Annotated in this window: 57 protein-coding genes, 2 tRNA genes and 1 pseudogene (1 of these 60 only partly in view); 37 read left to right on the top strand and 23 right to left on the bottom strand. The window is 64.9% G+C overall.

All coding sequences use genetic code 11. The features are described 5' to 3' along the window. Positions 1-82 precede the first annotated feature (82 nt). Positions 83-256: pseudogene (locus AWB72_RS23280) on the top strand (DUF3597 domain-containing protein); the annotation flags it as partial. Positions 257-358: 102 nt separating this feature from the next. Here the strand turns inward: AWB72_RS23280 and AWB72_RS23285 are convergent. Together AWB72_RS23285 and AWB72_RS23295 are read right to left on the bottom strand one after the other, a co-directional pair. Further along, a complete protein-coding gene (locus AWB72_RS23285; protein ID WP_143754676.1) occupies positions 359-655 on the bottom strand; it encodes a hypothetical protein in 297 nt (98 codons plus the stop codon). Positions 656-1,057: 402 nt separating this feature from the next. Next, entirely contained in the window at positions 1,058-1,342 is a 285-nt protein-coding gene (locus AWB72_RS23295; protein ID WP_040049300.1) for a hypothetical protein, read from the bottom strand. Between the two features lie 210 nt (positions 1,343-1,552). On the opposite strand from AWB72_RS23295, the gene AWB72_RS23300 reads away from it, so the two are divergent. Further along, on the top strand, positions 1,553-2,128 hold the full coding sequence (locus tag AWB72_RS23300; RefSeq protein ID WP_040049515.1) for a hypothetical protein: 576 nt from the start codon (positions 1,553-1,555) through the stop codon (positions 2,126-2,128). 264 nt (positions 2,129-2,392) lie between these two features. Continuing rightward, positions 2,393-3,130, top strand: a complete 738-nt coding sequence (locus tag AWB72_RS23305; protein WP_040049301.1) for a DUF2968 domain-containing protein — start codon at positions 2,393-2,395, stop codon at positions 3,128-3,130. 31 nt (positions 3,131-3,161) lie between these two features. On the opposite strand, the gene AWB72_RS23310 is transcribed toward AWB72_RS23305, so the two are convergent. Beyond that, complete coding sequence (locus AWB72_RS23310) at positions 3,162-3,473, bottom strand: hypothetical protein (RefSeq protein WP_342066149.1); 312 nt, start codon at positions 3,471-3,473, stop codon at positions 3,162-3,164. Between the two features lie 54 nt (positions 3,474-3,527). On the opposite strand from AWB72_RS23310, the gene AWB72_RS23315 reads away from it, so the two are divergent. Then, entirely contained in the window at positions 3,528-3,773 is a 246-nt protein-coding gene (locus AWB72_RS23315) for a hypothetical protein (protein WP_040049303.1), read from the top strand. A gap of 43 nt (positions 3,774-3,816) precedes the next feature. Here AWB72_RS23315 and AWB72_RS23320 read toward each other — a convergent pair whose 3' ends face one another. Next, on the bottom strand, positions 3,817-4,326 hold the full coding sequence (locus tag AWB72_RS23320; protein ID WP_040049304.1) for a PRC-barrel domain-containing protein: 510 nt from the start codon (positions 4,324-4,326) through the stop codon (positions 3,817-3,819). 199 nt (positions 4,327-4,525) lie between these two features. On the opposite strand from AWB72_RS23320, the gene AWB72_RS23325 reads away from it, so the two are divergent. Continuing rightward, on the top strand, positions 4,526-5,203 hold the full coding sequence (locus AWB72_RS23325) for a reverse transcriptase-like protein (protein WP_087128765.1): 678 nt from the start codon (positions 4,526-4,528) through the stop codon (positions 5,201-5,203). 3 nt (positions 5,204-5,206) lie between these two features. Here the strand turns inward: AWB72_RS23325 and AWB72_RS23330 are convergent, their stop codons facing one another. Beyond that, positions 5,207-5,950 carry an SDR family oxidoreductase gene (locus AWB72_RS23330; RefSeq protein ID WP_040049306.1) on the bottom strand — a complete coding sequence of 248 codons (744 nt, stop codon included), beginning with the start codon at positions 5,948-5,950 and terminating at the stop codon, positions 5,207-5,209. Between the two features lie 304 nt (positions 5,951-6,254). On the opposite strand from AWB72_RS23330, the gene AWB72_RS23335 reads away from it, so the two are divergent. From AWB72_RS23335 to AWB72_RS23350, 4 genes are all read left to right on the top strand, one after another. Continuing rightward, positions 6,255-7,334 carry a porin gene (locus tag AWB72_RS23335; protein ID WP_040049307.1) on the top strand — a complete coding sequence of 360 codons (1,080 nt, stop codon included), beginning with the start codon at positions 6,255-6,257 and terminating at the stop codon, positions 7,332-7,334. 16 nt (positions 7,335-7,350) lie between these two features. After that, a complete protein-coding gene (locus AWB72_RS23340) occupies positions 7,351-7,977 on the top strand; it encodes a LysE family translocator (RefSeq protein WP_040049308.1) in 627 nt (208 codons plus the stop codon). Positions 7,978-8,213: 236 nt separating this feature from the next. Next, positions 8,214-9,737, top strand: coding sequence for a peptide MFS transporter (locus tag AWB72_RS23345; protein WP_087128777.1), 1,524 nt, complete (start codon positions 8,214-8,216; stop codon positions 9,735-9,737). Positions 9,738-9,793: 56 nt separating this feature from the next. Further along, positions 9,794-9,870 (top strand) — tRNA-Met (locus AWB72_RS23350). 333 nt (positions 9,871-10,203) lie between these two features. Here the strand turns inward: AWB72_RS23350 and rpsU are convergent. The 4 genes from rpsU to AWB72_RS23370 all read right to left on the bottom strand — a co-directional run bounded on the left by rpsU (position 10,204) and on the right by AWB72_RS23370 (position 12,077). Next, positions 10,204-10,416 carry a 30S ribosomal protein S21 gene (gene rpsU, locus AWB72_RS23355; protein WP_006999077.1) on the bottom strand — a complete coding sequence of 71 codons (213 nt, stop codon included), beginning with the start codon at positions 10,414-10,416 and terminating at the stop codon, positions 10,204-10,206. Between the two features lie 182 nt (positions 10,417-10,598). Next, positions 10,599-10,931, bottom strand: coding sequence for a 2Fe-2S iron-sulfur cluster-binding protein (locus AWB72_RS23360; RefSeq protein WP_040049309.1), 333 nt, complete (start codon positions 10,929-10,931; stop codon positions 10,599-10,601). Next, positions 10,928-11,521: an IMPACT family protein gene (locus AWB72_RS23365; protein WP_040049310.1), complete on the bottom strand. Its 594-nt coding sequence runs from the start codon at positions 11,519-11,521 to the stop codon at positions 10,928-10,930. The genes AWB72_RS23360 and AWB72_RS23365 overlap by 4 nt, the downstream gene beginning before the upstream one ends. 28 nt (positions 11,522-11,549) lie before the next feature. Further along, on the bottom strand, positions 11,550-12,077 hold the full coding sequence (locus tag AWB72_RS23370) for a GNAT family N-acetyltransferase (RefSeq protein ID WP_040049311.1): 528 nt from the start codon (positions 12,075-12,077) through the stop codon (positions 11,550-11,552). A 341-nt stretch (positions 12,078-12,418) separates the two neighbouring features. Here AWB72_RS23370 and AWB72_RS23375 point away from each other — a divergent pair, with 341 nt between their 5' ends. The 13 genes from AWB72_RS23375 to AWB72_RS23435 all read left to right on the top strand — a co-directional run bounded on the left by AWB72_RS23375 (position 12,419) and on the right by AWB72_RS23435 (position 26,358). Further along, entirely contained in the window at positions 12,419-14,005 is a 1,587-nt protein-coding gene (locus AWB72_RS23375) for an EAL domain-containing protein (protein WP_040049312.1), read from the top strand. A 19-nt stretch (positions 14,006-14,024) separates the two neighbouring features. After that, positions 14,025-14,423 (top strand): hypothetical protein, encoded by a 399-nt coding sequence (locus AWB72_RS23380; protein ID WP_040049313.1) that lies wholly within the window; start codon positions 14,025-14,027, stop codon positions 14,421-14,423. A gap of 228 nt (positions 14,424-14,651) precedes the next feature. After that, a complete protein-coding gene (locus tag AWB72_RS23385) occupies positions 14,652-15,341 on the top strand; it encodes an ABC transporter permease (RefSeq protein ID WP_040049516.1) in 690 nt (229 codons plus the stop codon). Positions 15,342-15,354: 13 nt separating this feature from the next. Next, a complete protein-coding gene (locus tag AWB72_RS23390) occupies positions 15,355-16,068 on the top strand; it encodes an ABC transporter permease (protein WP_040049314.1) in 714 nt (237 codons plus the stop codon). A gap of 33 nt (positions 16,069-16,101) precedes the next feature. After that, positions 16,102-16,917, top strand: coding sequence for an ABC transporter ATP-binding protein (locus tag AWB72_RS23395; protein ID WP_040049315.1), 816 nt, complete (start codon positions 16,102-16,104; stop codon positions 16,915-16,917). Positions 16,918-16,987: 70 nt separating this feature from the next. Further along, positions 16,988-17,959, top strand: a complete 972-nt coding sequence (locus AWB72_RS23400; protein WP_284507124.1) for a GlxA family transcriptional regulator — start codon at positions 16,988-16,990, stop codon at positions 17,957-17,959. 135 nt (positions 17,960-18,094) lie between these two features. After that, positions 18,095-19,324: an aspartate aminotransferase family protein gene (locus tag AWB72_RS23405; RefSeq protein WP_040049517.1), complete on the top strand. Its 1,230-nt coding sequence runs from the start codon at positions 18,095-18,097 to the stop codon at positions 19,322-19,324. A 34-nt stretch (positions 19,325-19,358) separates the two neighbouring features. Next, positions 19,359-20,405: an arginine/ornithine succinyltransferase subunit alpha gene (gene aruF, locus AWB72_RS23410; protein WP_040049518.1), complete on the top strand. Its 1,047-nt coding sequence runs from the start codon at positions 19,359-19,361 to the stop codon at positions 20,403-20,405. Then, positions 20,402-21,427 carry an arginine N-succinyltransferase gene (gene astA / locus AWB72_RS23415; protein WP_040049317.1) on the top strand — a complete coding sequence of 342 codons (1,026 nt, stop codon included), beginning with the start codon at positions 20,402-20,404 and terminating at the stop codon, positions 21,425-21,427. Before aruF ends, astA begins: the two co-directional genes overlap by 4 nt. 20 nt (positions 21,428-21,447) lie before the next feature. After that, positions 21,448-22,920, top strand: a complete 1,473-nt coding sequence (gene astD, locus AWB72_RS23420; protein WP_040049318.1) for a succinylglutamate-semialdehyde dehydrogenase — start codon at positions 21,448-21,450, stop codon at positions 22,918-22,920. A gap of 15 nt (positions 22,921-22,935) precedes the next feature. Next, the gene (gene astB, locus AWB72_RS23425) at positions 22,936-24,276 is read left to right on the top strand and encodes an N-succinylarginine dihydrolase (RefSeq protein ID WP_040049319.1); all 1,341 of its coding nucleotides are present in this window, start codon (positions 22,936-22,938) and stop codon (positions 24,274-24,276) included. After that, positions 24,260-25,294, top strand: a complete 1,035-nt coding sequence (gene astE, locus AWB72_RS23430; protein ID WP_040049320.1) for a succinylglutamate desuccinylase — start codon at positions 24,260-24,262, stop codon at positions 25,292-25,294. Before astB ends, astE begins: the two co-directional genes overlap by 17 nt. Before the next feature lie 263 nt (positions 25,295-25,557). Next, positions 25,558-26,358: an ABC transporter substrate-binding protein gene (locus AWB72_RS23435; protein ID WP_040049321.1), complete on the top strand. Its 801-nt coding sequence runs from the start codon at positions 25,558-25,560 to the stop codon at positions 26,356-26,358. 57 nt (positions 26,359-26,415) lie between these two features. On the opposite strand, the gene AWB72_RS23440 is transcribed toward AWB72_RS23435, so the two are convergent. The 4 genes from AWB72_RS23440 to AWB72_RS23455 are packed head-to-tail and all read right to left on the bottom strand — an operon-like array spanning position 26,416 to position 31,221. Then, the gene (locus AWB72_RS23440) at positions 26,416-27,279 is read right to left on the bottom strand and encodes an efflux RND transporter periplasmic adaptor subunit (RefSeq protein ID WP_040049322.1); all 864 of its coding nucleotides are present in this window, start codon (positions 27,277-27,279) and stop codon (positions 26,416-26,418) included. A 39-nt stretch (positions 27,280-27,318) separates the two neighbouring features. Then, positions 27,319-27,519: a DUF1656 domain-containing protein gene (locus tag AWB72_RS23445; RefSeq protein ID WP_040049323.1), complete on the bottom strand. Its 201-nt coding sequence runs from the start codon at positions 27,517-27,519 to the stop codon at positions 27,319-27,321. Further along, on the bottom strand, positions 27,509-29,686 hold the full coding sequence (locus tag AWB72_RS23450; protein ID WP_087128778.1) for an FUSC family protein: 2,178 nt from the start codon (positions 29,684-29,686) through the stop codon (positions 27,509-27,511). The genes AWB72_RS23445 and AWB72_RS23450 overlap by 11 nt, the downstream gene beginning before the upstream one ends. Positions 29,687-29,694: 8 nt before the next feature. Continuing rightward, positions 29,695-31,221, bottom strand: coding sequence for an efflux transporter outer membrane subunit (locus AWB72_RS23455; protein WP_040049324.1), 1,527 nt, complete (start codon positions 31,219-31,221; stop codon positions 29,695-29,697). A 168-nt stretch (positions 31,222-31,389) separates the two neighbouring features. On the opposite strand from AWB72_RS23455, the gene AWB72_RS23460 reads away from it, so the two are divergent. Both AWB72_RS23460 and AWB72_RS28970 read left to right on the top strand, forming a co-directional pair. Then, positions 31,390-32,328 (top strand): LysR family transcriptional regulator, encoded by a 939-nt coding sequence (locus tag AWB72_RS23460; RefSeq protein ID WP_040049325.1) that lies wholly within the window; start codon positions 31,390-31,392, stop codon positions 32,326-32,328. A gap of 114 nt (positions 32,329-32,442) precedes the next feature. After that, on the top strand, positions 32,443-32,610 hold the full coding sequence (locus AWB72_RS28970; protein WP_159459399.1) for a hypothetical protein: 168 nt from the start codon (positions 32,443-32,445) through the stop codon (positions 32,608-32,610). On the opposite strand, the gene AWB72_RS23465 is transcribed toward AWB72_RS28970, so the two are convergent. The 5 genes from AWB72_RS23465 to wrbA all read right to left on the bottom strand — a co-directional run bounded on the left by AWB72_RS23465 (position 32,598) and on the right by wrbA (position 36,786). Continuing rightward, positions 32,598-33,323: an SOS response-associated peptidase gene (locus AWB72_RS23465; RefSeq protein WP_040049326.1), complete on the bottom strand. Its 726-nt coding sequence runs from the start codon at positions 33,321-33,323 to the stop codon at positions 32,598-32,600. The genes AWB72_RS28970 and AWB72_RS23465 overlap by 13 nt on opposite strands. A gap of 57 nt (positions 33,324-33,380) precedes the next feature. After that, positions 33,381-34,184: a metallophosphoesterase gene (locus AWB72_RS23470; RefSeq protein ID WP_040049327.1), complete on the bottom strand. Its 804-nt coding sequence runs from the start codon at positions 34,182-34,184 to the stop codon at positions 33,381-33,383. Next, positions 34,181-35,638, bottom strand: coding sequence for an FAD-binding oxidoreductase (locus AWB72_RS23475; RefSeq protein WP_040049328.1), 1,458 nt, complete (start codon positions 35,636-35,638; stop codon positions 34,181-34,183). Before AWB72_RS23475 ends, AWB72_RS23470 begins: the two co-directional genes overlap by 4 nt. Positions 35,639-35,765: 127 nt before the next feature. After that, positions 35,766-36,164 carry a DUF2069 domain-containing protein gene (locus AWB72_RS23480; protein ID WP_040049520.1) on the bottom strand — a complete coding sequence of 133 codons (399 nt, stop codon included), beginning with the start codon at positions 36,162-36,164 and terminating at the stop codon, positions 35,766-35,768. Between the two features lie 7 nt (positions 36,165-36,171). After that, entirely contained in the window at positions 36,172-36,786 is a 615-nt protein-coding gene (wrbA, locus tag AWB72_RS23485) for an NAD(P)H:quinone oxidoreductase (RefSeq protein WP_040049329.1), read from the bottom strand. A gap of 182 nt (positions 36,787-36,968) precedes the next feature. Between wrbA and AWB72_RS23490 the strand changes: the two genes are divergently transcribed. After that, entirely contained in the window at positions 36,969-38,276 is a 1,308-nt protein-coding gene (locus AWB72_RS23490) for a YihY family inner membrane protein (RefSeq protein WP_040049330.1), read from the top strand. A 24-nt stretch (positions 38,277-38,300) separates the two neighbouring features. Here the strand turns inward: AWB72_RS23490 and AWB72_RS23495 are convergent, their stop codons facing one another. From AWB72_RS23495 to AWB72_RS23505, 3 genes are all read right to left on the bottom strand, one after another. After that, positions 38,301-38,621 (bottom strand): Mpo1-like protein, encoded by a 321-nt coding sequence (locus AWB72_RS23495; RefSeq protein ID WP_040049331.1) that lies wholly within the window; start codon positions 38,619-38,621, stop codon positions 38,301-38,303. An 89-nt stretch (positions 38,622-38,710) separates the two neighbouring features. Beyond that, positions 38,711-39,541, bottom strand: a complete 831-nt coding sequence (locus AWB72_RS23500; RefSeq protein ID WP_040049332.1) for an alpha/beta fold hydrolase — start codon at positions 39,539-39,541, stop codon at positions 38,711-38,713. Beyond that, positions 39,538-40,869, bottom strand: coding sequence for an O-acetylhomoserine aminocarboxypropyltransferase (locus AWB72_RS23505; protein ID WP_040049521.1), 1,332 nt, complete (start codon positions 40,867-40,869; stop codon positions 39,538-39,540). Before AWB72_RS23505 ends, AWB72_RS23500 begins: the two co-directional genes overlap by 4 nt. 227 nt (positions 40,870-41,096) lie before the next feature. Between AWB72_RS23505 and AWB72_RS23510 the strand changes: the two genes are divergently transcribed. The 3 genes from AWB72_RS23510 (at position 41,097) to aroC (ending at position 44,870) form a co-directional block, all read left to right on the top strand. Continuing rightward, positions 41,097-41,549, top strand: coding sequence for a CBS domain-containing protein (locus AWB72_RS23510; protein WP_040049333.1), 453 nt, complete (start codon positions 41,097-41,099; stop codon positions 41,547-41,549). Positions 41,550-41,755: 206 nt separating this feature from the next. Beyond that, positions 41,756-43,705 (top strand): MFS transporter, encoded by a 1,950-nt coding sequence (locus tag AWB72_RS23515; protein WP_040049522.1) that lies wholly within the window; start codon positions 41,756-41,758, stop codon positions 43,703-43,705. A gap of 58 nt (positions 43,706-43,763) precedes the next feature. Next, the gene (gene aroC, locus AWB72_RS23520; RefSeq protein ID WP_040049334.1) at positions 43,764-44,870 is read left to right on the top strand and encodes a chorismate synthase; all 1,107 of its coding nucleotides are present in this window, start codon (positions 43,764-43,766) and stop codon (positions 44,868-44,870) included. Between the two features lie 66 nt (positions 44,871-44,936). Here aroC and AWB72_RS23525 read toward each other — a convergent pair whose 3' ends face one another. After that, entirely contained in the window at positions 44,937-46,610 is a 1,674-nt protein-coding gene (locus AWB72_RS23525; RefSeq protein WP_040049335.1) for an electron transfer flavoprotein-ubiquinone oxidoreductase, read from the bottom strand. Positions 46,611-46,823: 213 nt separating this feature from the next. Here AWB72_RS23525 and AWB72_RS23530 point away from each other — a divergent pair, with 213 nt between their 5' ends. Beyond that, a complete protein-coding gene (locus AWB72_RS23530; RefSeq protein WP_035967020.1) occupies positions 46,824-47,597 on the top strand; it encodes an SDR family oxidoreductase in 774 nt (257 codons plus the stop codon). Positions 47,598-47,678: 81 nt separating this feature from the next. Then, complete coding sequence (locus AWB72_RS23535; RefSeq protein ID WP_052449754.1) at positions 47,679-48,143, top strand: acyl-CoA thioesterase; 465 nt, start codon at positions 47,679-47,681, stop codon at positions 48,141-48,143. Between the two features lie 29 nt (positions 48,144-48,172). On the opposite strand, the gene AWB72_RS23540 is transcribed toward AWB72_RS23535, so the two are convergent. Next, positions 48,173-48,718, bottom strand: coding sequence for a LuxR C-terminal-related transcriptional regulator (locus AWB72_RS23540; protein WP_040049336.1), 546 nt, complete (start codon positions 48,716-48,718; stop codon positions 48,173-48,175). 187 nt (positions 48,719-48,905) lie between these two features. On the opposite strand from AWB72_RS23540, the gene AWB72_RS23545 reads away from it, so the two are divergent. The 7 genes from AWB72_RS23545 to thrS form a co-directional block, all read left to right on the top strand. Beyond that, positions 48,906-49,610 carry a CoA transferase subunit A gene (locus AWB72_RS23545; protein WP_040049337.1) on the top strand — a complete coding sequence of 235 codons (705 nt, stop codon included), beginning with the start codon at positions 48,906-48,908 and terminating at the stop codon, positions 49,608-49,610. A 2-nt stretch (positions 49,611-49,612) separates the two neighbouring features. Further along, a complete protein-coding gene (locus tag AWB72_RS23550) occupies positions 49,613-50,254 on the top strand; it encodes a CoA transferase subunit B (protein WP_040049338.1) in 642 nt (213 codons plus the stop codon). A gap of 189 nt (positions 50,255-50,443) precedes the next feature. Continuing rightward, positions 50,444-51,364 (top strand): alpha/beta fold hydrolase, encoded by a 921-nt coding sequence (locus tag AWB72_RS23555; RefSeq protein WP_052449755.1) that lies wholly within the window; start codon positions 50,444-50,446, stop codon positions 51,362-51,364. A gap of 62 nt (positions 51,365-51,426) precedes the next feature. Beyond that, entirely contained in the window at positions 51,427-51,780 is a 354-nt protein-coding gene (locus AWB72_RS23560; protein WP_035967012.1) for a RidA family protein, read from the top strand. A gap of 36 nt (positions 51,781-51,816) precedes the next feature. Beyond that, positions 51,817-54,039 (top strand): RelA/SpoT family protein, encoded by a 2,223-nt coding sequence (locus tag AWB72_RS23565; protein WP_040049339.1) that lies wholly within the window; start codon positions 51,817-51,819, stop codon positions 54,037-54,039. Positions 54,040-54,142: 103 nt separating this feature from the next. Further along, positions 54,143-54,219 (top strand) — tRNA-Val (locus AWB72_RS23570). A gap of 297 nt (positions 54,220-54,516) precedes the next feature. Further along, positions 54,517-55,389, top strand: the start of a protein-coding gene (gene thrS / locus AWB72_RS23580; RefSeq protein ID WP_040049525.1) for a threonine--tRNA ligase. The gene runs 1,035 nt beyond the window's last position; 873 of the gene's 1,908 nt are visible here — the first part of the coding sequence; it begins with the start codon at positions 54,517-54,519; its stop codon lies beyond the right edge, outside the window.

Below are 55,389 nucleotides of genomic sequence, written 5' to 3' on the forward strand. Positions count from 1 at the left end.
CTGGCGACTGAATCCAACCATAGCCTGACGTATGTCGCATGGCAGTGCGCAAGGGACGCCGTCTAATGCGCGCTTACATATGATGAAGCTGCTGCAAGTCGACAGCAGTCTCGATCATCGCAAGCAGCTCGCGACCGAACTCAAGTATGGCGGCGACATGGACGACTCTGCGTCGATGAACATCTGGCTGCACAAGCAACTGATGCAGGCGCTCGCGGCGAACGGCGGCAAGCTGCCGGCCGATCTGGTCGGCTAAACGCGCCGGCGCGCGAACGAAAAGCCCGCATCCGGCGATACGCCCGGTCGCGGGCTTTTGACATCTGTCGCGCAGAGCAGGGCGGCTGCCGCCCGAAGCGACTCAGCGCAGCGCCGACTTCGTTCGGGAACGCGCGAAGGCTGCGATCGGATCGTCCGCGTACGCCGCGATCGGGTCGAGCGTGAACGGCGAACCGTCGGACATGGATTTCGTGCGATGCCGCGTCGACGTATCCGTACGCGCCGCCGCCGCGTGCACACGACTTTGCGCCGCAGCCTGCGCAGGCGCGACGTTCGCGCTGCCAATCCACTCTTCCGCGTACTTCGCGAACGACGGCCCGGCGGCAGTCATCAGGACAACGGAAATCGTCATCAGGCGCAAGGCGTTTCGTGCTGGCATAAAGGGCTTCTTGTCGTTGTTTCATGGGATTCGCGCTGCTGCGAGAAGATGCGCGGCCGCAGGCATCTTCGGCGCGCATATGCGAAAGCGCGTCGATCACCACGGTATCGACCAACGAAGAGAAGGGACGCGCGCTCGTTGAAACCATGCGCGCTGACAGAAGCGTGCAGTTCCTTCGTCGTGTTGATTCATCCAACCGAGTGAAGGAACGCATTTAAGCGGTTGCGTCGGCAAAAAGCACCGAGACTTTTCCTATTCGTGCAAGCGGCAACGATCCTTTACGAATTCCGTCGTTTCGGCAGGTATATTGATCGAGTGATTGCTAGCCGATGGCACTTAAAGGGCCAGCGTCGTGTCGACGATGCCCTGCGCGAGCGAACGCGCAGCGCATCGTGCCGCGGCTTATTGCTTCATCGTGCCGGTCGCCTTTCCGCCCCGAGCCGGCGCAGGCGATGCCTCCGGCGACATGCCTTGCTGGCGCTGCTGCATCAGCGTTCCGCTGCCGGACGTCCCGGCAGGCACACCGCCTTGAGACGCGTCGTTGGAACCGGGAGTCGGCGATGCATTCGTCTGCCCTTGCATTTGCTGCGGACGCTGATTCAGTTGATCGCGCGACATTTCCTGCGCGAAAGTGGCTGTGCTGACGAGCGCGAGAAGCGCGCCTGCCATTGCTGCGGTCGCTTTCATGACTGTCTCCTGTAATAGGGCGCAACGCGCGCCGCTAAAACCGTTTCAGCATCGACCGTGCCGCGCGGCAATCGGTGTTGTCTGATATTAGAGTGACTAGCATGAGAATGAGCGGTGGCGTTCCAATGCCGATTCATTACAATTCGCGATCCAAACGAACTTGAGCCGCCCGGAAATCGATTCAACGGGCATATTGCGATGGAGTGTTTCATGTCGATGACACTGAACGATTTATTGGCATGGAGCGAACGCTTGCCGGATCAGACTGCCGAGGAAGCGAAAATGCTTCACGCTTTGATCGAGCGGCAAGAGGCAGAACTGAGAATGCGCATCGCGGATCTCATCGCCACGGTGAGCGAGCGCGAAAACTGGAAATTGCAACGTTGCGCGGCGACGGCGCGGCGCGTCGAACAAACGTCACGCGCGCATCTCGATGCGGTTCATGAGTATTTTCTGAATCGTAACGAAGGGCGATTGCATGCCGAAACGCCAGAGATCCTCGCGGATCTCCTCGGCGAACCGCCGTCCGGCCCTGACCACGTGAGCACGCCGGTGCTGTTGAACGCGAGCGCGCCTGACGCCGATGCTTCAGATGCCGCTCCGGTCGTCGAATTTTACGGGCAACTGAAATCGCTCGAAGCGCGTGTCGCGGAAACGCCCGGCATCGGATGCGGCGTTCAAGGCATTCGGATCATGCGGATGGTCGCGCTGATGTCGAAGGCGCGTTCGGCGCAACTGGCGAATGTGCGCATCAGCGGGACGCAAGCTGTTTATCGGCATTCGTGATTAGTTGTTTTTGCTCGGCGAGTGAAACAATATGGCGTATTGACATAACGGCGTGTTTTCAGCCGATGCTGCGCGGCTTTTTTGAAGCTGCAATTGCATCCGTGAATGACTCGCCTATACTGGGATTCATCAGCCGAAAGCACTAGCGCTATGTTATTTGTTATCCAGAATAATCGGTCACGCCATTGACCGGTTCGCCGCGCATCATTTCTATTCGTGCGCTTGTGGCTGAGATCGCGTTGGAAAGCCAATCCTGGAGTCATTGTGAAAAGCCTGTTAAGCAGACGTGGCACCTTTCTCGATAACGCGCCGTCCTTTCTCGTGCGGCAAAAGGCGAACGGCGCGGTGGCTTTCTCCGCGCCGCTCAAGTCCGATGACGACGCGCTCCCCGACGATCTCCACTCGGCGCCTGCCGCCCCATCCACGCGCGTGACGCCGCTGCGACCGGCCGGCGCGCCGACGCAGGCGAGCACGCAGTCGCTGCAGGCGGCACAAATAGCGGAAGTGGAATGGCTGATGCAGCAATCGGCACTCGAGACGTTTCGCACGTTTCGAAGCTTCGCGTTTTCGGTGAGTCTCCTGTTTTATCCGCGCGAGCTGACTTACTACGCCGTGCTTCATCACGAAGACGCCGTCTGGCGCGTGCTGAAGGCCGGCGACGTCAGCGCGGCCGATCCCGCGTTCCGCCATTTCGTCGAACAGGCGATCCGCCTCGCGGAAGCCGACATGCGGCGCTTGCATCTCGAAGCGCAGAACGAGCAATTCACGCGGCTCATCGCCGAGTCGGAAGCGCAGGTTGAGCGCGCCCGAGTCGATTTGCAGCGCGGCAGCGCGCAGGATCACGAAGTCGCGATCCGGCAGCAGGAAACACGCAAGGAACTGGCGCAACTGGAAGCGCGCCGTGTCGCCGCGCAGGTCGAGTTGAACAAGCTGCAACGACAAATGCATCAGCTTTCGGCGACGAGCAACGAAAGCGTTCCGCTCCTGTCATCGCGGCGTTGAAAGCGGAAACGCGAATTCGGGCGCTGGGCGCTCAATCATCGCTTTTATCGGCGTAGGGCACGTGCGACTGCGAAATGTAGCTGCTGAGTCCGCGTCCGGCGCGCGCGTGCCGTTTCATCGCTTCGACATGCGCGCGCCCGGGCGTTTCGTAGTCGTACAGGTAGGTTGTGCCGTTGGCGAAGCGGACCTTGATGCCGTCGCGCAGAATTTCGAATGCCGAGACGCCGGAGTTGCCAGCCAGATTCCGATAGGGCTGCATAGAGAATTCCTTCTGCGTCGTGCGCCCACAACAGCGGACGCATTTTGCGAGCGGCAGGATTTGACGAGCCGGGCTAAAGAACATCTAATCCCGGCCGATATTGTTGTTATGTGTCAGCGACGGGGGCCTCAGGCAGTCATGGAAAAAGACCAATTGCCGTTTCTCGATTCCAACGATCCTCACTTTCAGCACGCGCGCGCGCTGAGTTTGTCGGTGGGCGCGATCCGTCGCGCACAAGGCAAATGTAATCCGAACGACTTTCCGGTCGGTTCGATCGAGTGGCACTTTGCCGTCGAGGACTTCGCGGGCGATGTGCTTCGCGCGCTGATGGACGACGGCTCCGAAGCCATCGACGTCCCGCTGCGCGAACGTCCGCTCGACTAGCGCGGTCGCTGCGCCGGGACGACATCGCCCCGGCGCGCGCGCATCAGAGCTTCACGCCGCCCGCTTCAGGCGCGTCGACGCCTCCGGGTGGGACCGCGCCGGTCGCGGTGACGTCGCTCGATCGCACGTCGTCCGACCAGTACGGCTCGCGGCCGTAGTGCTGATGGATGGTGCTCGCCCAGACACGATCGGCCATGGACGGCCAGGCGTCCTTGTCGAAGCCCGGCGAGTTGCGCACCTGATCGGCGGTCGCGGCGACGCGGAAGCACCGGTTGTCCGTATCGAGCGTGAGCGCGCCCCACGGCACCGCGAGCAGCTTGTCGCCGATCCCGAGAAAGCCGCCGCTCGACAACACCGCATACGCAATGCGGCCGCTCCTCACGTCCAGCATGATTTCCTTGAGCGACCCCACGTCGTGGCCGTCGCTGCTCAGCACCGAATTGCCGTCGAGCGTGCTCGCCGCCATGACGTCCGGACCGGGTCCGGCGGCGGTCGCCGCGCCTTTGCCGACGATCGTCGCGCCTTCGGAAGATGTCCCCATTGGTTGATTCATGATCCGCTCCTTGCAGTTTGCAGGCCGATGCCCGCGTGGTTGCTGATCGACGCGGTTCTTGTCGTTGTTCTGTCCCGTTCCATCTTTCGAGCAACGCTCGTTCCCGTTTCTTCACGCCAAAGCGCCGTCGCAGGCCTCGAAGCGTGGCCCGGCACGTGCGTCTGCTAAGCTGCGCACTCCTTCATCCAGCTCGCCGCTCATGGTCGATTTCGAAGAATTGCTGGCCGTCGCCTACAAGAAAGAGCGCCTGCAAAGCCGCAGGCTCGCCAAGCATGCGGCGCTGTCGGAACACGCGGCGCTCGCGAAAACGCTGATGAAAGCGGCAGCTACGCAATCCTTGCGCGATCTCGTCGATGCGCGCCTCGCCGCGCAGGCCAAAGCCGCCGATGCGTTGCGCTTGCGCAAGCGCGAGCGGGCGGAGCGCGCGAATCGACGTATCGCCGTCGATTCGTCGCCCGCGCACGGCGAAGCGTGGATCGGCTGGTTCGATGGCTCCGCGCTGCCGAACCCGGGGCGCTTAGGCATTGGCGGCGTGCTGAAGGGGCCGCAGGGCAAGAGTGTCGAAATCAGCGCGGCAGCGGGAATCGGCGACAGCAGCGCGGCGGAATATCTGGCGCTAATCGCGTTGCTGGAAGCGGCGCTGCGGGAAGGCGCCGCGCAACTGATGATTTACGGCGACAGCCGCGTCGTCATCGACGATATCGCCGCGCCCGAAAGCGCCGGCATCCGCTCGCTCGCGCACCACGCGGCGCGGGTTCGCACGCTGGTCGCGCAGATCGGCGACGTGCGCCTGCAATGGATACCGCGCGCCCGCAACGCCGACGCCGACCGGCTGTCGCGGCAAGCGCTGGGACTCCTGGCGCTGCGGGCCGCGTAACAATCAGCCAAGTTCGCGAATATCGGCCGTCGGCACGCTGCCGAACGCATCGCTCATCACGTAATCGATCAGCTTTTGCGCCGACTGCTCCGGCGTCGCGAGCTGGCCGTCGCGCTTGAGCGCATCGAATCGCTCGCGCAGCGGAAAGCGATCCAGCGCGGTGCCGCGAATTTCCGCCTGCATGTCTGTATCGACCACGCCCGGCGCGACGCTGCAAATCCGTAGCCCCTGGTTGTCGTCGAGCGCGACGGCGCGCGCGTGATGATCGAGCGCCGCCTTCGTCGCGCAGTAGATGCTCCAGCCGGGATACGCGTTGCGTCCCGCGCCGCTCGAAATATGGACGATGCGCCGATCCGGCGCGTGCGTGTGCGCGGCGGCGAACGCGGCGGCGAGCATCAGCGGCGCGGCGACATTCACGCTGACCGCGCGCGCCACCGCACCCGCGTCCTGATCCGCGAGCGGTCCGACCGGCGCGAGCATTCCCGCATTGTTGACGAGCACCACGCGATCCGCGCCCGCCATGAACCGGCCGAGCGCGCCGTCCGCGAGCCAGGCGGTGAGCGCGGGCAGGTCGGCGAGATCGAGCTCGACTTCCTGAAGCTGGCCGGGATAGCGCGCGGCGAGATCGGCGTTGCGTTTGCGCGAGATCGCGAGGATGTCGGCGTCGAGCGACAGCAGGGTGTCGGCGAGCGCCGCGCCTAGGCCGCGCGTGTGGCCGGTGACGATCGCGAGAGTCTTGTTGGGCATCGGGTGATCCGGTTGCGTGAGGGAAGCTGACGCGTCGATTCTATCGATACGCGGCCCGACGCGCCGGCCCGCTCAATAGCGCCGAATCGGCTGGAAGGGAAGGGGGAAGACACTTGTTCGTTGGTTACAGGTCACAGCGGACCGTTGCGCGGTTTTTTTACCTGACAAGATGTGTCGGGGGAATCGACAATTCTGAAAAAGACATGAACCGCCTTCGGAGCCTCCTATGCCCATCCGTCCAGCCGACCTTCCCGCCGCCGTCGCGACAGCGTGCGCCTCCCACCGCGCACGCTCGCGAGCCGTCATGGCGGCGTGCATTGCGTTCGTCGGCGTGCCGGCCGCAGCCTGGGCGCAAAGCTCCGTGCAGCTCTACGGCGAGCTGGACACCGGCCTCGCCTATGTCAACAACGTCGGCGGCCACGCGCAATATCGGCTGACGACCGGCACCATCGACGGCAGCTACTGGGGCTTGCAAGGCTCCGAAGACCTCGGCGGCGGCGCGCGCGCGATTTTCCGGCTGGAGCGCGGCTTGGCGGTATCGACGGGACAGGGCCTCAACGATCATCCGATGTACGTCGGACTCGGCACCGATGAACTCGGCACGCTGACCTTCGGTCACCAATACGACTCGATCCACGACTATTTCGCGCCCTTCACGCTGACGGGCGGCACGGGCGGCACCGCGTTCGCGCATCTGCTCGACAACGACAACGCGAACAACTCGTTCCTCGCCGCGAATTCGCTGAAATACACGAGCGCGACATATGGCGGCTTCAGCTTCGGCGGCCTCTACGCATTCTCGAATCAGGCGGGACAGTTCGCGAACAACCGCGCGTACAGCATCGGTGCGAACTACACGGCCGGATCGTTCAGCGCGGGCGCGGCTTACCTGCACAACAACGGGCGCGGCAACACGGCCGACGGCGCATACGATTCGCTCGCGCTGCCCGGCTCCGCGCCCGGCGCGGTGGTCAATGCCAACGTCCAGCGGCAGAATACGTTCGGCGTGGGAATGAGCTACGGCATCGGCGACTTTCAACTGGCGGGCACGTTCTCGCGCTCGATCAGCAGCGGCGCCGTCGATGCCGATACCGGCGACGCGCTCGCCTCCCTCGCGCTCAACAACTACGAGCTGAACGCCATCTACAAGCTGACGCCGGCCATTCTTCTCGCGGGCATGTATGTGTACACGAACGGCGGCGGCGCGCACTGGCATGAAGGCGCGTTGCAGGTCGATTATCTGTTGGGCAAGCGCACCGATGTGTATGTCGAAACCATTTATCAGCGCGCGTCGTCGCAGGCGCCGGCGATCATCAACAGCAACGATCCGTCGAGCGGCCGCAATCAGTTGATGTTCACGACGGGCATCCGTCATCGCTTCTGAGCTTCGCAGGTCGATCATGTCGCTCCAGACTTTTTCGTTGTTCGTCCCGGCGTGCTTCGCCATCAACATGGCATTCGGGCCGAACAACATGCTGTCCTTGTCGAACGGCGCGCGAGAAGGCGTGCGCGCTTCCGTGCTCGCGTCGTTCGGGCGGCTGGCGGCGTTCGCCATCATGATCGGAATTGCCGGGCTCGGACTCGGCGCGTTGCTGCTTGCATCGCAGACGCTGTTCACGGCCGTCAAGCTGGCCGGCGCGGCCTATCTCGTGTGGATCGGCGTGAAGCTGATCCGCTCCGGCCCGGCGCTCGTTGCGAACGACGATGCGCGCAGGCCCACGGGCGTCGCGGCGCTGATGCGGCAGGAGTTTCTCGTCGCGGCAGGCAATCCGAAGGCGATTCTCGTGTTCACCGCGTTTTTTCCGCAGTTCGTCGATCGCAGCGCGTATGCGACGAGCTTCGCCATTCTCGGCGCGATCTTCCTGCTGCTCGAACTCGTGGCCATCGTCATTTATTCCGCGCTCGGCACGCGGCTGAGATCGCTTTCGCGCGGCGCTCGCGGCTTCAAATGGTTCAATCGCGCGAGCGGGGCGCTCATGATCGGCTTCGGTCTGATGCTGGCATTCGTGCGCCGGCCAGCCGCGTAGTTTTCTAAGCAATGCAAGTCTTTTCGATTCTCCGCGCCATTTTCTGCGCGTTGCCTGAGTCTTGATCGGCAACACGGCATTGCGGAGAATGCGCGCGCCGCGCGTGTGCGATAGGCGATAATCCCCGTTTTTGGTCGAAGTCATTCCCCGCTTTAGGACCCATTCTATTTTTTCTCTTACGGCGTTTTTCTGAAACGCCCGCATTGCTTATCTGTTGTTGAAGGAATTTCCCGATGATGAATCAATCGCCCGTCATATCTCAGACGCGCTCGTTTTCGACCGTCTTTCTCATCGAAATGTGGGAGCGTTTCGGCTATTACGGCATGGCGGCGCTGCTCGTGCTGTTCATGATCGACAAAATCGGTTTCGCCGATGATTACGCGAATCTCACCTGGGGCGCATTCACCGCGCTGGTATTTTCGGCGCCGTCGATAGGCGGCTGGATCGGCGACAAGATTCTCGGCGCGCGTCGCACAATGACGCTCGGCGCAATCGTGCTGGCGGCCGGTTATTTCATGCTGGCGCTGCCGTTCGATGCGCTCGGCTTCATGTATGCGTCGCTCGGCGTGATCGTCGTCGGCAACGGATTGTTCAAGTCGAATGCGGCCAATCTCGTGCGACGCATTTACGAAGGCGATGACGCGCGCATCGACAGCGCTTTCACCATTTATTACATGGCGGTGAATATCGGTTCGACGGTATCGATGCTCGCGACGCCGTGGATCAAGGACCATTGGGGCTGGCATACGGCGTTCGCGGTGTGCTTTGGCGGCATGGTGCTCGGCCTCGTGAACTACGCGCTGATGCGCCGCACGCTGGCGCGCATCGGCTCCGCGCCGGACGATCAGCCGATCCGCTGGCGCGCGTTCGTCGCGGTCGTCGCGGGAAGCGTGGCGCTCGCGGCGGCGACGGTGTTCATCCTGCAGCATCAGACGGTCGCGCGGTACTGCGTGTGGGCGGCCGGGCTCGGCATCCTCGTGATCTTCGGCTACATGCTCGCGCAATGCGATCGCAGCGAACGGGCGGGCCTCGTCGCCGCGCTCATTCTGACGCTGCAGGTCATTCTCTTCTTCGTTTTCTACCAGCAGATGTCGACGTCGCTCACGCTGTTCGCGCTGCGCAATGTCGATCCGGTGTTCTCGGTCGCGGGTGTCGAACTGTTCACGTGGAGCGCGGCGCAGTTCCAGGCGCTCAATCCGATCTGGATCATGATCCTGAGCCCGATCCTCGCCGTGCTCTACGCGCGGCAGGCGCGGCGCGGTCGCGATATTCCGGTCGCGGGGAAATATGCGCTCGGCTTCGTGGTCGTCGCGGTCGGTTTCTTCGTGTTCGGCCTGAGCGGGCGATACGCGGTGGACGGGCGCGTGTCGTCGTGGTTCATGGTGGCGGGCTACGGGCTTTATTCGCTCGGAGAGTTGCTGGTGTCGGGCTTGGGTCTCGCGATGATCGCGCGCTACGTGCCGGCGCGCATGGGCGGCTTCATGATGGGCGCGTATTTCGTGGCGACGGGCGTGTCGCAGTACCTCGGCAGCGTCGTGGCGAATCTGGCGCGCATGCCGTCCGGCAATCTCGATCCGCTGCAATCGCTGCCGCTCTACACGCATCTGTTCGTCTGGCTCGGTTGGCTCGCGACGGGCGGGGCGGTGGTGGCCATCGTGCTGTTGCCGCTGCTGGGCAAGCTGTCGCGGGCGCATCATCGCGCGTCGCTGGCGGCAAGCGATGACGGGCGCGCACGCCTGAATCCTGCTTCGGCATCGTGATTGAAAAGACTGTTTGACTTCGCGAGCCGCTCCGGTCTATAATTTCTTTCTCCAGACGCGGGGTGGAGCAGTCTGGCAGCTCGTCGGGCTCATAACCCGAAGGTCGTAGGTTCAAATCCTACCCCCGCAACCAGATGTCAAGCAAAGAGCCCGGCTAAACCGGGCTCTTTGCTTTTGCGCGTCCGTTAGCGTTGTTTGCTGCGGGCAGGCGCCGTTGCAATCTGCGTTCAATCCACGCGCACATTCCCGAAAGCACAAAAAGCCTGCATGAGCGATGAACTCATGCAGGCTTTTTGTCATCCCGCTGGCCGGCTTCGAAAGGGCGCACGCTTACACGTGCAACTCGCGAGCTTTCGCCCGTGGCGCGTTCACCACGGCATTGACGAAACCGCGACCCGCTGAACGCCGGCTGTGCTGCTGACCAACATCGCAAGGCGAGGGCGATGCGCCCGCGCCCACCAGTCGATCAATAGAATTTCTTCGGCAGTTGCGCGCGACGGATCTGCTTGCGCAGACGAGCGACAGCAGCAGCTTTCTTGCGCTTGCGCTCGGTGGTCGGCTTTTCATATGCCATGCGCGACTTGAGCTCTTGAATCAGGCCCGTGCGCTCGACGGTACGGCGAAAACGACGCATGGCGACGTCGAAAGGCTCGTTCTCTTTCAACAATACTTTAGTCATTGAAATCTCGGTTGATCTGGCCCTGCCAGAAATTGGGGCAAAGCGCAATTGTACACTTTTTGAGAGCCGCTCTGCATCCTCTTTCCGCGAAGATGTCCTGTTGCAGGCTCGGGATTCACATCGTAGGTCGTTGAATCGTGACGACAATCCCGAAATACCCGCGTGCCGGATACCAGCGTGCGTCAGAATCCGCGCGAGCGAACCGGGCGACGAGCAGGCGCGCTGACGCTCGCCTCCGGCTGATCGATCGTCACGTCGGACCGGGCGAGCGCGACGCACGGAAGAATCCAGCCATCGGCCTTCTCCTCGGCCGTCAGACCCGGCCAGTCGATGCGATAGCCTACTTCGCCCGCGACGAGCCGGCACATGCACGCGCGACACGTCCCGTTGCGGCACGAACGCGGCAGCGAGACGCCCGCGTGCAATGCCGCCTCCAGCAGCGTAGCGTCATCCGCCGCTTCGACGACGTGCCCGCCCGGCGCGATCGTCAACTTGAAAACACGCGCGCCGCTCACGCATGCACCTCGATGATCGCGCGGCCGTTCGTCAGATCGCGCAATTCGGCGGCTGCGGATTCGCGCGCGGCGGCGGGCATGCGCACGACGAGCCGCACCGTCATCGCATAGGCGCTTTCGACGAGTTCCGCGTCGTGGTGCTCGATCCATCGGCGCACGCGCGCTTCGTCGGCGTAATCGATGTCGACGTCCATCAGGCCGCGCTCGATGCGCTCCACGCGCTCGGCCGACTGCATCGCGGTGGCGATGGCGTCGGTGTAGGCGCGCACGAGGCCGCCCGCGCCCAGCTTGATGCCGCCGTAGTAGCGCACGACCGCCGCGAGCACGCCGTCCACTTCGTGATGCCGCAGCACTTCGAGAATCGGCCGGCCCGCGGTGCCGGAAGGCTCGCCGTCGTCGGACATGCCGGACTGGCCGCCCGCGAGCAGCGCCCAGCAGACGTGCGTCGCGGTCGGATGCTCGGCGCGCAGGCGGTCGAGTTCGCGCATCGCGGCATCGCGATCGGGGACGGGAATCGCCAGCGCGATGAAGCGGCTTTTCCGCACATCGATTTCGGCGCTGACTGGGGAGGCGAGGGTATAGGTCGGCAAGGCGGCTTACGTCACGGATTGAGGAATGTCACGCCGCCGCGCCGAGCGCGCGCTGCATCAGCACGCTGTCGACCCATCCGCCGAGCTTGTAGCCGACGTTGCGCAGCACGCCGACATGTTCGAAGCCGAGCCGCGCGTGCAAGGCGATGGACCCGGCGTTGCCGCTGCTGCCGATGACCGCGATCATCTGCCGCCACGGGCCCGCTTCGCATCGCGCGATCAGCGCCGACAACAGCGCGAGTCCGATGCCGCGTCCGCCGAAGCCATCGGCGACATAGACCGAATCTTCGATCGTATGCCGGTACGCGGAGCGCGCCCGGTACGCCGATGCATACGCATAGCCCGTGACTTCACCGTCGACTTCAGCGACGAGATAGGGCAGTCCCGCCGCGACGATCGCATCGTGGCGCGCGCGCATCTCGTCGACGGAAGGCGGGGCCTCCTCGAACGTCGCAAGCGCACGGAGCACGTAGTGCGCGTAGATGCGCGCGATGGCGTCGAAGTCGCCGGGCGCGGCATCGCGGATGACGGGCTGGCGCACGCTGGTTGAAGTCATGACGGTTTCGGATGGCAGGACGGGTTCTCAGGACGTGAGGGCGCGCGGGCGTCGCACGGACGTACTTGCAAGGCCGAATTCTCTCACGGCGCGCAAACGCAAATAAATGGACGGCGGGCCGTGCGCCAGCCCACCAAAACGGCGACTTTTTACCGAATTAAAACGTTGAAGCCCGCAACGCGCGCCCTCTACACTAAGTCGCCTGCGCAGCACGTCGCATTGCCGCCTTTCGGTCCGAGCCGGCGCGATCAGAACGTAAGGCCGATGCACGCGGCCTTCGCCTGGGCGACGCGCGCAACAGCGTGAGAGCCGCTCGCATCGCGGCGCGACCATAACACGCAATGAACAACTTTCAACGTGGGGCGCTCGCGGCGCTTCTGATCGTCACCGTCGGGATTGCGGCGCTCGCGCCCGCGGGGATCGGCTTCGTCGTCGCGGCGCGCAGCGAGCGGCAGCAGCGCGTCGAGCGCCTGAGCGTGCTCGCCGATGCCGCGCTCTATCGCGCCGAGGACATCACGCGGCGTCTGTCGGGTGCGCTCGGCGAAATCGGCAAGGTCAACGAAGCACCGTGCTCGATGTCGTATCTGCATGCGCTCCGGCAAATCACGCTCACGCACGAACAGGTGCGCGACGCCGGCGCTTACGACCGCGACGGCCGCTGGCAATGCTCGTCGCTGCTCGGCGCGGTATCGGCGGGGACGTTCGACGGCCTCACGCTGCCGCCGCCCGACTGGCGCTCGCCCGACGGCCTCAGCGCGTGGTACGGCCTCGCGCGCCTGCCGGGCGGCAAGGAATCGCTCGTGATGGGCCGCGACGGTTTCTACATCACCGCCGATCCCGCGCTGTACGTCGACGGCATCGAAACGGGCATTGCGCCCGAGGATCGCGTCGCCGTCATCAACACCGAAGCGCGGCGGCTGATCGCCGGCACGCCCGCCACCGATGCCGCCGCCGTCCTCGCGGTCTACAGCCAGCCGCCGCAATGGTCCGATTGCGCGGCGATCGCCGTGCGCCAGTCGGCGTCGATGCCGATCGCGGTCATCGTGAGCGCGCCGCGCGAGACATGGCGCCGGCGCGTGCGCGCGCTGCCGTGGGGCTGGCTGCTCGGCGGCGTGGCGACGGGCCTCGCGTGCGCGGGCTGGCTCGCGTTCGTCGTGGTGCGCCGCGTGTCGCCGCGCGGACAACTGAGCGACGCGGTGCGGCGGCATCAGTTCATCGTCGCGTATCAGCCGATCGTCGATCTCGCCACGCGGCGCTGCGTCGGCGCGGAGGCGCTCGTGCGCTGGAAGCATCACGACCGCATCGTGCGGCCGGACCATTTCATCCCGCTCGCGGAGCACGGCGGATTGATCCAGGCGATCACCGATCAGGTGCTCGACACCGTGCTTCTCGAACTCGGCGATTTCCTGCGGCGCTACGCCGACTACTACGTTTCCGTGAATCTCTCGGTGCCCGACCTGACGACGCGGCGCTTTCTCGACGTGCTCGGCCCCGCGATTGCAAAACAGGGCGTGCGGCCGCAGCAGATTCGTATCGAAGCGACCGAGCGCGCGTTTCTCGACGCCGACGCCGCGAAGGACGTGATCGACGCGTTCCGCCGCGCGGGCCACGCCGTCTATCTCGACGACTTCGGCACCGGCTATTCGAGCCTGTCGCATTTGCAGTCGTTTCGCGTGGACGGGCTGAAGATCGACAAGTCGTTCGTCGATACCATCGGACAGGACGCGGCGTCGAGCAGTGTGGCGTCGCATATCATCGAGATGGCGGCGACGCTCGACGTGCAGGTGATCGCCGAGGGCATCGAGCGCGAGGAGCAGGCCGCGTATCTGCACGCGCGCGGCGCGCAGTCCGGACAGGGCTGGCTCTTCTCGCCGCCGCTCACCGCCGCCGAATTCATCCGCTACGCGGGACGAACGCGCGGAACGTAACCATCAACGGACACGCTTCATGGACGATCACACGGCAGTCTCCTTTCTTCGCGACGTGCGGCATCCGCTGCTCGCGCTGCATCGCGCGGTGCTCGCGCATCTGCGCACGCGGCACGAGGCCGAGTTCGGGCCGGTGTCGCCGGGCGAATTCCTGCAGATCGTGATCAACGGCAGCGCGTATCGCTGGCTTTCGCCGCTGTCGACACTGATCGCCGCCATCGACGACGTCCTCGACGACGACGAAGCCACGCCCGACGCGCGCATCGAGCATGCGAAGGCGGTCGCCGCGATGTTCCGCGCCGAAACCCGCGATGCCGCGTTCGCCGAACGGTTCCTGCCGCTGTTGCAGGAGAGCCCGGAGATCGCCGTCGCGAACGGGCATGTGGTGCAGGTCGTGCGCGGACTGGCGCGAGACTAGCCGCGCGCGCTCTATCGAAAAAGCGACGCAAAAGCGCGAATTTCGCCCGCGCCGTTGATCGGGGTTTGCCCGGCTGGCGTGCGCCGATTGCGTTGTACAGCGGGCAAACACGGCTTTCGCGCTCGTGCGACGCCGATTGCTGCATCGCAATAACACCATGCCGCGCCGTTTGAGCGGCGTATTTTGGCTTGCGACGATCGCCCCCAATCCACGAACAAGGAGGCGCTCGTGTCGCTGTACGGCTTCGGCCCGCTGCTCTGGGCGGGCGCAAAAGAAACGCTCGCGCTCGCGATGCTCTCGCTCGCGGTATCGGTGCTGCTCGGACTCGTCGGCGCGTCGGCGAAACTGTCGCGGCACGGCTTGCTGCGCGGCATCGCGACCGCTTATACGACGCTGATCCGCTCGGTGCCCGATCTCGTGCTGATGCTGCTGCTTTTCTACAGCATCCAGATCGCGGTCAATCACATCACCGATGCGTTCGCGTGGGATCAGTTCGACATCGATCCGTTCACGGCCGGCGTGCTCACGCTCGGCTTCATCTACGGCGCGTATTTCACCGAAACGTTTCGCGGCGCGTTTCTCGCGGTGCCGCGCGGCCAGCTCGAAGCGGGCAGCGCCTACGGCATGAGCGGCCTGCGCGTGTTCGGCCGCATTCTCTTTCCGCAGATGATGCGGTTCGCGCTACCGGGCATCGGCAACAACTGGCAGGTGCTCGTGAAGGCGACGGCGCTCGTGTCGATCATCGGTCTCGCCGATGTCGTCAAGGCCGCGCAGGACGCGGGCAAGAGCACGTTCAACATGTTCTTCTTCGTGCTCGTCGCCGCGCTCATCTATCTCGCGATCACGACGGCATCGAACGTCGTGCTGATGGCGCTCGAGCGCCGCTATTCCACCGGCGTGCGTCACGCCGAGCTATGACGACGGAGCAGCCATGATCCCGATCCTCGCCGAATACTGGCGTCCGTTCCTGTACTCCGACGGCATGCACGCGTCGGGCCTCGTCGTCACGCTGTGGCTGCTGGCGGCGTCGATCGCAATCGGCTTTTGCGCGTCGGTGCCGCTCGCCTGCGCGCGCGTGTCGAAGCGCCGCTGGCTCTCCACGCCCGTGCGCCTCTACACCTACGTGTTTCGCGGCACGCCGCTCTACGTGCAATTGCTGTTGCTCTACACGGGCATGTACAGCCTCGAATTCATCCGCAGCCAGTCGCTGCTCGAAGCGTTCTTTCGCAGCGGCTTCAACTGCGCGGTGCTCGCGTTCGCCTTGAACACGTGCGCCTACACGACGGAAATCTTCGCCGGCGCGATCCGCGCGACCCCGCACGGCGAAGTCGAAGCCGCGCGCGCATACGGCATGGGCACGTTCACGATGTATCGACGCGTCATTCTGCCGTCCGCGCTGCGCCGCGCCTTGCCTTTGTACAGCAATGAAGTGATCCTGATGCTGCATGCGACGACCGTCGCGTTCACGGCGACCGTGCCCGACATACTCAAAGTCGCGCGCGATGCGAATTCGGCCACGTACGAATCGTTCGGTTCGTTCGGCGTCGCGGCGCTCCTGTATCTGGCGGTCTCGTTCGCGCTCGTCGCGGCGTTCAGGCGGGCGGAGCGCCGCTGGCTCGCGTATTTGCGGCCGGCCGCGCATTGACGGGCGGTAAAATCCGCAACCGTGCCGAGATCCATGACATCTACCGAGGAGAAAGCGTTGGAGCCCACAGCCAAAGACGTCGCGACGAAGCTCGCCGCGCAGGACATCCACAAGCGCTACGGCGACAACGAAGTGCTCAAGGGCGTTTCGCTTTCGGCGCGCGCGGGCGATGTCATCAGCATCATCGGCGCGAGCGGCTCGGGCAAGAGCACGTTCCTGCGCTGCATCAATTTCCTTGAGAAGCCGAACGCGGGGCAGATCGTCGTCGACGGCGAAGCCGTGCGCACGAAAGCCGATCGCAACGGCAATCTCGACGTCGCCGATCATAAACAGCTCCAGCGCGTGCGCACGAAACTCGCGATGGTCTTTCAGCACTTCAACCTGTGGTCGCACATGACGGCCATCGAGAACGTGATGGAAGCGCCCATTCACGTGCTCGGCGTGTCGAAGAAGGAAGCCGAGGAACGCGCGCGCGAGTATCTGGAGAAAGTGGGCTTGCCGCCGCGCGTCGAGAAGCAGTATCCGTCGCACTTGTCGGGCGGGCAGCAGCAGCGCGTCGCGATTGCGCGGGCGCTCGCCATGCATCCCGACGTGATGCTCTTCGACGAACCCACGTCCGCGCTCGATCCCGAACTCGTCGGCGAAGTGCTGAAGGTCATGCAGAAGCTCGCGGAAGAAGGCCGCACGATGATCGTCGTGACGCACGAAATGGGCTTTGCGCGCAACGTGTCGAATCACGTGATGTTCCTGCATCAGGGCCGCACGGAGGAAGAAGGCGCGCCGTCGGACGTGCTCACCGCGCCCAAGAGCGAGCGGCTGAAGCAGTTCCTCTCGGGCAGCCTCAAGTAACGTGGCGAGTTCATCGGGCGCGGCGCGCGGGCCGCTGCAAGTGGCGATCGTCGCGCTGCCGCCCGTTTCGATGAGCGGCATCGGTCCAATCGTCGACAGTCTCGCGCTCGCCAATGAAATCGACGGGCATCGTCTCTACGAATGGCGCGTGTGCTCGTGGGACGGCCGTGCCGTGCCGCTCTCCGGCGGCGCGCAGCTTCCCGCCGATTGCGCATTCAACGACGCCCTTCAGTGCGACTGGCTCATCGTCGTATCGGAGCGCTATCAGCAGTTCGCGGACTATCGGCTCTTTCTCGCGAGCCTCGCGCGCATTGCGCCGCGCACGCCGCTCGTCTCCGGCATTCATCACGGCGTCTGGTGGCTCGCGATGGCCGGGCAACTCGCGCAATATCGCGTGGCGGTGAACTGGGAAACGTATCAGCAGTTCACGGAGCAGTTCGAGCGCACCATCGTCACGCAGCAGATATTCGAGATCGATCGCGATCGCGCGACGTGCGCGGGCGGTCAGGCGAGCATCGACTTCATGCTGGCGATGATCGCGCGCGATCACGGTCAGGATCTTGCCGAACGCATCGCGGATTCGCTCGGCATCGGCGTGTTGCGCGCGGGCACGGAGCGCCAGCGCATTCCGTTCGTGACCGCGCCGGGCGAGCGCCATCCGCGCCTGAACGATGCGCTGCAACTGATGGAAGCGAACATCGAAGACCCGCTCGCCACCGATGAAATCGCCACGCTCGTCGGCATCTCGCGCCGGCAGCTGGAACGGCTCTTTCGACAATATCTCGGCGCGATGCCGTCGAAGTATTACCTCAACCTGCGCCTCACCAAGGCGCGCACGCAATTGCAGCGCACGAGCAAATCCGTCGTGCAGATCAGCCTCGCGTGCGGATTTTCGTCGGCGGCGCATTTCTCGAATGCGTATCGCGACCGCTTCGGCGTGACGCCGCGCGAGGAACGCCGCAACTGGATCGAAAAGCAGCGCGGCGGCGCGCTCGACGAACCGCGCGGCGGCGCGTTGATCGAGCCGCCCGATCCGCGCTGACCGGGCGCGCGCAAAGCCCATGAAAGCATGTCGCGAACGCGCAAGACGGAATGCGAGCGATTGCTTAATATCGAATGCATTGCAGTGCGGATCAGCACGAACCAAGTGCAGCACGAACCAGAAGAGGAGTGGCTCATGACCGACATCAATGTGAATCGCGGTACGTTCGATGAAGTAATGGTTCCGGTTTTCTCGCCGGCCAGTTTCGTGCCCGACCGGGGCCGCGGCTCGCGCGTGTGGGACACGGAAGGCCGCGATTATGTCGATTTCGCCGGCGGCATCGCGGTGACGGCGTTGGGCCACGGGCATCCCGAATTGCTGAAAGTGCTGCACGAGCAGGGCGACAAGCTCTGGCACATCGGCAACGGCTACACCAACGAACCCGTATTGCGCCTCGCGAAACGCCTGACCGATCTGACCTTCGCCGATCGCGCGTTCTTCGCGAACTCCGGCGCCGAGGCCAATGAAGCCGCGCTGAAGCTCGCGCGCCGCTATGCCATCGACAAGTTCGGGCCCGAGAAGATCGAGATCATCTCGTTCACGCAGTCGTTTCACGGCCGCACGTTCTTCACCGTGAGCGTCGGCGGTCAGCCGAAGTACGCGGAAGGCTTCGGCCCGCAGCCGCAAGGCATCCGTCATCTGCCGTACAACGATCTGGCACAGGCGGTCGAAGCGATCAGCGACAAGGCGTGCGCCGTGATCGTCGAGCCGGTGCAGGGCGAAGGCGGCGTGCTGCCCGCCGATCCCGCGTTCCTCAAGGGCTTGCGCGAAGCCTGCGACAAGCACGGCGCGCTGCTGATTTTCGACGAAGTGCAGACCGGCGTCGGCCGCACCGGGACGTTCTACGCGTACATGCAGTACGGCGTGACGCCCGACATTCTCACGACCGCGAAGGCGCTCGGCAACGGCTTCCCGATCGGCGCGATGCTCACCACCGATGCCATCGCGCAGCACTTCAAGGTCGGCGTGCACGGCACGACGTACGGCGGCAATCCGCTGGGCGCATCGATCGCGGAGAAGGTCGTCGAACTGATTAGCGATCCGAAACTTCTCGAAGGCGTCGGCGAGCGCAGCAAGGCGATCAAGGCGCATCTCGAACGCATCAACGAGCGCTTCGGCCTCTTCAAGGAGATTCGCGGCCGCGGCCTGTTGATCGGCGCGGAACTGGCCGATGCCTACAAGGACCGCGCGAAGGACGTGCTCAACGCGGCGGCGGCGAACGGCGTCATCATGCTGATCGCGGGGCCGAACGTGATTCGCTTCGCGCCGTCGCTCATCATGCCGATGGCCGATCTCGACGAAGGCTTCGCACGCATCGAGAAGGCGGTAGAGCAGGTCGTGGGCGCGGTTGCCGTCAGCCGCTGATCGCACGTTGATTCATCGCCATAAGGAAACGACGATGCTATTCGTTCGTCCCGCAAGCGCCTCCGATCTCGACGAGCTCGAACGGATGGCGCGCGCCGCGCACCCCGTGCTGCACTCGCTGCCGCGCGATCGCGAGCAGCTCGCCACGCGCGTCGCGCTGTCCGAAGATTCGTTTCGCGCCGAAGTCGATTTTCCGGGCGAAGAGTTCTATCTCTTCGTGCTGGAAGACTCGGACACGGGCAAGCTGCTCGGTACGTCGAGCATCGTCGCGTCGGCGGGCTATTCCGAGCCGTTCTACGCGTTTCGCAACGACGCGCTCATCCACGCATCGCGCGAACTCAAGGTGAACCGCAAGATTCACGCGCTCACCATGTCGCACGAACTCACGGGCAAGAGCCGCCTGACGGGCTTTTATATCGATCCGTCGCTGCGCACGCCCGAAGGCGAAGCGGCGGCGCATCTGCTGTCGCGCGCGCGCATGATGTACGTCGTCGCGAATCGCAAGCGCTTTTCGAGCGAAGTCTTTTCGCTGATGCTCGGCGTGACGGATGCCGCCGGCGCATCGCCGTTCTGGGAAGCCGTCGGCCGCAAGTTCTTCGGGCGCGACTTCGAACAGGTCGAACTCGAATCGGGCGGACGCAGCCGCACGTTCATCGCCGAAGTCATGCCGACGTATCCGATCTACGTGCCGCTCTTGCCCGGCGAAGCGCAGCGCGTGCTCGGCGAGCCGAACGAAAGCACGCTGCTCGCGTACGACATCCACCTGGAAGAAGGCTTCGAGCCGGACCGTTTCGTCGATATCTTCGATGCCGGCCCGGTGCTGACGCTTACCGTCGACAAGAGCGCGTCGGCGGGTTCGGGCGAATGGCGCCCGGTGCGCGATGGTGCTGTGTCGAACGGCACGCCGTATCTGGTCGCGGCGGGCGGCGCGCACGGCTTTCGCTGCATTCTTGCCGATCTGAACGGAACGCGCGCCGATGGCGCCGCATTGACCGCCGCCGCACGCGATGCGCTCGGCGTGCATGAGAAGGACACGGTGCGTTGCGTGCCGCTGCATCAAGCCTCGGGAGAATTGCAATGATCGTCGTGCGCTGCGTGCAGCCGGGAGATGTCGACGCGCTCGTCGCGCTGGCAAAGGAAACGGGCCCGGGGCTCACCACGTTCAAGCCGGATCGCGATGCGCTCGCCGCGCGCGTCGAACGCGCGCGCCGCACGCTCGCCGATGCCGCCGCGCCCTTCGAAGCGGGCTACTTCTTCGTGATGGAAGACACCGCGACGGGCGATGTCGCGGGCGTGTGCGGCATCGAAACGGAAGTCGGGCTGGAGCAGCCGTTCTACAACTATCGCGTGGCGACCGTCGTGCATGCGAGCAAGGACCTCGGCGTGTGGACGCGCATGTCGCTCCTCAACATCTCGCACGACCTCACGGGTTATGCCGAAGTGTGCTCGCTGTTCCTGAGCCCGCGTTATCGCACGGCGGGCGTGGGCGGGCTGCTCTCGCGGTCGCGCTTCATGTTCATCGCGCAATTCAAAGAGCGCTTTCCGCAGCGGCTGTGCGCGGAGTTGCGCGGCCATTTCGACGACAACGGCGAATCGCCGTTCTGGAACGCAGTCGGCTCGCATTTCTATCAGATCGATTTCAACGAAGCCGATTACCTCAGTTCGCACGGCAAGAAGTCGTTTCTCGCGGAGCTGATGCCGCGCTATCCGGTGTATCTCGATCTGCTGCCCGAGGACGCGCAGCGCGCGGTCGGCGTCACGCATCGCGATACGGCGCCCGCGCGCAAGATGCTCGAAGCGGAAGGGCTGCGTTACGAGAATCACGTCGATATCTTCGATGCCGGCCCGGTGCTCGAATGCCACACGTCGGACTTGCGCACGGTGCGTGAGAGCGTGCTGGCGACGGTAAGGATCGGCGAGCGCGTCGCGAAAGAGGGCGAGCCGAAGAGCCTCGTATCGAACACATCGCTCGAAGATTTTCGCTGCGGCGCGACGACGGGCGCGGTCGAGGACGGCGTATTCCTCCTCACCGCCGACGAAGCCGCCGCATTGCGCGTCGGCGCGGGCGATACCGTGCGCGTGCTGACATCGCAGCCGCGCTGAATCACAAATTGAGAGACGTCATGGATATCCGGAACGAGTTGTACATCGGCGGTGAATGGCAGGGCGGCAAGGGCGCGGCGTTCGCATCGCGCAATCCCGCAAGCGACGAAGTCGTGTGGCAAGGCAAGAGCGCATCCGCCGATGATGTCGATCGCGCGGTATCGTCGGCGCGGCGCGCGTTCGCGTCGTGGTCGGCGATGAGCTTCGATGAGCGCGTGGGCATCGCGAAACGCTTCGCCGCGCTGCTGAACGAGAACAAGGAAGCGCTGGCGCACGCGATCGGCCGCGAAACCGGCAAGCCGCTGTGGGAAGCGCGCACGGAAGTGGCGTCGATGGCCGCGAAGGTCGATATTTCCGTGCAGGCGTACCACGAGCGCACCGGCGAGAAGCGCGCCCCGATGGCCGATGGCGTCGCGGTGCTGCGGCATCGGCCGCATGGCGTCGTCGCGGTGTTCGGGCCGTACAACTTTCCGGGGCATCTGCCGAACGGACATATCGTGCCGGCGCTGATCGCGGGCAACGCGGTCGTGTTCAAGCCGTCGGAACTGGCGCCGGGCGTCGCGGCGGCGACCGTCGCGCTGTGGATGGAAGCCGGCTTGCCCGCGGGCGTGCTCAATCTCGTGCAAGGCGAGAAGGACACGGGCGTCGCGCTCGCCAATCATCGGCAGATCGACGGCCTTTTCTTCACCGGCAGTTCGGATACCGGCACGCTCTTGCATCGCCAGTTCGGCGGGCGGCCGGAAATCGTGCTCGCGCTGGAGATGGGCGGAAACAATCCGCTCGTCGTCGCGCAGGTGGAAGACATCGACGCCGCCGTGCATCACACGATTCAATCCGCGTTTCTCTCGGCGGGCCAGCGCTGCACGTGCGCGCGGCGGCTTTTCGTTCCCGACGACGCCTTCGGCGAGCGCTTCACGCAGCGTTTCGCGGAGGTGACCGCGAACATTCGCATCGGCGCCTACGATGAAAATCCGCAGCCGTTCATGGGCGCGGTGATCTCGGCGCGGGCGGCGGCACGGCTCGTGCTCGCCCAGCAGCAATTGATCGATGCAGGCGCGAAGCCGATCCTCGAAATGCAGCAGCGCGCGGCGAATCTCGGCTTCGTCACGCCCGCGATTCTGGACGTGACGCAAGCGCGCGATATCCCCGACGAGGAGCATTTCGGCCCGATGGTGCAGCTCACGCGCTACAAGACCTTCGACGAAGCGATCGAGCGCGCGAACGACACCGCCTTCGGCCTGTCCGCGGGCCTGCTCGCCGACGACGAAGCCGCCTGGACGCACTTCCAGCGCACGATCCGCGCCGGCATCGTCAACTGGAACCGGCCGACCAACGGCGCGTCGTCGGCGGCGCCGTTCGGCGGGATCGGGCGTTCGGGCAATCAGCGGCCGAGTGCGTACTACGCGGCGGACTACTGCTCGTATCCGATGGCGTCGGTGGAAAGCGCGCAATTGCAGATGCCGGCGAGCGTATCGCCGGGTCTCACGTTCTAAGCATCGGGGTTCGACATGCAGGCATTCGAAGCGAACTTTGACGGGCTGGTCGGCCCGACGCACAACTACGCGGGGCTGTCGTTCGGCAACGTCGCGTCGCGCAGCAACGAGAAATCGGTCGCCAATCCGAAGGCCGCCGCGAAGCAGGGCTTGCGCAAGATGAAGCGGCTCGCGGACCTCGGCTTCCATCAGGGCGTGTTGCCGCCGCTGGAGCGCCCTTCGGTGAAGCTCTTGCGCAGCGTCGGCTTCACGGGCGATGACGCCGCCGTGATCGAGCGCGCCGCCCGCGAAGCGCCCGAACTGCTCGCGGCGGCGAGCTCCGCATCCGCGATGTGGACCGCCAACGCCGCGACCGTCAGCCCCTCCGCCGATACCGCCGATGGCCGCGTCCACTTCACGCCAGCGAATCTCGCGGCGAAGCTGCATCGCGCGATCGAGCATGGCGAAACGCGCCGGTCGCTCGCCGCGATCTTCGCCGATGAATCGCGCTTCCAGATTCATCACGCGCTGCCCGGCACGCCCGCGCTCGGCGACGAAGGCGCAGCCAATCACACGCGCTTCGCCCGCGAATACGGCGAGAAGGGCGTCGAGTTCTTCGTCTACGGGCGCAGCGAGTACGGGCAAGGCCCGCAGCCGCAGCGATTTCCCGCGCGGCAGACGCTGGAGGCGAGCCGCGCGGTGGCGCGCCTGCACGGCCTCGACGATGCGGCGACGGTGTTCGCGCAGCAATCGCCCGATGTGATCGATGCCGGCGTGTTCCACAACGACGTGATCGCGGTCGGCAATCGCACGACGCTCTTTTGTCACGCGCGCGCGTTCGTCGATCAGCAGAAGGTCTACGACGAACTCGGCGCGCGCTTGCACGCGCAGGGCGCAACCTTTACGGCGCTGGAAGTCGCGGAAAGCGACGTGAGCGTGGCGGACGCGGTGTCGTCGTATCTGTTCAACAGCCAGTTGTTGACGCGCGCGGACGGCAGGCAGGTGCTCGTCGTGCCGCAGGAATGCCGCGAGAACGCGCGCGTCGCGGCGTATCTCGATTCGCTCGGCACGCGCACGACGCCCATCGACGAAGTGCTCGTCTTCGATCTGCGCGAGAGCATGAAAAACGGCGGCGGCCCGGCGTGTTTGCGGCTGCGCGTCGTGCTGAACGAAGCGGAGCGCGCGGCCGTCAATCCGAACGTGTGGATGAACGACGCGCTGTTCGCGCGCCTCGACGCGTGGATCGACGCGCATTATCGCGATTCGCTCGCCCCCGGCGATCTCGCCGATCCGCGCCTGTTGGCGGAATCGCGCGCGGCGCTCGACGAACTGACGACCATCCTCGGACTAGGCGCGGTCTATGACTTCCAGCGTTGACGAATCCTTGCTGAGCGATTTCCTCGCGTTCACGCTCGCGGGCGCGCGGCCTTCGGTCGCATCGGGCGTGGCGTCCTCCGGCGTGCGATGGACGTGGCAAGGCGAGGGCGTGCTGCTGCTCGAACCCGCGCAAACGCAACTTCAAACGCAACGCCAAACGCATAGCGTGCTGGCATCGGCGGGCATTCATGGCGATGAAACGGCGCCGATCGAAATGCTCTCGCGGCTCGTCGCCGATATCGCGAACGGCAACGCGCCGCTTGCCGCGCGCATGCTCGTCGTGCTCGGCAATGCCGCCGCGATGCGCGCGGGCGTGCGTTATATCGACGACGACCTCAATCGCCTCTTCAGCGGCCGTCACGCGAATCTGCCCGCGAGCGCCGAAGCGCCGCGCGCCGTCGAACTGGAACGCACGGCGGCGGCGTTCTTCGAGAACGCGACGCACGCGAAGTGGCACATCGACATGCACACGGCGATACGCGCGTCGGTATTCGAGCAGTTCGCGCTGCTGCCGCACACCGGCGCGCCGCTCGACCGCGCGATGTTCGACTGGCTGCGCGATGCGCGTCTCGAAGCGGTGCTATTGCATCGCGAGAAAGGCGCGACGTTCACGCACTACACGGCCGAGCAGTGCGGCGCGCTCGCGTGCACGCTGGAACTCGGCAAGGTGCGTCCTTTCGGCGAGAACGATCTCGCGCGCTTCGCGGCATCGGATGCGGCGTTGCGCCGGCTGATCGCGGGCGAAGCGGCGGCCCAGCCAATGCCGTTGCGCGTGTTCACGGTGGTCGCGCAGATCGACAAGCTAAGCGAGCAGTTCGTGCTGAACGTCGCGAGCGATGTGCCGAATTTCACGCCGTTTCCCGCCGGCACCGAGCTCGCGCGCGATGGCGATTACACGTATCGCGTCACGCACGAAGAAGAGCGCATCGTGTTTCCGAATCCCAAGGTCAAGCCGGGCTTGCGCGCGGGCCTGATGGTCGTCGACACGACCGACGCCACGCTCGCCTCGCTCGACTGATCGCGGCGCGTCCTTGCGCGAGCGCGACATCCGCTTGCCAATTTCCTGGGTACCCCATCTCGACGCGACGATGCGCCGCGCCCGCCCGCGCTCAGGCGGAGCAGGCGCGAGCACGCGCTACAATCGCGGCCCTGTCCTTGATGCGGCGCATCAAACCGCATCGCGTGGTTTGAGCGTTTTTATCGGCGCCGCGATGCTTGGTTCGCCGGCATTGCGCCGCATCGGACACGAGTCACGAAACATACTGAAGGAGATGGCAGTACATGAAATCGAATTGGATCAATCGCAAGCTCGCCGCGGTCGCGGTGTTCGGAACCCTGGCCGCGTCGATGAGCGCGCACGCCGCCGACGATGCGAAGACGCTGCGCTTCGGCGTCGAGGCATCGTATGCGCCGTTCGAATCGAAGACGGCGAGCGGTGAGCTGACGGGCTTCGATATCGACGTCGGCAACGCAGTCTGCGCGAAGCTGAAGATGAAGTGCGTGTGGGTCGAAAATTCGTTCGACGGACTGATTCCCGCGCTGCAGGCGCGCAAGTTCGACGGCATCAACTCGGACATGACGATCACGGACAAGCGCAAGGTCGCGATCGACTTCACCGATCCCATCTATTCGATCCCGAACCAGCTCATCGCGAAGAAGGGCAGCGGCATCCTGCCGACCGTCGACGGCCTGAAGGGCAAGCGCGTGGGCGTGCTGCAGGGCTCGATCCAGGAGACGTACGCGAAGGCGAAGTGGGCGCCGGCGGGCATCGACGTGGAGTCGTATCAGGCGCAGGACCAGATTTACGCGGATCTGTCGTCGGGCCGTCTGGATGCGGCGTTCCAGGATGCCGAAGCGGCGTCGAAGGGCTTCCTGAAGCAGCCGCAGGGCGCGGGCTTCGCGTTCGCGGGGCCGGCCGTCGCGGATGACAAGCTGCTCGGCTCGGGCGTGGGCTTCGGCGTGCGCAAGAACGACAAGGCGCTGAAGGAAGCGCTGAACCGTGCGTTGAAGGAACTGAAGGACGACGGATCGATCGACCGGCTCGCGGCCAAGTATTTCGATGTGAAGGTGGTGCTGAAGTAACGCGCTTCTGTGCGAAAAAAGCCCGTCCCGGTGAAGTGCCGGGGCGGGCTTTTTTTGTCACATCGACGGCGTGATCACCACGGTACACGTCGTGCCTGCCGACAACAGCATCCCGTCCGGCACCGCATCGATTTTCAGCCGCACCGGCACGCGCTGCGCGAGCCGCACCCAGTTGAACGTCGGGTTCACATCGGCGAGCAGTTCGCGGCTTTGGGGATTGTCGCGATCATAGATGCCGCGCGAAATGCTCTCGACGTGCGCCTTCAGCTCGCCGCCGCTCATCAAACGAATCTGCGCTGAATCGCCGACGCGCACGTGCGGCAGCTTCGTTTCCTCGAAGTAGCCGTACACCCAGAACGAATGACTGTCGACGATGGCGAGCTTCGCCGCGCCGACCGTCGCGTAGTCGCCGCGATACACGTTCAGGTTCGTGACATAGCCATCGACGGGCGAATACACCTTCGTGCGCGCCAGATTGAGCTTCGCGGCATCGAGTGCGGCCTGCGCCTGCTGCAATTGCGCCGCCGCCGTCGATGCCGTCTGCGACGCGTTCTCGCGCGCTTCCCGCGACACCACGAGACTGTCCATGTCCGCACGACGCGCCGCGTCCGCCCGTCGCATGCGCAACTCGGCGGCGCGTGCCGCGACGTTCGCCTCCGCCTGCTCGACCGCGATCTGGTAATGCGACGGATCGATCTCCATCAGCAGATCACCTTTCTTCACGTACTGGTTGTCGCGCACGGGCAGCTGCACCACCGCGCCCGACACATCCGGCGCGATATTGACGACCTCGGCGCGCACGCGGCCATCGCGCGTCCACGGCTCGTCCATGTAATGCACCCACAGCACGCGGCCGATGAGCAGGGCAGCCGCGAAAATGACGATCGTCATGACGAAGCCGATGATTTTTCTGAGAACCATGATGAGTCTTCTAAACCTTTGAAGTCGAATGCTTGCCGCTCAGCGATACACCGCGAGCCCGAGCGCGCCGCAAACGCACACGAGCAGGCTCGCGCGAAAGAGCGCCGGATGCCAGACCACGCGATAGAGACCGGTCATCGCGAGCGCGCGGTCGATCGCCCACGTGATCAGCGCGCCCGCCACGAACAGCACGAGCAGCGTGGGCACATAGGCTTCGAGGATCGCGGTATCACGCGGCATGCGGCGCTCCTTTGACTGAATCCGATGCGAATGTGGCGAGGGGCGACGCCGGGTCGAGCAGCGCCGTCCGAATGAAATGAAGATGACTGACGATGCGCTGCAGCCGATGCCGCTCCTCGCGCGGCGGATTCGCCGTGGCGACGAGCGCCTGCGCATCCGCGATGGCGCGCGCGGTGCAATGGAGCGCGGCGTCGAAGCGCGCCGCGCTCGGCCGGTCGAAGAGGCGCGCGACGGCATCGAGCGTTGCGTTCGACGTGCGCCGCCACGGCGTCGACGCCGCGTAGTGCGGCGCATCGGGCAGGGCGGCGATCTCGCGCCGCAGATCGATGACCGCGCGGCCTACTTCCAGCACGCCGAAGAGCCACTCAAGCGCCTCGCGTTGCAGTTCGGGCTTGCCCGCGGCGAGCGCGTCGATCTGCGAAAGCAGGTCGCGCGTGCGGCTTTCGAAGTGCGTCGCGACGTGCGCGAGGCGTCCGCGTCGCGCGAGCACGACTTCCCGGCGCAGATCCGCGAGCAAGAGGCGACGCAGCCACGGCGCATCGGTCGGCAGGATCACGGCGAAGGCGATCGCGGACACGATCATCGACAGCACGAGCGCGAGCGCATCGTTCATGTAGGCGGTCGGTTCGTAATGAACGAGGTTGTCCGGACCCGCGAGAAAGCACAGGAAGATGCAATAGCCGATGCCCACGCCCGCCACCGCGCGCCGCGTGCTGATGAACGTGCCGAGCAGCAGCGCCGGCACGAGCGCCACGCACATCAGCACGAAGCCGTCCATGTGCGGGAACGCGCCGAACACGACGATCATTCCGACGACGCTCGCGAGCGCGGTGCCGATGGCCATCTGCATCGACATGAGCGCGGGCCTCGGCGACGACGACGCGAGCGCGCACACCGCCGCCGCGTTGAGCACCATCGTGCCGCCGCTCGGCCACGCGGTGGCGATCCAGAACGCGCTCAGCACGAACATCACGATCGCGCCGCGCAGGCCGGAAATCGCGGCGGCGAGCAGATTGGTCTTCGGCACGTAGCGCGCGACCCAACGCTCACGTTCATGCGACGGCGCCGCGAGCGACGCGTAGGTGTCGGCATAGGCGAGCATGTCGTCGACGAAGCGGTAGAGCAGTTCCGTCGCGGTATCGAATTCGAGCGGCGCGAAGTCCGCTTGCCCTTCGATCGCGGCGCGGGCCGTGCGCACGCGCTTCGGCAACGCGGCCTTGTAATCGCGCAGTTGCGCGGCGGCGTGCGCGGCGTCGGCGGCGTTGCGCACCGGTTCGCCCGCGTGCAGCAACAGCGGCGGCACTTCGTGGATGAACGGCGTGAGCGCGGCGATCGTCGTCGCGGAAGCGCTTTCGCGCAGACGGTTCATCAACTGATGCAGCGCGTGAAAGCGCGTCGATGCGCTCATGAACTCGCTGTTGAGCCGCGCGAGCCGTCCGCCGCGTCGTCGCGATTCCGGATGCTCGAACACCGCGACACTGCGCGCCGCCTCGAAGCCGACGATATCCGCGACGAAGCCGAGATTCACGCGCTCAATCTGCGCGCGATCCATCGTGCCGGACATCGCGCGGCACACGTAATCGACGAACTGCGTGAAGCGCCGCCGGACCGTCGTGCGGATTTGCGCGCCGGCGTGCTGCGGAAACACGAGCGCGCTGACCGCGCCCGCGCAGACGATGCCGAGCGTCACTTCGCCCACGCGCGTCAGCGCCGAGAGAAACGCGCCATCCGGATGCTGCGCCGCCGGAATGCCGATCAGCGCCGCCGTGTATCCCGCGAGCACGAAGCCATACGAGCGAAAATTGCGATTGCGCGCCGCGCCCGCCGTGCAGATGCCGACCCACAGCGCCGTCGCCGACACAAACAGCACCGGCTGCTGCGCGAACACGCCGATGAGCGCGAGCATCACGACGAGACCGATCATCGTGCCGCAAAAACGGTAGAAGCTTTTGGCGAGCACCATGCCGCTTTGCGGCTGCATCACGACGAAGACGGTGGTCATCGCGGTGCGCGGCTGCTGCATGTCGAGGCGCATGGCGATCCACAGCGCCAGCAGCGCCGCGAGCACCGCCTTGAAGATGTAGACCCACGCGAGGCCGTCGGTGCCCGCCCAGTCCGCGAAGGACGCGCGCAGCGACTGGCCGGATGCCGATAGGGAAGTGGACATCTCCGCGCTCACTCCGCGTGGTCCGGGTGACCAGCGCGGCTGAACGGCCCGATGTGCTGCGACGGCGCGAGCCGCGCCTCTTTCGGCCCGTTCGCGGGATCGTCGATGCCGCCGCCAAGCGCCGCCGTGAGCGTCGCGTACGCACCGAGCCGCTGCGCCCGCACGCGCGCCTGGGCATCTTGCGCGCGCAGCAGTTGCGACTGCGCGAGCAGCACGTTGACGTAATCGGTGAGGCCGCGCCGGTAGCCTTCGTTCGCGAGATCGTAGTTCTTGCGCGCGGCGGCGACCGAGCGGGCGGACGCGTCGAGTTGCGTATCGAGCGATTTCACGCGCACCACCTGATCGGCGATGTCCTTCAGCGCGGCAACGAGCGTCGCGTTGTAGTGATCGACGGCCTGATCGTATTGCGCCGATGCCGCGCCGAGTTGCGCGCGCAGGCGTCCGCCTTCGAAAATCGGCAGCGTGATCGCCGGGCCGAACGTATAGCCGGTCGCCTTGCTCGTGAGAAAGCTCAGGAGCGCGCCGCCCGCGAACGCCTGCGTGAGCGAAGCCGCGAGATTGATGTTCGGATAGAACTCAGCCTTGGCCACGTCGATGCCGCGCGCCTGAGCCGCGACCATCCATCGCGCGGCGACGATATCCGGCCGATGCCCGACGAGTTCCGCCGGCAGCGACGACGGCAGCGGCAGCGGCGTCGCCAGCGACAAGGCCGGGCGCGCGAGCGCTTCGCCCGCGCCGGGGCCTTCGCCGGCAAGCGCGGCAAGCTGATGGCGCGCGAGTTCGATCTCTTCCTTGAAGACATCGACCTGACGCTCGTATTCGGGCAGCGGCGCTTCGGCCTGACTCACTTCGAGCTGCGTGCCGAGGCCGCCTTTCAGACGGCGGCGCGCCAGTTCCGCGAGCCGGTCCTGCTGCTCGAGCGTTTCCTGCGCGATATCGAGTTGCGCGAACGCCTGCGAAAAGCCGATGTACGCGCGCACGATATTCGTTTCGAGTTCGAGCCGGGCCGCGCGGGCATCGGCGGCGCGCACGTGGGCGACGTCGAGCGCGCGTTCGGCGGCGTTGTCGTCGCGGCCCCAGAGGTCGAGGTTGTAGGAGAGCGAGAGGCCGGCGGTGTTGTCCCAGGTGGTCGCGTCGGCGTAAGGGCCGGGGCCGTAGAACGCGTTGTTCGGCCAGTTCTTGCGCTGCACGCTCATGCTGCCGTCGACGTGCGGCAGCAGCGCCGAACGCGCGACGCCCGCCTGTTCCTGCGCTTCGCGCACGCGGGCCGCGGCCATTGCGAGCGTCGGGCTGCCGGCCGTCGCGCGGGCGATCCATCCGTCGAGCTGCGCGTCGCCGTATGCACGCCACCATTGCGCGTCGGGCCAGGCGGCGTCGGCGTTCGCGGCCTTGATCGCGCTGCCGACGTCGAGCGCGGCGGCGTCCTTCATGGAATCCTGCGGTGCGATCTTGCCCGTGCTCGCGCAGCCGGCGATTGTTAATATTGCTGTAAGAACCGCAGCGCAAGCAGCGTTTCTGGACACCCGGCCTTGCACGTTCCACTCCCCGAATACATAACGGTCAAGCGCCGATTATATTTTTGCAACGATGCGCGAATAACAAGCCGGCTCGCAAAGCATTCTTACGAAGCGCGTGACAATCGCCTTTGCAAGGCATGCAACAATGCGTTCGGATTTCGAGAGAAAAGCGAGTCGAAAGACGCTATGGATACGCTTCAAAACATGCGCGTCTTTGTGCGCGTGGTCGAAGCCGGCAGCTTCACCGGCGCGGCCCAACATCTGAATACGACGACCGCCTACGCATCGCGGGCCGTGTCGGACCTGGAAGCGCATTTGCGCACGCGGCTGCTCAATCGCACGACGCGGCGCATCGCGCTGACCGAAGCGGGCGAGCGTTACCTGCAACGCTGCGAGCAGATTCTGGCCTACGTCGATCAGGCCGAAGCCGAAGCCAGCGACGCCCACGCGCGGCCGGCCGGCAAGCTCAAGGTGCATTCGATGACGAGCTTCGGCCAGCATTACATCGTGCCGATGATCTGCCGTTATCAGCAGCGGCATCCTTCGGTGCAGGTCGATCTGACGCTCGCGCAGCGCGTGCCGGATCTGCTCGACGAAGGCTACGACGTGTCGCTCGTGCTCGCGTCGGATCTCGCCGATTCCGGCCTCGTGTCGGCGCGGCTAGGATCGATGTTCAGCATCGCGTGCGCGTCGCCGGCGTATATCGAAGCGCACGGCGCGCCGCACGTGCTGTCCGATCTCGTGCGCCATACGTGCCTGCACCTGATGACGCCGGTTTTTCCGCCCGACCGCTGGGTCTTCGACGGCCCGAACGGGCAGGAGACGGCGAGCCTCGGCCCGTCGACGTTCACGGTGAACGTGGCCGAAGCGATGGTCGTCGCGATCCGCGAGGGCATGGGCATCGGCGTGCTGCCGACGTCGTCCGCGCTGCCGGGCCTGCGCGCGGGCACGCTGGTGCGCGTGCTGCCGCAATACACGATGCAGGAGCTCAACGTCTACGCGCTCTATCCGTCGCGCCAGTATCTCGACGCGAAGATCCGGACGTGGGTGGAATTCCTGCGCGAGGCGCTGCCGGCGACGCTCGCGGCGGATGCGGAATCGCTGAAGGAATTCGTCGCGAGCTGACGCGCGTTCTTGTTACGAAAATTCAGCGCGGCGCAACACTTGCTTACTCCCATTTCGACCGCAGCTTGTTACCGTTTGCACTCGTCCTAACCGCTCTACTCGGGAAAACGTCAAATGAGCACGCCACTCTTACTCGCCCTCGCCGCGCTTCTCGTCCTCATCGCCGTTCCCGCTTCGCGCGATCTCTTCAACGCCATGCGCGCGCAGTCCGAGCGCGAGGCGAAGCAGCGCCTCGTGCCGATTCGCATCGACGACGACCGGCGCGATCGTCATTCACGCTGATCCTGCGAGACTGACTCCAGCGGTTCGATGAGCCGCGGCTCGTCGTTCATGGTGCGATTCACGTCGCTCGTCACGCGATGCCACGCGAAATGCGACGCCGGCACGCCGTCGGTTCTGACGAGCGCGTGAAGATCGTCGGGCGACGTCTCCGCGTCCAGCCAGCGCCTCGCGGCCGGCGCTGAGAAGACGAGCGGGCGGCGGTCGTGGACGTCGACGAGACCCTCGTCCGCCTTCGATGTCACGATGACAAAGCCCGCGCCCGGAATCGCCGCGTCCTGCTCGCGAACGACGCTCGTGAGCGCGGCGAGGAACATCGGCTCACCGTCCGCGCGCTGGATGAAGTAGGGCTGCTTGAAAGGCTTGGTGGCGGCGTCGCCGGGGCGCGGCTCGACGCGCCATTCGAACCAGCCGTCCGCGGGCACCAGAATGCGCGCCTTCTTCCACAAGTCCTTGAAATACACACTCGTCGATGCCGTTTCCACGCGCGCGTTGATGGTCAGCGGCAGCTTCTTCCGCATGGCCCACGGCGGACAGTAGCCCCAATGCACGGCGCGGATGGTTTCGTCCGGGAAAATGGCGAGCGGATGCGTACCCGGCGACAGGTTATAGCCGGGGCGGCGGTCGGCGGCATCGACGAGGACGAACGGATTCTTGAGATGCAGGCGCTGCGCGTAATGCATCGGCAGTCGGTATTGGCTGATTCGGCCGCACATGACTTCTCCTCCGCTCAAGCTTCAGATCAGGCTTTGCATCAGACGTGGGACTGAACGTCAGATCTCGACGACTTTATCCCACGCGAACTCCGGATTCTCGAGCTGCCCGGTGCGACGGTCGATATACCCGCGCGGATTGCAGACCACGCGCGTGCCGTTCACGGTGTAGTCGAACGCGGTGTGCGTATGGCCGTGAATCCACAGCGCAACGGGTGAACGGGCGAGCGTCGGCAGATGATTGATGAAGCCCGCCGACACGATGTCCTCGGCGTAGCGCGGCGCGAGGCTTTCGCGCGTCGGGCCGTGATGCGTGACGACGATCGTCTGGCCCGCGAACGGCTTCGCCAGCTCGCTTTCGAGCCACGCGCGCGCCTGAACGTGCAGCGCGACGGAATCGTCGGGCGTGAAGGCGCGATGTTCGTCGTCGGGTTCGGGCCACGCAAGCTGGATCAGCCCGCGAAAGTCGAGCATGGCCTTCGTGCAGGCTTCCTTCGCTTTCTCGATTTCGTCCTCGCTCGCCCCGAACAGCGCGAAGTCCGTCCAGAGCGTCGTGCCGAGCACGCGCCACGCGCCCCGGCGATCCACCAGCGCCGCGTTGTTCAGATAGTGCACGTTGTCGACGCTGCGCGCGGCGTCGAGCATCGCGGTTTCCATCGCGCCGAATTCGCCGTCGTAGTATTCGTGATTGCCGGGCACGTAGACGACGGGTATGTCGTTGCCGAAATTCTCCGCCGCCCAGCGCAGGCCTTCGGCGTGGTTGTGGATGTCGCCCGCGAGCACGACGAGATCGGCGTCCGCATAAGGAATGGCGAGCGGCTCGTCGCATTCCAGATGCAGGTCGGACAGCACTCGTATCTTCATGCGGTGTTCTCCTTGCCGGCCTGCGCGTTCCAGCGCACGACCTTGCCCGGATTCATCAGGTTGTCGGGATCGAGCGCGGCCTTGATGGTCTGCATGAGGCGCACTTCGACGGGCGACTTGAAGTGCATCGCTTCGTCCACTTTCAATTGCCCGAGGCCGTGTTCCGCGCTGATGCTGCCGCGATGCTTGTGCACCTGCTCGTAGACGAGCGCGTTGATGGGCGTCTGGAATTCGATCAGAAACGCCTTCTGATCCACGCCTTCGGGCGCCTGCACGTTGTAGTGAAGATTGCCGTCGCCGAGATGGCCGAACGTGACCATGCGTGCGCCGGGCACGGCATTGGCGATGATCGCATCGGTTTCGTCGATGAAGCGGCCGATGCTGGAAATCGGCACCGCGATGTCATGCTTGATGTTCAGTCCTTCCTGCGCCTGCGCGAGCGGAATGTGCTCGCGCAAGTCCCAGAACGCCTGCGACTGCGCGAGATTTTCCGCGACCACCGCATCCTCGACGATGCCTTGCTCCAGCGCCTCTTCCATCATGCGCTCGAATAGATCGCGGGCGTGGTCGTCGCTTTCGCTGTCGGACAGTTCGAGCAGCACGGTCTGCGCGTGCGGCTCGCCGAACGGATAGCGCAGTTGCGGGAAATGCCGGCCGACGAGGCGCAGCGAGAAATCCGACATCAGTTCGAAGCCGGTCAGAAGCGGGCCGGCGTGGCGTTGGGCCAGCGAGAAGAAGTCGAGCGCCGCGTGCGGCGAGGCGAGGCCCGCGAGCGCCGTGACCTTCGCGACCGGCGCGGGATGCAGCTTCATGACCGCCGCCGTGATGATGCCGAGCGTGCCTTCGGCGCCAATGAACAGATCGCGCAGATCGTAGCCGGTGTTGTCCTTGCGCAGTCCGCGCAGGCCGTCCCAGATTTCGCCTTGCGGCGTGACGACTTCGAGGCCGAGACACAGCTCCCGCGTGTTGCCATAGCGCAGCACGCCGGTGCCGCCCGCGTTCGTCGACAGATTGCCGCCGATCGTGCAACTGCCTTCGGCGGCAAGACTCAACGGAAACAGGCGCTGCTCGCTTTCGGCGCGCGCCTGAATCTCGGCTAGCACGACGCCCGCTTCGGCGGTGATGGTGTTGTTGTGCGGATCGATGCCGCGAATGCGGTTCAGCCGCCGCAGGCTCACGACGGCCTGCGCGCCGCTGGCATCGGGCGTCGCGCCGCCGGCCAAGCCGGTATTGCCGCCTTGCGGGACGATGGCGATGCGGTGCTCCCGCGCGAGCCGCACGATGCCGGCGACTTCCTGCGTATCGGCGGGCAGCAGAACGGCGCACGCTTCTCCGCGATAGCGCTTGCGCCAGTCGACGGTGTACGGCTCGGTGTCGTGAGGGTCGGTCAGAACGTGGGATGCGCCGAGCAGGCGGATGCAGGCGTCGACGAAAGAAGCGGTGGAAGCGGTCATGGGCAAGGGGCAAATTCCGTTGGAGCGTAGCCGACAGTATCGCGCAGCGAAGCATTGCGCGAGCCTCGTCCGAATGGCATAGGCACGCGCGACGCCCGCCGATTCGTGCTACAAAGCATCACGTCCGCTAGCGGCGTGTCGCACGCGCATGCAGCCTGGCGGCGCGCTTGAACGGCGCGACGTAGGCGAGCGCGCAGACGAAGAACGCAAGCGAGAACAGCGTTTCGAGCCAGGCGAGTCGCGCGGAAAGACCCGCATCCGTCATGCCGCGCACGATGCCTTCGGCGAAGTAAAGGAGCACGAGCATCGACGCCCATTGCAGCGTATAGACGTTGCGCTTCGCGACGCCCGGCAGCGCGCACGCGAGCGGCAGCGCCTTCAGTGCGAGCGCCCATGCGCCGGGACGCAGCGGCGCAAGCCATAGCTCCCACGCGAGCGACAGCGCGACGAGCGCCGCGAGGCTCGCGATTGCGCCTGCAGCGCAGGCGCCGCGCGTGGGCGTGTTGGCGGCGGGGCGGGCGTTCATGACGCGTTCAGGCGGCTTGCGCGCCGCGCACGAGGTCGCGCGCGGTGCGGGCAAGCCGTGCGCCGAGCGCGATGGCGAGCGCCTTTTCGTCAGCGGTGATGCCGTGCGGAGCGTCGTCGCCGGTGCGCGCATGATGCGACGCGCCGTAGGGCGTGCCGCCGCTCTGCGTCGTCGTGAGGCGCGATTCGGTGTACGGAATGCCGACGATCATCATGCCGTGGTGCAGGAGCGGCAGCATCATCGAAAGAAGGGTGCTTTCCTGGCCGCCGTGCAGGCTGCCGGTCGACGTGAAGACGCTCGCGGGCTTGCCGGCGAGCGCACCGGAGAGCCATTGGGGCGTGGTGCCGTCGAGGAAGTATTTGAGCGACGCGGCCATGTTGCCGAAGCGCGTGGGCGAGCCGAGCGCTAAGCCCGCGCACTCTTCGAGATCGCGCAATTCGGCGAAGGGCGGGCCGTCGGCGGGAATGTCGGGCTGGGTCGCTTCACAGACGGTGGAGACCGGCGGCACGGTACGCACGCGCGCCTGCATGCCGGTCACGCTGTCGACGCCCTGGGCGATCGCGAGCGCCAGCTCACGCGTCGCGCCGTGGCGGCTGTAGTAAAGCACGAGGATGTCGTTCATAAAGCCTTTTCAGTGAACGGCTATTATAGGTATTGGGTCGGTTTTCGTGGCGCGGGCCGCCATCTGGCTTGGGGCGCTAGTCCACAGGCGCCGAGCACTCGAGCGCCCATTCCGCCGACAGCCTTGCATGGGACCCGAGTAAGGCGCTCAAGCGCCCACTCCGGTCGACAGGAGAACACGTTTTGCAGCAACCTTCCATCGATCTCGCGGCAGTCAAGCGCCTCGCCAGCTTCGTCGCGCGGCGCATCGGCGAGGATCGCGTCGCGCAAGTCGCCGGCAGTCTCACGTTCACGAGCGTGCTGTCGCTCGTGCCGCTTGCAACCGTCGCCTTCGCGCTGTTCACGGCGTTCCCCATCTTCGCCTCGTTTCAGGCCTCGCTGCAGGACTTTCTCGCGGATCACCTCATGCCCGCGACGATCAACAGCCAGATTTTCAAGTATCTGAACGAGTTCGCGTCGAAAGCGAAAGGGCTCACGACCGTCGGCATGATCATCCTGCTCGTGACCTCGGTCATGACGATGATGACCGTCGAATCCGCGTTCAACGTGATCTGGCGCGTGAAGAAGGCGCGTCCGTTCGCGCAGCGCGTGCTCGTCTACTGGTCGATCATCACGCTCGGGCCGATTCTCTTCGGCTGCAGCCTCTCGATCTCGTCCTATGTCTTCGCGCATTCGGTCGCGTTCGCGGGCTCGCACAACCTGATGCCGCCCGTCGTCGAATGGCTGCTCACGGGCGTTTCGCTGCCGCTCACGGTGTTCGGCTTCACGATCACCTATGTCTACATGCCGAACTGCAAGGTCGAGTGGCGCGATGCCGTCATCGGCGGGCTGATCGCGGCGGTCGCGTTCGAAATCGGCAAGCGCGCTTTCGGCTTTTACGTGCGCAGCATCCCGACCTATACGGCCGTGTACGGCGCGTTCGCCGCGCTGCCGGTGTTTCTGCTGTGGGTCTATCTGTGCTGGATGATCGCGCTCGTCGGCGCAATGGTCACCTCGGCGCTGCCCGCCATCCGCATCGGGCAATATCATCGGCGCGAATTTCCCGGCAGCGATCTGCTCGACGCGCTCGAGATTCTCGCGCGGCTCGTCGAGGCGCGCGACGAAGGCAAGCCCGGCTACACGGCGCTGGAACTGTCGAAGATGGTCCGGTGCGATGTCGACACGTCCACGCGCCTCATCGCGCGGCTCGATGCGCTCGGCTGGATCGGGCGGCTGGAAGACGCGCACATGCCGCGCTATGTGCTGATCGCCAACCCGAATCAAATCACGCTGACGATGCTGTTCCAGCAGTTCGTCGTCGATCGCGCGGAGCTGGGTTATCAGTTGGGGCTCGATGCGACGCAGATCGAGCGCGACGCGCTGCTCAACGCGCTCGAGCACGAGAAGCTCGGGATCACGCTCAACGCGCTGATCGCGACGAAAACGTTGTCGCAGGCGAATGCGCGGCTGCGCGACGCGCACGCCCCGCCGATGCCGCAGCAGCCGGCGTAAGCGCGCAGCGCTTCACGGTGCGCTTCAAAGCGAGATTTTCCCGACGCAGATGTCCTTGAACATCACCCAGTCGCCCATCAGGCTATAGAGCGGGTGGCGAAACGTGGCGGGGCGATTTTTCTCGAAGAAGAAGTGGCCGATCCACGCGAAGCCGTAGCCGCACACGACGGCCGCCGGCAGCCATAGCCAGTCGCCGGTCGCGACGGCCATCGCGAGGCAGCCGATCACCCCGAGCGAGCCTATGAAATGCAGGCGGCGTGAAACCGCGTTGCGGTGCTCGTCGAGGTAGTACGGGTAGAACTCGGCGAAATTCGCGAAATGTTCTCCGTGTGCGGTGTGCGCCATGACGGCCTCCCGTGCGACATGATCTGCATGACGCGATGACGTCAGCAAGATTCATTCTGCGGCGGCGGCAGGAGGCGTGCAAGCGGCCGTTAGCCTGCCTTCGCGCAGGCGAGCGCGAAAGAAAACAGTGCGTCGAGAACCGCGTCGGGCTGTTCGGTCATCAGCGCGTGGCCGCCGTCCAGTTCCACGGTTTGTACCGGCGCGCCGGCCTTGCGCAACGCATCGACGAGCGCGCGGGAAGCGCGCGGCGGCGTCATCACATCGCGCTTGCCGCTCAGCACGCACACCGGGCAGCGCACGGACGCGGCGCGATCGAGCGCATCGGTGTAGGCGTTGCACGCGCTGAAATCCGTGTGGAAGAGCTGCGCCTCGCCCAATGCGCCGATGCGCTCCATCAGCCGCTGATTCATGCCCTGCAGCCAGAAGCCCGGCGCGGGGCTCGAAGGCTTCGCGGCGATCGTCGAATGCGACCACTGGTTCACCATGGCGATGGCTTGCGGCTCGTGTTCGCGGGCGGCATCGAGCAGGGCGTCCGAGACGGTCATCGGCGCGGCGGTTGCGACGAGCGCAAGGCCCGCGACGCGCTCGGGATGGCGCGCGGAGGCGTCGAGCGCGACGAGCGAGCCCATGCTGTGGCCGACGAGAATTGCTTTGGACGCGCCGGCTGCGTCGAGCAAGCCGGCGAGCCAGTCCGCGAGCGCGCCGATATCGCGCCGCGCGGGACCGTCGCTGCGGCCGTGGCCCGGCAGATCGACCGCGAGCACGCCGAAGCCGTGATGCGCGAAGTACCGCGTCTGCAGCGCCCACACGCTATGGTCGTGCTGCGCGCCGTGGATGAAGACGACCGCGGGCCGCGCCGCGTCGAAAGGCTTGCCGCCGGTGTAGGCGTAGGCGCAATGGCCGTCGATATCGAGCATCATGCGCGGCTCCCGAGCGGTGCGGCGCTTGCGTCGCCGCTTTCGGCGGCTTTCTGCGCCGCCTTCAGGCCGCGTTTGAGGTCGTCGATCAGATCGTCCGGATCTTCCAGCCCGATCGACAGCCGGATCCGTCCCGGCCCGATGCCCGCCGCGGCCAGCGCGGCGGCGTCCATGCGGAAATGCGTCGTCGAAGCGGGATGGATGACGAGCGAGCGCGCATCGCCCACGTTCGCGAGATGCGAAAACAGCGTCAGCGATTCGATGAACCGGCGCGCGGCCGGCACGCCGCCGCGCAGATCGAAGCTGAACACCGCGCCCGCGCCGCGCGGCAACAGACGCGCGGCCAGCGCGTGATCGCGATGCGTCGGCAATTCGGGATAAGCCACGCCTTCGACTGCCGGCGAGCCGAGCAGAAAGTCGATCACCTTGCGCGTATTGGCGACATGCCGATCCATGCGCAACGGCAAGGTTTCGATGCCCTGAAGCAATTGCCACGCGGCTTGCGGATGCAGGCACGCGCCGAAGTCGCGCAAGCCCTCGCGGCGGGCGCGCAGAAGGAACGGCGCGACCGTGCTTTCCTCGGCGAAAACCATGCCGTGAAAGCCGTCGTAGGGCTCGGTGAATTCGGGAAAACGGCCGCTCGCGGCGAAGTCGAACGTGCCGCCGTCCACCAGCACACCGCCGATGGTCGTGCCGTGACCGCCCAGGAACTTCGTCGCCGAGTGATAGACGAGGTCCGCGCCGTGCTCGAACGGGCGCAAAAGGTAGGGCGTCGTGAAGGTCGAATCGACGAGCAGCGGTGCCGCATGCGCATGCGCGATTTCGGCGACGCCCGCGATATCCAGCACGTCGAGGCCGGGATTGCCGAGCGTCTCGCCGAAAAAGAGGCGGGTGTTCGGCCGCGCCGCCGCGCGCCACGCGTCGAGATCGTGCGGCGGCACGAAGGTCGTTTCGATGCCGAAGCGCCGCAGCGTGTAATGCAGCAGGTTGTGCGAGCCGCCATAGAGCGCGCTCGACGCGACCACGTGCGAGCCCGCGCCCATCAGCGTCGCGATGGCCAGATGCAGCGCCGCCTGGCCGCTCGCCGTGCCGATCGCGCCGACGCCGCCTTCCAGCGCCGCGACGCGCTCCTCGAACACGGCCACCGTCGGATTCGAGATGCGCGAATAGACGTGCCCCGAGCGCTCCATGTTGAAGAGCGCGGCGGCGTGGTCCGTGTCGCGGAAGGTGAATGAGGTGGTCTGATAAATCGGCGTGGCGCGCGCGCCGGTGGCGGGATCGGGCGCGGCGCCCGCATGCAGCGCGAGCGTATCGAAACGGTTGGCTGGCATCGTCGGCGGCCGGGGCGCGGGGCCGCCGGCGGAATGTGGGTCGATCATCGTAGCATTGGGACTGGCGCGCGCGAATTAGGGCGAACTCGCGCGCTGGCCGGAGCGCCTTGTCCGAAAGGCTAACGCGGGCTTCCGTAGCTTTCCTTTTGCGGGTCTTTCCGATAGCATCGACCCATGATTTCACAAACGCTTTGGCATCTGCACAGGCATTTCGCGAGGAGATAGTGATGCGAGTCAGCGACATTCTTAAGGTGAAGGGCAACGCGCTGTTCACCGTTACGCCCGATACGCCGCTCTCCGACGCGATCAACGTCATGGCCGCGCACGACATCGGCTCGCTCGTCGTCATGGAATATGGCGATCTCGTCGGCATGCTGACCTTCCGGGAGATCATCCTGACGTTGCGCGACAACGGCGGCGGCGTCGGCACCACGACCATCCGCAAGGTCATGGACGACCACCCGCTCACCTGCACGCCGGAAACGGACGTCAACGAAGTGCGCCGGATGATGCTGGAGCACCATGTTCGTTATTTGCCGGTCATGGAGAATCGCGCGCTAATGGGCGTGATCTCGTTCTATGACGTGGCGCGCGCGGTCGTCGAGGAACAGGGCTTCGAGAATCGCATGCTGAAGGCGTATATCCGCGACTGGCCGGAAGAGCAGCAGGACGCTCGCTGACGTCCGGGGCATCGCCCGGTGCGATGCTTCGCCAAGCGCTGCAGAGCGCGCCCGAGCGGCGCGCTTTTTTTCGTCCGCAGCCAAGGCACACAAAGACACAACTTGCGCCGCGTCGCCTTTCCGCCATCTGTTTTCATTACCATCCGGATTCGTTCGCACGCACGCTCGCGCTCGCGTTCAACCCCGGATCAACCACGTCGACAGTCATGAGTGACAATCCGCTGCACGCCCCGCAGGACGAGGCGCGCGCTTCCCGCCCGGAGCATCCGGAAGGTGAAGGCCAGTTCGGCCTCCTGCGCGAGCGCCGTTTCGCGCCGTTCTTCTGGACGCAATTCCTCGGCGCGATGAACGACAACGTGTTCAAGGTCGGCTTCACGTCGCTCGTGACGTTTCAGGCCGCGCGCTTTTCCGGCGTCGATCCGAAGACGGCCGCGTTTCTCATCTCCGCCATCTTCATCGTGCCGTTCGTGCTGTTTTCGGCAACGTCCGGCCAGATTGCCGACAAGTACGACAAAGCCGTGCTCGCGCGGCTCGTGAAGAGCTTCGAGATCGTCGTGATGTTGATCGGCGGCGCGGGTTTCCTGCTGCACAACGCGACGCTGCTGTATCTCTGCACGTTCCTGATGGGTGTTCATTCCACCGTGTTCGGGCCGGTCAAGTACGCGTATCTGCCGCAGCATCTGGCTGCGACGGAACTCGTCGGCGGCAACGGGCTCGTGGAGATGGGAACGTTCGTCGCGATCCTGATCGGCACGATCATCGGCGGGGCGGCGGCGGGCGCGTCGGAGCACGGCGCGCTGCTGCTCGCGGCGGCGTGTCTCGCGCTCGCGGTTATCGGGCGCGCGGTGTCGGCGTTCGTGCCGAAGTCGGCGGCGTCGCAGCCGGACTTGCGCATCAACTGGAATCCGGTCTCCGAAACGTGGCGCAATCTCAGGCTCGCGAAGTCGGATCGCACGGTGTTCTTAAGCCTGCTCGGTATTTCGTGGCTGTGGTTCGTCGGCGCGACGTTTCTCACTTCCTTCTTCAACTTCGCGAAAGACGTGCTGTCCGCGAATCCCGATGTCGTGACCATCCTGCTCGCGACGTTCTCGCTCGGCATCGGCACCGGGTCGCTGCTATGCGAGCGGCTGTCCAAGCGCCGCGTCGAAATCGGGCTCGTGCCGCTCGGGTCCATCGGCATCAGCGTGTTCGCCATCGATCTGTTCTTCGCGAGCCATCGCATCGCGCCGGCGTCGCATCTGCTGGGCGTGAGCGAATTCTTGCTCGCGATGCCGCACTGGCGCATCCTCGCCGACCTGTTCCTGCTCGCGATGTTCGGCGGTTTCTACAGCGTGCCGCTCTACGCGCTGATCCAGGCGCGCAGTCAGCCGACGCATCGGGCGCGCATCATCGCGGCGAACAACATCCTCAACTCGGCGTTCATGATCGCGTCCGCGCTGCTGGCGCTCGCGCTCACGTCGATGGGCGTCGGCATTCCGGGCCTCTTTCTCGTCACGGCGCTGCTCAATGTGGTGGTCGCCGTGTACATCTATTCGCTTGTGCCGGAGTTCCTGCTGCGCTTCATGGCGTGGATTCTCGTGCATACGTTCTATCGCATCCGGCTCGTCGACGCCGCGCGCATTCCTTCGCACGGCGCGGCGGTGCTCGTGTGCAATCACGTCAGTTTCGTCGATGCGGTGATTATCATGGCCGAAAGCCCGCGTCCGATTCGCTTCGTGATGGATCACCGGATTTTTCGCACGCCGTTCATCGGCTGGCTGTTCCGCCATGTGAAGGCGATTCCGATCGCGCCCGCGCACGAGAACGCGCAGATGCTCGAACGGGCGTATCAGGCGTGCCAGCGCGCGCTGGAAGAGGGCGAGCTCGTCTGCATCTTCCCCGAAGGCAAGCTCACGCGCACCGGCGACATCAATCCGTTCCGGCACGGCGTCACCGAAATTCTGCGCCGCCATCCCGCGCCCGTCGTGCCGATGGCGCTGCGCGGGCTCTGGGGCAGCGTGTTTTCGCGTCACGAGGACGCGCGATGGCCGCGCCCGGTCAAGCGCGGCGTGATGACGCGCCTGACGCTCGCGGTCGGCGAACCGATTCCGCCCGCCGACGCGACGCCGGAGCATCTGCAGGAACGCGTGTCCGCGCTGCGCGGCGCAAGGCGGTAGAAGCGGCGCGGCTGGCATAATATCGGTCTTCCCGACACTCTTTTTCAGGTCGACGCTCATGTCCGGCAATACCCTTGGCACGCTCTTTACCGTCACGAATTTTGGCGAATCGCATGGACCGGCGATCGGATGCGTGATCGACGGCTGCCCGCCGGGCATGGCGCTCACCGAAGCCGACATTCAGGTCGAGCTGGACCGTCGCCGTCCGGGCACGTCGCGCCACGTGACGCAGCGCCAGGAAGCGGATCAGGTCGAGATTCTGTCGGGCGTGTTCGAAGGCGTGACGACCGGCACGCCCATCGCGCTCTTGATCCGCAACACCGATCAGCGCAGCAAGGACTACGGCAATATCGCCGAGACGTTTCGCCCCGGTCACGCGGACTACACGTACTGGCAGAAGTACGGCGTGCGCGACTATCGCGGCGGCGGGCGGTCCTCCGCGCGCCTGACCGCGCCGACCGTCGCGGCGGGCGCGGTCGCGAAGAAATGGCTGCGCGAGAAGTTCGGCATCGAAACGCGCGGCTACATGAGCGCGCTGGGCGAGATTCCCATTTCGTTCGTCGACTGGCAGTACGTGCGCGAGAATCCTTTCTTCGCGCCGAACGCCGACGTCGTGCCGCAGCTCGAAACGTACATGGACGGCCTGCGCCGCGACGGCGATTCCGTCGGCGCGCGCATCGAAGTGGTGGCGAGCGGCGTGCCGGTGGGCCTCGGGGAACCGCTTTACGATCGTCTCGATGCCGACATCGCCCACGCGATGATGGGCATCAACGCGGTGAAGGGCGTCGAAATCGGCGCGGGCTTCGCGAGCGTCGCGCAACGCGGCTCGCAGCATGGCGACGAGATGACGCCCGAAGGCTTCGCCACCAACAACGCGGGCGGCATCCTCGGCGGGATTTCGAGCGGGCAGGACATCACCGTGTCCATCGCGATCAAGCCGACGTCGAGCATCCGCACGCCGCGTCAGTCCATCGACAAGGCGGGCGACAGCGCAACCGTCGAAACCTTCGGCCGCCACGATCCGTGCGTCGGCATTCGCGCCACGCCGATCGCGGAAGCGCTGCTCGCGCTCGTGCTGATGGATCACGCGCTGCGGCATCGCGCGCAATGCGGCGATGTCGTCGTCGGCACGCCGAAAATCCCGGCGCACGCGCCGGGCAAGTAATCGCGTCGACAAAAACGAAGGGCGCCGGTCTGAAAAACCGGCGCCCTTCGTCGTTTACCGCGTGCGTTACATGTTTGGGTAGTTCGGCCCGCCGCCGCCTTCCGGCGTCACCCACACGATGTTTTGCGTCGGGTCCTTGATGTCGCACGTCTTGCAGTGGACGCAGTTCTGCGCGTTGATCTGCAGGCGCTCGCCGCCGTCCTCCGCTTTCACGAACTCGTAGACCGCGGCGGGGCAGTAGCGTGCTTCCGGCCCGGCGTACGTGCGCAGATTGACGTTGACCGGCACGCTCGGATCTTTCAGCGTCAGATGCGCCGGCTGATTTTCTTCGTGATTCGTGTTCGAGATGAACACGGACGAGAGACGATCGAACGTGAGCTTGCCGTCCGGCTTCGGATAGACGATCGGCTTGCACTGCGACGCGGGCCTCAGCATCTCATGATCGCGATGCTGATGATGCAGCGTCCACGGCACGTTGCCGCCCATCACTTTCTGCTCCAGCCCGACCATGAACGTGCCGAGATACAGGCCCTTGCTCATCCACTGCTTGAAATTGCGCGCGCGATAAAGCTCGGTCTTGAGCCAGGAACTGTCGAAGGCTTCCGGATAGGTCGTCAGTTCGTCGCCCTGACGGCCGGCCTGCACCGCTTCGAACGCGGCTTCGGCGGCCATCTTGCCGGACTTGATCGCGCCGTGACTGCCCTTGATGCGCGATGCGTTCAGGAAACCCGCGTCGTCGCCCGCGAGCGCGCCGCCCGGGAATACGAGCTTCGGCAGCGACATCAGCCCGCCCGCCGTGATCGCCCGCGCGCCGTACGAAATGCGCTTGCCGCCTTCGAGGAACGCGCGGATCGACGGATGCGTCTTGTAGCGCTGGAATTCCTCGAACGGCGACAGGTACGGATTCGAATATCCGAGCCCGACGACGAAGCCGACCACCACCTGATTGTTGTCCATGTGATAGAGGAACGAGCCGCCGTAGGTGTCGGGTTCGAGCGGCCAGCCGGCCGTGTGGATCACGAGCCCCGGCTTGTGCTTCACCGGATCGATCTCCCACAATTCCTTGATGCCGATGCCGTACACCTGCGGATCGGCGTTCTGATTCAGCTTGTACTTCTCCATCAGCTGACGGCCGAGGTGACCGCGCGCGCCCTCGCAGAAGATCGTGTACTTCGCGTGCAACTCCATGCCGAGCTGGAAGTTCTCGGTCGGCTCGCCGTCCTTGCCGACGCCCATGTTGCCGGTGACGACGCCTTTCACCGCGCCATCGTCGCCGTACAACACTTCGGCCGCCGGAAAACCGGGGAAAATTTCGACGCCGAGCGCTTCCGCCTGCTGCCCGAGCCAGCGCGTGACGTTGCCGAGGCTGATGACGTAGTTGCCGTGATTCTTGAAATTGTCGGGAAGCAGCCAGTTCGGCACCTGCTTCGCGTCGTTCGGCGAGAGGAAGAGGAAGCGGTCTTCGGTCACTTCGACGTCGAGCGGCGCGCCTTTTTCCTTCCAGTCGGGAATCAGTTCGGAGAGGCCGCGTGGGTCCATGACCGCGCCGGACAAAATATGAGCGCCGATCTCCGAGCCTTTCTCCAGCACGCAGACGCCGATTTCCACGCCGCGTTCCTCGGCCAGCTGCTTCAGGCGAATCGCCGCCGACAAGCCGGCTGGCCCGCCGCCGACGATCACGACGTCGTATTCCATCGATTCGCGGGGACCGTATTGCTCGATAAGGCTCGCCGGGGTCATCAATGCTCCTCTCTACCGTTAGAATGGCCTTTTAAGATCGCGTATTGTCAGCGAACGTCCGGCGGGCTGCAACCAAAGCCCAATAAATTGGAACGATCGTACTATTTCCCGTGATGCTGTGTGTTGGGCAGATGCGCCATTTGCGGGACCGGCTTGCATCGCCATGACGACGCATTGGCCAAGGCAGAACCAACCGTACAACAAGGAAGCACAATGGGCCGTTCGATCAACCTGGAAGGCAAGGTCGCGCTGATTACCGGCGCGTCCAGTGGACTTGGAAAGCGTTTCGCGCAGGTGCTGTCGCAGGCGGGGGCGAAGGTGGTGCTCGCCAGCCGCCGCACCGAGCGGTTGAAGGAGCTGCGCGCGGAAATCGAGGCGTCGGGCGGCGCGGCGCACGTCGTCGCGCTCGACGTGACGGATTACCAGAGCGTGAAGTCGGCGGTTGCGCACGCCGAGACGGAAGCCGGTACCATCGACATTCTCGTCAATAATTCGGGCGTTTCGACCACGCAGAAGCTGACCGACGCCACGCCCGCCGACTTCGAATTCGTCTTCGGCACGAACGTGCGCGGTGCGTTTTTCGTCGCGCAGGAAGTGGCCAAGCGCATGATCATGCGCGGCAACGGCGCGGCGAAGCCGGCTTACCGGATCATCAACGTGGCATCGGTGGCAGGGCTGCGCGCGTTTCCGCAGATCGGCCTCTATTCGATGAGCAAGGCCGCCGTCGTGCAGATGACGAAGGCAATGGCGCTCGAATGGGGCCGCCACGGCATCAATGTCAACGCGATCTGCCCGGGTTATATCGATACCGAAATCAACCATCATCACTGGAAGACCGAGCAGGGCCAGCGGCTCGTTTCAATGCTGCCGCGACGGCGCGTCGGTTCGCCCGAGGACCTCGACGGACTCTTGCTGCTGCTCGCGGCGGACGAATCGCAGTTCATGAACGGGTCGGTGATATCGGCGGACGACGGTTTCTCGCTTTGAGCGCCGGGGCGCGCGTGCCGGGCGGCATGTGAGCGGACCTGCGCGCGACGCCTTCATTCGATACAGGAAACAACCAAGGTAATGAGCAACACGAACACCCAAGCAGCCGCCGTCGACGAAACCGGCTTTCATCCCGTATTCGAAATGTCCATGCCCATCCGCTGGGGCGACATGGACGCGTTCGGCCACGTCAACAACACGGTCTATTTCCGCTACATGGAGCAGGTGCGGATTTCGTGGTTCGAGCGGCTCGGCATCGCGGGCGGCAACGGTGAGGGGCAAGGGCCGGTAATCGTCAATGCGTCGATGGAATTCTTGAAGCAGCTGCACTATCCCGGCGATGTGATCGCGCGCATGTCGGTCGGCAAGCCGGGGCGCAGCAGCTTCGATACGCGCTTCGAGCTGTATCGCGCGGACGCGCCCGGCGTGCTTTACGCGAAGGGCGCGGCAAAGGTCGTGTGGATCGAATACGCGGCGGGCAGGTCTGTGCCGATTCCGGATCTGCTGCGTCAAACCATCGAGACGGCGGCGCCCGTCGTCCAATAACAGTGCATGGCGGCGACCTCAGTTGCAGCTCAATTGCCAAGCAGCCGCTGAAGCAGTTCCGTCGCGTTGCCCGTGTCGTACTTGCGCATGAGGCGCGCGCGGTAGATATCGACGGTGCGCGGGCTGATATCCAGCACGCGGCCGATCTGCTTGCTCGTCTTGCCCGTCACGAGCTGCGCGGCGATTTCCCGCTCGCGCGGCGTCAACTCGATGGCGACGCGCCGCGTCGCGCTCAAATCCTCGAACGTCCACACGCCCGCTGCATGCGGCGCGGCCCGGTCCAGCGCGCGGCCGGTCACGTGGCACCAGAACAGTTCCCCGTTCGAACGCTTCATGATGCGGTCGTCGCTATACGTGCCGCGATTCGTGATGTGCGCGGCAATGCGCTCGCCGATCCGCGCGAATTCGTCGGGCGTCGGGTACAGCACTTCGAACGACTTGCCGATGAGCGCCTCGCGCTCGAAGCCGAAGATCGCGCAGAGCTGCTCGTTGCAATCCTCGACGATACGCTCGCGCGAAAGCACGAGCCCGACGGGCGCAAGGTGAAACGCGGTTTGGTAATCCAGTGCACGCATGGGTTATGGGGCGCACGGCGGCTTCAGGAACCGACCGGCGCGGGCAATGACTTATGTATTTTTGCGTATTGTGCCGGATCGACCGCGCAGCGTACTCTTTTCGCCATTCGAAGCGCCGCCGGAGCACATCCGCGAGGCGGCAAAAAACCGGTTTTCAGTCGGATTCACACATGGAAGGGACGAACAGATGAACAAGGTCTATCCCAGCGCGAAAGAGGCGCTCGATGGCATCGTCAAGGACGGGCAGACGTTCGCCGTCGGCGGATTCGGGCTGTGCGGCATTCCCGAAGCGCTCATCGCCGCGCTGCGCGATTCGGGCGTGAAGGACATCACCTGCATCAGCAACAACGCGGGTGTCGATGGCTTCGGGCTGGGTCTCTTGCTGGAGACGCGCCAGATCAAGAAGATGATTTCGTCGTACGTCGGCGAAAACAAGGAATTCGAGCGGCAGTATCTCGCCGGCGAACTCGAACTCGAATTCACGCCGCAGGGCACGCTGGCCGAAAAGCTGCGTGCGGGCGGCGCGGGCATTCCGGCGTTCTTCACGAACACGGGCTACGGCACCGTGATCGCCGAAGGCAAGGAAACGCGTCAGTTCGGCGAGAACCATTACGTGCTGGAGCATTCGCTGACGGCGGATGTCGGGCTCGTGAAGGCATGGAAGGCCGACAAGTCCGGCAATCTCATCTATCGCCGCACGGCGCGCAACTTCAATCCGATGTGCGCGATGGCCGGCAAGATCACGGTCGCGGAAGTGGAGGAGATCGTCGAAGTCGGCGAACTCGATCCGGACGCGATCCACACGCCGGGCATCTTCGTGCAACGGCTCGTCCTCAATGCGCATCCGGAAAAGCGCATCGAACAACGCATCGTCCGCGCGAAAGGAGAATGACCATGGCTTGGAATCGTGACCAAATGGCCGCGCGCGCGGCGAAGGAACTGCAGGACGGCTTCTATGTGAACCTCGGCATCGGCTTGCCGACGCTCGTCGCCAATCACGTGCCGGCGGGCGTCGAAGTGTGGCTCCAGTCGGAAAACGGGCTGCTCGGCATCGGGCCGTCGCCGTATGAAGACGAAGTCGACGCCGATCTCATCAACGCCGGCAAGCAGACGGTGACGACGCTGCCGGGCTCGTCGATCTTTTCGTCGGCGGATTCGTTCGCGATGATCCGCGGCGGCCACATCAACCTGGCGATCCTCGGCGCGATGCAGATCAGCAAGACGGGCGATCTCGCCAACTGGATGATCCCTGGCAAGATGATCAAGGGCATGGGCGGCGCGATGGACCTCGTCGCGGGCGTGAAGCGCGTCGTCGTGCTGATGGAGCACGTCGCCAAGGGCGACCAGCACAAGATTCTCGAAGAATGTACGCTGCCGCTGACGGGCGTGGGCGTCGTGGATCGCATCATCACGGACCTCGGCGTGATCGACGTCACTGAAAACGGGCTGAAGCTCGTCGAACTGGCGGAGGGCGTGACCGTCGAGGAAATTCAGCGCAAGACGGGCGCGCCGCTCGATGTCAGCAGCGTGAGCTGATACGGCTGCGGTCAGGAAGCGAATGAAGCGGGCGAGGCTGGGAGGCTTCGCCCGCTTTGCTTTTGGCGTGCTTCGGGCTTAATGCCGGCGTGCTTCGGGTGCACAGCGCATCGTCCGTTCGGCTAACGTACGGCCGGCTTCGCGCCGGGCGCTTTACAATCGTCTCGATACCTTCCACGAGGAAACCTCATGAGCGCATCCATCGTTGCCGAAGCATCGCCCTATAAGCTCGACGCACCGCGCCAGCGCTTCGTGCAATGCGCGAGCCCGGCGGGATTGCATCGGGTGGCCTACACCGAATGGGGCGATCCGGCGAATCCGCGCGTGCTGCTGTGCGTGCACGGCCTGACGCGTTCGGGGCGCGATTTCGACGCCGTCGCGAAAGCGTTCGCGAGCGAGTATCGCGTGGTGTGTCCGGACGTCGCCGGGCGCGGGCTGTCGGACTGGCTCGCGGACTCGCGCTATTACGGCGTCGCGCAGTACGTGGCGGACATGGTCACGCTGATCGCGCGCCTGAACGTGGAAACGGTCGACTGGTTCGGCACGTCGATGGGCGGACTCATCGGCATGGCGCTGGGCGGCCTGCCGAATACGCCGATCCGCAAAATGCTGCTGAACGATGTCGGCCCGCATATCGAGCCGGTTGCGCTCGAACGCATTCGCAGCTATCTCGGCAAGCCGGCGCGTTTCGCATCGCTCGATGAAGGCGTGCGGCATGCAGCGGCGCTCGCGGCGTCGTTCGGCCCGCTCACCGACGAGGAATGGACCAGCATCAACACGCCGCTTTTGCACGAGCGCGACGGCGCGTGGACTTTCCGCTACGACCCCGGCATCGCCGCGCCGTTTTCCGCGAGCACGGAGGAGCAGAACGCCGCGGGCGAGGCGTTCATGTGGCGCTCGATCGCGTCCATTGCGACGCCGGTGCTCGTCGTGCGCGGCGAGCATTCGGATCTGCTCTCGCGCGAGACGGTGCAAAAGATGGTGGAGGCGGGGCAGGCCGTATCGAGTGTCGAAGTGCCCAACGCGGGCCACGCGCCGGCTTTTCTCGCGGACGAACAGATCGCCATCGCGCGGGCGTTCTTTCTCGAAAAGAATGTCAGCGGGGCATAATATTGGGCTGAGCGCCTGACGCTCTATCCCGTTTTGCATCTTTTGAAAGGATCGATATACACATGGCAGTCACTCGTCATCACGTCGGCGCACGGCTTTCCGAGATCGCGATTCACAACGGCACGGTGTATCTCGCCGGGCAGATCGCCGAGGACACGAACCAGGACATCACGGGTCAGACGCGTGAAGTGCTGGGCCACATCGACCGTTTGCTGGAAGAAGCGAACAGCGACAAGTCGCATCTGCTGTCCGTGCAGATCTACGTGTCGGACATGGTTCACTTCGCCGGCATGAACGCGGTGTGGGATGCGTGGGTCGCGCCGGGCAACACGCCGCCGCGCGCCACGGTCGAAGCGAAGCTCGCCAATCCCGATTGCCTCGTTGAAGTCGTCGTCGTGGCCGCGCAGCGCAGCTAAGTCGCCGTTGAACCGATAGCAGTTGGCTTTATCCGCATGACCGAGACCGCCGTCCCCGCCGAAACGCTGCCGGAGCCGTCCATCGACGACGCGCTCGCGTTCGTGCGCGAGCACGCGAAGGACGCGCGGGTCTCGACGGGCGAATTGCTGGCGGATCACGCCGCCGGCACCGCGCGCATCATGCAAACGCTCAACGTCGATCCGCACGCGGTCGCCGCCGCGGCGCTGTTCGTCCTCGCACCGCACCTCGACGATCCAGACAAGACGATCGGCGAACGCTTCGGGCCGGAAGTGCAGCGGCTCGTCGGCGATGTCCGCAAGCTCCTTCGTCTGGGATCGGTCAGTTCGCGCGCGACGCTAGCGGCCCTGCCGGAGAACACGCGCGATGCGCAGGCGGCGCGGCGCGCGCAGGTCGAGGCGCTGCGCAAGATGCTGCTCGCGTTCGCGCAGGATATTCGCGTGGTGCTGATTCGCCTCGCGTCGCGTTTGCAGACGTTGCGGTATCACGCCTCGCACAAGATCGAGCCGTCGCCCGACGTGCCGCGCGAGACGCTCGAAATCTATGCGCCGCTCGCCAATCGGCTCGGCATCTGGCAACTCAAGTGGGAACTCGAGGACCTGTCGTTCCGCTTCGAGGATCCCGCCACGTACAAGCGCATCGCGAAGCTGCTCGACGAGAAGCGCGTCGAGCGGGAATCGTACGTGACCGAGGCCATCGCGCGGCTGCAAAAGGAACTGGACACCGCGCATATCAAGGCCGAAGTGAGCGGCCGGCCCAAGCACATCTACAGCATCTGGAAGAAGATGCGCGGCAAGCATCTCGATTTCTCCGAGTTGAACGACGTGCGCGCGTTTCGGGTGATCGTCGGGGACATCAAGGATTGCTACACGGTGCTCGGCATCGTACATAACCTGTGGCAGCCGGTGCCGCGCGAGTTCGACGACTACATCTCGCGGCCCAAGCCGAACGGCTACAAGTCGCTGCATACGGTCGTCGTCGGCGACGATGGCCGGGCCTTCGAAGTCCAGATTCGCACGCAGGAAATGCATCAGTTCGCCGAGTACGGCGTGGCTGCGCACTGGCGTTACAAGGAAGCGGGCGCGCGCGGCTACGCGGGCCAGGTGACGGCGAACGAGAAATACGACGAGAAGATTGCGTGGCTGCGCCAGCTTCTCGCATGGAAAGACGACGTCGAAGGCGAGCCGCCGGGCTGGCAGCATTTGCGCGACGCCACGCTCGACGACGACCATATCTACGTGCTGACGCCGCAGGCGCGCGTGATCGCGTTGCCGCAAGGCGCGACGGCCGTGGATTTCGCGTATCACCTGCATAGCGAGCTGGGGCATCGCTGCCGGGGCGCGCGTGTCGACGGCGCGATGGTCCCGCTCAATACGCCGCTCCAGAACGGCCAGACGGTCGAGATCATCGCGGTGAAGGAGGGCGGGCCGTCGCGCGACTGGCTTAATCCGCAGCTCGGCTACATGCACAGCCCGCGCGCGCGGCAGAAGGTGCGCGCATGGTTCAACGCGGTGGATGCGGCCGAGAACGTCGCGCAGGGCCGGGCGATCGTCGAAAAGACGCTGCAGCGCGAAGGCAAGACGTCCGTCAATCTGGATCAGCTCGCGGCGAAGCTCGGCTTCAAGGCGCCGGAAGATCTGTACGCCGTCGTCGCGAAGGACGAGTTCAGCGTGCGCAATATCGAGCACGCACTCTCGGAAGCGCCGCCGCCAGCGCCGGAGCCCGAAGCGCCCGCGCAATTCGAAAAGCGCAGCAGCGGGCAGAGCGTGGCGCAAGGCGCGTCGACGGGCGTGCTGGTCGTCGGCGTCGATGCGTTGCTGACGCAGCTCGCGCGCTGCTGCCGTCCGGCGCCGCCCGACCCGATCGCGGGCTTCGTCACGCGCGGCAAGGGCATGTCGATTCATCGAACCGACTGCACGACCTTCCAGCGCATGGCGCAGCGTTCGCCCGAGCGCGTGCTGCACACCACATGGTCCGCCGAAGTGATGAACGGGCGCGGCTCGTCGGTGTATCCGGTCGATCTTTCGGTGGAGTCGGCGGATCGGCAAGGCCTTTTGCGCGACATCTCCGAAGTGTTCGCGCGCGAAAAGATCAACGTGGTCGGCGTGAAGAGCCAGAGCCGGCGGAATATCGCGTATATGCAGTTCACGGTCGAGGTGTCGAACTCGGCGCAGATTCAGCGCGCCTGCACGCTGCTGGCAGAAGTGCAGGGCGTGATTCGCGCATCGCGGCGTGCATGAACGGCTTTTCGCGAGAAAGTGAATGGATCAGCGAATCTTTTTCGTTTGATTGTTCAGAACACTTGCCAAGATTCGAAAAGCTCCATATAATCTCACTTCTTTCAGGCTCGTAGCTCAGCTGGTTAGAGCACCACCTTGACATGGTGGGGGTCGTTGGTTCGAGTCCAATCGAGCCTACCAACGAAAACGAAACCTCGGCGAATTTTTGGTTCACGAAGTTTCACTCCGCAAAAGCGCTTCGGCGCTAAAGGCGAACAGCGAAATGGCACTTCGAACGTTGACCGAAACAAATTCGGAGCGACGCTAGTCGAGGACCTCTTTCGCCTTCTGCCCTTTATATTGCGGTATGTGTGAAAAGTGAATGCGGCCCCTCGATAGCGGGGCCGCATTTTTTTTGCCCCTCGTTTCTATCGACGATATCGCGGGGCAGTGCTTAGTCGAACTCGCCAGGCCTCTGCCGGCGTCTTGGAGAACGAAATGGTTTCGGTACGTTTGCCTGATGGGTCGGTCCGCCAATACGATCACCCGGTGACCGTCGCGGAAGTCGCGGCATCGATCGGGGCGGGCTTGGCCAAGGCGGCGCTCGCCGGCAAGCTCAATGGCGAACTCGTCGATACCTCGTACCTCATCGACCGCGATTCGTCGCTCGCTATCGTCACGGACAAGGATCCGGAAGGCGTCGATGTCGTTCGTCACTCCACCGCGCACCTTCTGGCCTACGCGGTCAAGGACCTGTTTCCCGAAGCGCAGGTGACCATCGGCCCGGTCATCGACAACGGTTTCTATTACGACTTCTCGTACAACCGTCCCTTCACGCCCGAAGATCTCGAAAAGATCGAGAAGCGCATGCAGGAACTGGCGCAGAAGAACGAGCCGGTGTCGCGTCGCGTCGTGTCGCGCGATGAGGCGGTCGAGTATTTCAAGAGCATCGGCGAGGCGTATAAGGCCGAAATCATCCAGTCGATCCCGGAAAGCGACGAGATTCGCCTGTATTCGCACGGCAATTTCATCGATCTGTGCCGCGGCCCGCACGTGCCGTCCACCGGCAAGCTGAAGGTCTTCAAGCTGATGAAGGTCGCGGGCGCGTACTGGCGCGGCGATTCGAAGAACGAGCAGCTTCAGCGCATCTACGGCACCGCCTGGACCAAGAAGGAAGACCAGGACGCCTATCTGCACATGCTCGAGGAAGCCGAGAAGCGCGATCACCGCAAGCTCGGCAAGCAGCTCGACCTGTTCCACCTGCAGGACGAAGCGCCGGGCATGGTGTTCTGGCATCCGAAGGGCTGGTCGCTGTGGCAGCAGGTCGAGCAATACATGCGCCGCCGCGTGAACGAGGCCGGCTATCTGGAG

Origin of the sequence: Caballeronia concitans, assembly GCF_001544615.1 — a bacterium.
In the GTDB taxonomy this organism is placed as follows: Bacteria; Pseudomonadota; Gammaproteobacteria; order Burkholderiales; family Burkholderiaceae; genus Caballeronia; species Caballeronia concitans.

Coding starts and splice junctions, on each gene's coding strand:
- rpsU (WP_006999077.1), bottom strand. CDS start 10,416: ATGACTAAAGTATTGTTGAAAGAGAACGAGCCTTTCGACGTCGCCATG.
- AWB72_RS23315 (WP_040049303.1), top strand. CDS start 3,528: ATGGAAAAAGACCAATTGCCGTTTCTCGATTCCAACGATCCTCACTTT.
- AWB72_RS23285 (WP_143754676.1), bottom strand. CDS start 655: ATGCCAGCACGAAACGCCTTGCGCCTGATGACGATTTCCGTTGTCCTG.
- AWB72_RS23550 (WP_040049338.1), top strand. CDS start 49,613: ATGGCTTGGAATCGTGACCAAATGGCCGCGCGCGCGGCGAAGGAACTG.
- AWB72_RS23470 (WP_040049327.1), bottom strand. CDS start 34,184: ATGAAGATACGAGTGCTGTCCGACCTGCATCTGGAATGCGACGAGCCG.
- AWB72_RS23480 (WP_040049520.1), bottom strand. CDS start 36,164: ATGAACGCCCGCCCCGCCGCCAACACGCCCACGCGCGGCGCCTGCGCT.
- AWB72_RS23340 (WP_040049308.1), top strand. CDS start 7,351: ATGTCGCTCCAGACTTTTTCGTTGTTCGTCCCGGCGTGCTTCGCCATC.
- AWB72_RS23565 (WP_040049339.1), top strand. CDS start 51,817: ATGACCGAGACCGCCGTCCCCGCCGAAACGCTGCCGGAGCCGTCCATC.
- AWB72_RS23435 (WP_040049321.1), top strand. CDS start 25,558: ATGAAATCGAATTGGATCAATCGCAAGCTCGCCGCGGTCGCGGTGTTC.
- AWB72_RS23465 (WP_040049326.1), bottom strand. CDS start 33,323: ATGTGCGGCCGAATCAGCCAATACCGACTGCCGATGCATTACGCGCAG.
- AWB72_RS23445 (WP_040049323.1), bottom strand. CDS start 27,519: ATGCCGCGTGATACCGCGATCCTCGAAGCCTATGTGCCCACGCTGCTC.
- AWB72_RS23535 (WP_052449754.1), top strand. CDS start 47,679: ATGAGCAACACGAACACCCAAGCAGCCGCCGTCGACGAAACCGGCTTT.
- AWB72_RS23560 (WP_035967012.1), top strand. CDS start 51,427: ATGGCAGTCACTCGTCATCACGTCGGCGCACGGCTTTCCGAGATCGCG.
- AWB72_RS23510 (WP_040049333.1), top strand. CDS start 41,097: ATGCGAGTCAGCGACATTCTTAAGGTGAAGGGCAACGCGCTGTTCACC.
- AWB72_RS23545 (WP_040049337.1), top strand. CDS start 48,906: ATGAACAAGGTCTATCCCAGCGCGAAAGAGGCGCTCGATGGCATCGTC.
- AWB72_RS23505 (WP_040049521.1), bottom strand. CDS start 40,869: ATGCCAGCCAACCGTTTCGATACGCTCGCGCTGCATGCGGGCGCCGCG.
- AWB72_RS23295 (WP_040049300.1), bottom strand. CDS start 1,342: ATGAAAGCGACCGCAGCAATGGCAGGCGCGCTTCTCGCGCTCGTCAGC.
- aruF (WP_040049518.1), top strand. CDS start 19,359: ATGCTATTCGTTCGTCCCGCAAGCGCCTCCGATCTCGACGAGCTCGAA.
- AWB72_RS23320 (WP_040049304.1), bottom strand. CDS start 4,326: ATGAATCAACCAATGGGGACATCTTCCGAAGGCGCGACGATCGTCGGC.
- AWB72_RS23555 (WP_052449755.1), top strand. CDS start 50,444: ATGAGCGCATCCATCGTTGCCGAAGCATCGCCCTATAAGCTCGACGCA.
- AWB72_RS23540 (WP_040049336.1), bottom strand. CDS start 48,718: ATGCGTGCACTGGATTACCAAACCGCGTTTCACCTTGCGCCCGTCGGG.
- AWB72_RS23475 (WP_040049328.1), bottom strand. CDS start 35,638: ATGACCGCTTCCACCGCTTCTTTCGTCGACGCCTGCATCCGCCTGCTC.
- AWB72_RS23380 (WP_040049313.1), top strand. CDS start 14,025: ATGGACGATCACACGGCAGTCTCCTTTCTTCGCGACGTGCGGCATCCG.
- astE (WP_040049320.1), top strand. CDS start 24,260: ATGACTTCCAGCGTTGACGAATCCTTGCTGAGCGATTTCCTCGCGTTC.
- AWB72_RS23345 (WP_087128777.1), top strand. CDS start 8,214: ATGAATCAATCGCCCGTCATATCTCAGACGCGCTCGTTTTCGACCGTC.
- AWB72_RS23500 (WP_040049332.1), bottom strand. CDS start 39,541: ATGATGCTCGATATCGACGGCCATTGCGCCTACGCCTACACCGGCGGC.
- AWB72_RS23335 (WP_040049307.1), top strand. CDS start 6,255: ATGGCGGCGTGCATTGCGTTCGTCGGCGTGCCGGCCGCAGCCTGGGCG.
- AWB72_RS23310 (WP_342066149.1), bottom strand. CDS start 3,473: ATGTTCTTTAGCCCGGCTCGTCAAATCCTGCCGCTCGCAAAATGCGTC.
- AWB72_RS23525 (WP_040049335.1), bottom strand. CDS start 46,610: ATGACCCCGGCGAGCCTTATCGAGCAATACGGTCCCCGCGAATCGATG.
- AWB72_RS28970 (WP_159459399.1), top strand. CDS start 32,443: ATGAGCACGCCACTCTTACTCGCCCTCGCCGCGCTTCTCGTCCTCATC.
- astA (WP_040049317.1), top strand. CDS start 20,402: ATGATCGTCGTGCGCTGCGTGCAGCCGGGAGATGTCGACGCGCTCGTC.
- AWB72_RS23530 (WP_035967020.1), top strand. CDS start 46,824: ATGGGCCGTTCGATCAACCTGGAAGGCAAGGTCGCGCTGATTACCGGC.
- AWB72_RS23375 (WP_040049312.1), top strand. CDS start 12,419: ATGAACAACTTTCAACGTGGGGCGCTCGCGGCGCTTCTGATCGTCACC.
- AWB72_RS23495 (WP_040049331.1), bottom strand. CDS start 38,621: ATGGCGCACACCGCACACGGAGAACATTTCGCGAATTTCGCCGAGTTC.
- AWB72_RS23325 (WP_087128765.1), top strand. CDS start 4,526: ATGGTCGATTTCGAAGAATTGCTGGCCGTCGCCTACAAGAAAGAGCGC.
- AWB72_RS23515 (WP_040049522.1), top strand. CDS start 41,756: ATGAGTGACAATCCGCTGCACGCCCCGCAGGACGAGGCGCGCGCTTCC.
- AWB72_RS23390 (WP_040049314.1), top strand. CDS start 15,355: ATGATCCCGATCCTCGCCGAATACTGGCGTCCGTTCCTGTACTCCGAC.
- astB (WP_040049319.1), top strand. CDS start 22,936: ATGCAGGCATTCGAAGCGAACTTTGACGGGCTGGTCGGCCCGACGCAC.
- AWB72_RS23395 (WP_040049315.1), top strand. CDS start 16,102: ATGACATCTACCGAGGAGAAAGCGTTGGAGCCCACAGCCAAAGACGTC.
- wrbA (WP_040049329.1), bottom strand. CDS start 36,786: ATGAACGACATCCTCGTGCTTTACTACAGCCGCCACGGCGCGACGCGT.
- AWB72_RS23405 (WP_040049517.1), top strand. CDS start 18,095: ATGACCGACATCAATGTGAATCGCGGTACGTTCGATGAAGTAATGGTT.
- astD (WP_040049318.1), top strand. CDS start 21,448: ATGGATATCCGGAACGAGTTGTACATCGGCGGTGAATGGCAGGGCGGC.
- AWB72_RS23460 (WP_040049325.1), top strand. CDS start 31,390: ATGGATACGCTTCAAAACATGCGCGTCTTTGTGCGCGTGGTCGAAGCC.
- AWB72_RS23450 (WP_087128778.1), bottom strand. CDS start 29,686: ATGTCCACTTCCCTATCGGCATCCGGCCAGTCGCTGCGCGCGTCCTTC.
- AWB72_RS23370 (WP_040049311.1), bottom strand. CDS start 12,077: ATGACTTCAACCAGCGTGCGCCAGCCCGTCATCCGCGATGCCGCGCCC.
- AWB72_RS23440 (WP_040049322.1), bottom strand. CDS start 27,279: ATGGTTCTCAGAAAAATCATCGGCTTCGTCATGACGATCGTCATTTTC.
- AWB72_RS23400 (WP_284507124.1), top strand. CDS start 16,988: ATGAGCGGCATCGGTCCAATCGTCGACAGTCTCGCGCTCGCCAATGAA.
- aroC (WP_040049334.1), top strand. CDS start 43,764: ATGTCCGGCAATACCCTTGGCACGCTCTTTACCGTCACGAATTTTGGC.
- AWB72_RS23300 (WP_040049515.1), top strand. CDS start 1,553: ATGTCGATGACACTGAACGATTTATTGGCATGGAGCGAACGCTTGCCG.
- AWB72_RS23330 (WP_040049306.1), bottom strand. CDS start 5,950: ATGCCCAACAAGACTCTCGCGATCGTCACCGGCCACACGCGCGGCCTA.